Below are 57,671 nucleotides of genomic sequence, written 5' to 3' on the forward strand. Positions count from 1 at the left end.
TACGCAATAGCTGGATCATCGCACCAGTGACACTCAAGTCACAATCGGCGCGGGGTGGAGCAGCCCGGTAGCTCGTCAGGCTCATAACCTGAAGGTCGTAGGTTCAAATCCTACCCCCGCAACCAACGTAACCGACCCTCCTGCGATAATGGAGCGGTGTTTACACTCATCCCCATGACTTAATTGAAGAATTCCGGCTAAATCGCCGACCAATTCCATCTGATGCCCACCCCGAGCATCGGCGTCTGGAACCATCCGTACTTCTGAAACGAAGCCACGGAGGATCTCAACGGCCTCTGTCCGTAAATGGTCTTCGCGGAGTGCGACGCTCAGGGCGTGAATGTGCTCTTTGAAGCGGGTGCTCATGCTGGGATGCAGACGCAATGTTGGGGCAGGGGGCTCTGAGGCGAGTTCCAGCTCGAGTGCCTCTTTTGTTGCTTCGTGTTCTGTGAGCTTTGCGATCATGGAGGGGTGATACATCCCGTCTTCTACGGCTTTTGTGATTTGGTCGATCGCCGATTGTGTTTTTGCGAGCTGGCGTTCGGCTTTCTCCCGTTCGGCTGAAACATTGGCCGCAAAGTTATTATAGGATTTGCGGTATTGGTCTGCGAAGGCGCTGACCATTTTGGGGGACCACAGCCGATCGCGCAGGCCTGTGATGACACGATCTTCGAGGTCTTCACGCAGGATGGTCGCACGATTGGTGCAGATCGCCTCACCTTTGTTGCGGGCGGCGGCGCAGCCGTAGCGGGTCTTATTGATGAGCGTATAGCTCGATCCACAGCAGCCACACTTCACCAACCCAGAAAACAGATAGACGGGTCGGCGGGCGCGTTCTGGCCGCAGGCCTGCGGTAAGACAGCCTGCCGGGTTTATCTTGACGCGGATGGCCTTTTGACGGGCTTTGACCGCGTCCCAGAGATCGTCATTTATGATCCGGAGCTCTGGGACGTCGGTGTATTGCCATTGATCGGGCGGGTTCAGGCGCGCCTGTCGTTTGCCTGTTTCTGGGTTCTTCACATATCGTTGGCGGTTCCAGACCAGTTTGCCGATATAGGCTTCGTTGTTGAGGATGCCGGTCCCCCGTTTTGCATTGCCTGCGATGGTGGAGGGGTTCCATTCGCCGCAGCCCTTTCCGGTCATTGGGCCTGTGATGCCTTCGCTGTTCAGCGCTTTAGCGATGGCCTGAGCGGAGGCGCCTTTGGCATAGTCTGTGAAAATGCGACGGATGACGGCGGCTTCTTCTTTATGGATAGATCGATCGCCAGTGGTGACGCTCCCATCGGGGAGGAGTTCACGGATGACGCGATAGCCATAAGAAATCCCGCCAGCAGATTTGCCTTTTTGGATGCGACCTTCCAATCCGCGATGGGTCTTTTGCGCGAGATCTTTGAGGTAGAGGGCAGACATTGTGCCTTTGAGACCGATGTGCAGTTCGCTGATCTCACCTTCTGCGACTGTGAAAATTGGGATGCCGAGGTAGGTCATCGTTTTGGCGAAGCCTGCGATGTGTTCGAGGTCGCGCGACAGGCGGTCCAAGCTCTCTGAAATGACGATATCGAACTGGCCTGCTTTGGCCTCTGCCTGAAGCTCCTGAAACTGCGGGCGATGTTGGGTTGCGCCAGATATGGCGCGGTCGGCAAAAGTTCGAACAACGGTCCAACCTTTGCTCTCCGCCAATTGGCGGCACACGCGAAACTGGTCCTCGATTGAGGCATCGCGTTGGTGGTCACTGGAAAAGCGGGCGTAGATAGCGGCACGGTATGCGGGCATAGCGTTACATCCTTCGGGAAGGGAATAGCGTCATTGATCGTCACCGCCTTTAAGTGAGGCGGTATAATCTACCCATGCAGCGTGTTTGGCTAAGAGCCGCACTGTCGCTTCAATCAAAGGATGATCATCCGGCCGCGAAATGACAAGAGGGGCGGATGAGGAAATTTTGCCTTTCCCTTCCAATTTTGATCTCTTGTCGTTGTGTTCCAAAGCGTCTCTCCTGTGGTCTGATACCTCCAGGATAGGGAGGCCGCACTGCCTGGGAACCCCTCTCAAACTCTCTCTTTGCGGGAAAATGTGGATTGCTCCCCTTAAAATCCGGAAGACTCTTTGCGAACGGCGGGAATCTAAACAGATCTGTTTACTTCGACAGATGGTCGCCATTGGAGCGACTTTCATTGGCGCGCAAAATGGGCGCTTCGCGAGACACCATAAACCGCGAGTTTTATGGAATTTGGCGAGCTTAGATAAGGTAGGCTCCGCACAAAAAGGGACGACACAACGAAAAAGGCCCCCCGAAGGGAGCCAATCTTCATGCGAGTGCGCCTTACCGTGATATCCTGACCTCAAAGGGTGCGCTCGTAGCAGCGTCCAATAAAGAAGCCTCGCTGTCTGCTACCATAGGGAGACGTAAACGGGGTGAAGCGGAGAGGCAACGGGGCTTACGGCCCAAAGCGGACATGAGGAGTATGCCTTCCGCAAATTCAGCCAAACACCAAAGCGGTCATTAGTTGCATCTCGCAGCATGGTTTTGACAGAAGACGGAGAAAATACGCATTTCGTTATATCTCTCGCAGGGTTCTTTCGTGGGTCAAGCCACCTTCGCCCCCCCCCTCAATAGCAGAGGATCCCTTTGGACATCAGCTCTGCCCTTTAGGGCGCTGAAGGAAAGCCAATCAGGCAAGCCTCATGGGCATCAAAAGCCGACACCCAAATCAGGTTCAGTGCCGTCCTTCCGAAATACAAGCGGCTTCAAACCTCCAGAACCTGGCGAAGCGCTGCCCGCATCGGTCGGGAGAACTCGATACAAGAGAAAGGCCCGAACTCTGTCGGGCCATTTCAAAATCATATAAAAGCGATCGCTTGCCATCGACTTGGCGGTAACTTGGCAAAAACCGCCAGTATCACCACGCAGCCCCAGCCGATCACCAACCCGCCCAGCCAGACAACCGATCCCGAAGGGGCGATCACTGCGCATAGGCCGGCGGCTCCGATCACGATGCGGCTCGCCATCGATAATGGCCGCATGCACCACCCGCCAAAAGCCACTGCCCACAAGGCCGTCGCAACCAGCAACCCAAAGGCCGACAGCGCGATTGCGGCGTATGTTCCCTGCCACAGGATACCTGTGTCGAACACGAACCCGAAGGGCACGAAGAACGCCACGAGGCTCAGACCAAAGGCCGACAGGCTGCTCTTGACCGTCGAGGCCTGCCCGACTGCCGCAGCCGCAAACGAAGCCAGCGCGACCGGCGGCGTCACCATCGACAGCACGCAGTAGTAGAAGACGAAGAAATGCGCTGCCAAGGGTGTCACGCCCAGATCCTGAATGGCGGGAACGAACAGTACCGCGCCGATGATATAGGCCGCGACCGTCGGTAGGCCCATCCCCATCACGATACACCCGACCATAGCCAGAGTGAGCGAGGCATAGATCGACCCTTCAGACAGGCTTACCAAAGATGTCGCGAACTTCAGTGCAAGATTGGACTGCACCGCCACTGCGATGACCAACCCGATGGCAGCAATCGGGATTGCCACGTCGGCCGCCTGACGCGGTGCCTCGCGGAAGGCTTCGGCAAATTGCGCCCGCCCGATCCACGTGTTGCGGCGTAGGAACGGCACGCCGAGCGACACAACCGATGCGATCACGGCGGCGTAGCTGGCGGAATAGCCGCTGACCAGAAGCCCGATCAACAACACCGGCGGGAAGATCAGATGCAGGCGCGGCAGGATTGGAGCAGTGTCGTTGATCTCTTCCTCGGTCAGGGCGCGAATACCTTCGCGCCGCGAAGACAGGTCAACCACCATCAAAAGCGCGATGTAGAACGCCAGCGCGGGGATCAGACCGGCAAGCGCCAACTTGGCGTAGGGCATGCCCAGCATTTCCGCCATGATGAAAGCGGCGACACCCATCACCGGCGGCATCAGCTGTCCGCCGGTCGAGGCAATCGCCTCGATCCCTGCGGCACGGTGGTCGGGAATGCCGGTGCGCTTCATCAGCGGGATCGTAAAGACGCCGGTCGATACTACGTTCGCCACTGCGGACCCCGAAATCGACCCCATCAGCGACGACCCGATAATGGCCGCCTTTGCCGTTCCACCTGTCGCCCGTCCCGCCAGACGGATGGCGAGGTCGATAAACAACTGCCCGCCGCCGACCGCGCCGTAGAACGCGCCGAACAGGATAAAGTAGAAGATGAAACCGACCGAGGTCGAGGTGGTGATCCCCAACACGCCCGCTGTGGACATGGTGCTGATCTCGATCGCGGCAGGCAGGCCGAAACCGCGGAACCCGATCCAGCCAGGTAACAGATTGCCCCAGAACGCATAGGCGATAAATACCAACAACACATAAACAAGGATCATCCCGACCGCGCGACGCGCGCCTTCGAGCAGCAGCGCGACCAGCGCGATGCCAGCAAGGATATCCCGCCCCAGAACAGGATCGACGTTTTCCATGCGAGATGTCAGACGGTCGAAATCCACCAGATAATAGGCCGTCACCGCAACCGAGGCAGCGATCAGCATCAGATCGATCGCTACCCGCGCCGCACGCGGCAGTGGACCACCTAGCGGTTTGTAGAGGAACAGCAGGATCAGTGCCGCGCCCAGGTGGATTGGCCGTTCGAACAGGGGTTGTTGTGGGGCGTACAGGATCCAGGCCTGAAACGCGATAAAGACACAGCCGACGGCAAAGGCCGAATAGCGGGCTGCGTTATGTGGTTGTCCTGCGGACATGGACTCCTCCCCAGAGTTTGCAGATCAATGGGACCGGCGGCGCAAAGACGCCGCCGGAAATCTGTTCACTGGATCAAACCGGCTTCGCGGAAATACCGCTCGGCGCCGGGATGCAGAGGAATACCCGTGTTCGAGATGTCGGCAGCCACCGCCGGATCGAAACGGGCAAAAGCCGCGTGCGATGACTGGAGCGCGGCTGCGTTCTCGATAATCGCCTTGGTGATCTGATAGGCCTTTTCCTCGTCCAGCGATGCACTTGCGATCAACACTGTACCAAGGTTCGCCCCTGTCGCTGCTGCCGTCTGGCCTTCGAACCACGGCCCGTATGTTCCGATCTCGAGCCCCAGTTCATTCGCATGGGCCGCAATCCCGTCCGGCAGATCAAGGAAAGTCACCGGTGTGGTCAGCGCGACCTCGGTGATCGTCGGATGGCCTTTAATCATCGTGTCGATATAGACGTCGGCCGCGCCGTTGCGGATCATATCCGCGATCTGGCCGGTATCGACCTGGATGATGTCACCGCCGTTGGCCTTGATCTCGTCGGCGCTGGTGCCTGCGGCGGCAAAGATCATGTCGGCAACAGGCACTGCTGACGATCCGACCGGCTTCATCAGAACGCGGATCGGCTGGTCCGACGACAGGATGTCGTCCAGATCGGTCGCACCGCGCGCGGTCAGGAAATCGTTGCGTGCGAGCACGCCGACATAGACATCGTTCAGCCCGCCGACCAACGCGCGGATGTCCGGCGCGCTGCGGCCTTCATAGACATCGGCACCCTCATAGGCCCAGATGGCCGTCGCCACGTTCGATAGCGCGATCTCGGCATTGCCGCCCTGAACCACAAGCGGGTTTGCCACACCGCCGCCACGCGCGATCACCTCGACGGAATTATCCCCCAGGATCGGCTCGATAATCTGCTCTAGCGTGGCCGCGAACACATACCACGACGATCCCTCACGCATCGCACCTATCCGCACATCTTGCGCGACCGCGCCCCCAGCAGCCAGTGCGACCAGCGCCGACAAGGTAACCTTGTTGATGAATCCAAACATTCTCTCTCCTCCCTTGCTATGTATATGCCCCCGTAGGTCTGACGGGGGCAATCGATCATTCGGCTGCCAGCAGATCGGCATCGACACGTCCGATACCGGCGGCGTCGAAGGCGGCAAAGATTTCCTGCTCTGCGGCTGCGCCCAGATCCTTGAGCGGCTCGCGGATCGTTGCGTGGTCCAGAACGCCACGCTTGACCAGACCCAGCTTCAGGGCAACCGTGCCCTCCATATGCGAGCCGCGGTGGTAGACCGCGCGGGTCACAGGCAGAAGCTGCTCGAAAATACGGCGGGCTTCGGGGTAGTCCTGCGCCTTGCCCGCCTTAATCAGGTCGATCAGCAGTTCCGGCGCGATGTTGCCGTAACCGACCAGCAGACCGTCCACGTCGAACATGGTCGGCAGCAGCCATTCGTCATGACACGACAACACCTGAAGGTCCGGCTGCGCATTCTTCAGCGCGGGGATCTCGACGTACCAGCGCTTCATGTTGCGCACGCCGTTCTTGGTCGCGACGCAACCTTCCTGCGCGGCGATGTCCAGCTGGGTATCCAGATCGTAAGACGCCTTGGTCGCATCGGGGTACTGGAACAGGATGGTCTGTAGGCCGCCCTCTTCGTAGATCGCCTTATAGCGGTCCTGCGGAGCGCCCTTCTGGAACCCGAACCGCAGCCAGCCGTGGTTCGGATAGACCAGCGCACCGGTCGCACCGGCATCGAACGACCGCTTGGCCTCTTCGGCGGCAACCTTGGTGCCTTCACCGGTGATGCCCGCGATGATCGGCACATCCACGGCATCCTTGTAGGCGCGGATCAACTCCAGACGTTCGTCGGTCGTCAGGAACGTACCCTCGCCGGCGTGACCAAGGATCACCAGCGATTTGACGTCGGCAAACGAGGTCAGCCACTTGGCCAGACGTACGTTCGCGTCGATGTCCAGCGACCCGTCTTTCTTGAAAACGGTTACGGGGGCGGGGTTCAGACCGCGCAGGTCCATCGGGTTCATGTTCAATTCTCCTCCATTTGGGAACGATTGTGGGAACGTTCCCAAAAATGCATTGCGAAAGTGTTCTGTCAAGTGCTAGAAATCTGATAACGATAACGACGAGCATTGACCGAGGGCCGCGATGACTACCGAAGACAAGACAAAAGGCACCGCGGCACGGGTCACGATCCTTGATGTGGCCAAGGCCGCAGGTGTGTCAAAGTCCAGTGTTTCCAGGTTTTTGGACGAACGCCTGCCAAAGTCCGATAGCGATACCGCGCGCAATGTCCGCCGTATCGCGGCCGAACTTGGCTATGTGCGCGATATGTCTGCCGCCAGTCTGCGACGCGGTAAGACCGGCATGATCGGCGTGATCGTCCCGCGTCTGACCGACACGGTGATGGCGATGCTCTATGAAGCCTTGCAAAAAGCCGCCGCCCGCAAGAGTCTGTTCGCTATCGTCGCGACCACCGACGACACGCCCGACGCCATGCGCAATGCGGCCGAGACCCTGCTCAAACGCGGGGTGGACGGTCTGGTGCTTTCGACCGCGCGACTGGATGACCGTTTCACCACCGATCTGACGGAACGTGATGTGCCCTATGTGCTGGCCCTGCGGACCGACGGGCACAGCAAATCGTCGATCGGGGATGACGAACTTGGCGGCTACCTTGCCACGCGCCATCTTCTGGATCTGGGCCACCGACGCATCGGCCTGATCGGCGGCCCGTCCTATGCCTCGAGCGCAGCAGGCCGACTGGCAGGATACCACAAAGCCATGACCGAAGCAGGCATCCCCACCGCCGACCACCTGACCATCGAGGCCGCCTTTAGCATGGAATCCGGAGCCGTCGCGGCTCGCCAGCTGATCGACATGGCACCCGACCTGACCGCCATTTTCGCCGTGAACGACAACACTGCCATTGGTGCCTTGTCCGAACTCCAGACCATCGGCAAACGCGTTCCCGAAGATATCTCCGTCGTGGGCTACAACGATATCCCGCTGACCGCTTTACTGCCCACGCCGCTGACGACTGTCCACGTTCCCTTCGAACAAATAGCGACCGAAGCAATCGAACTTTTGCTTGATGATGAAAGCGCCGGCACGGCAAAATGCGCTATGCCTACTTTGATCCCGAGAGCATCCACGCGTCGCATTTGAATTCGCCGCATGAACTGTTTCCAAGACAATTTCGGCCCTGACCGGACATTCGCAAGCCTAGCCATCGCTGCGGTGCAGCTTCCCCGCCCCGGCCTTTCGTATGATCGCGCAGCATTTCCGGACAGGCCGAGATCAGCGGTGCGCAGGCACCGGTTCTCAGCTAATTGCGGCAGCTTGACGTCAGCGAACATATGGCAAAAGTGCTTTAGTCTACTGTGATCTGTATGGAGGGTGGAGGTGGGCCATATCCTAATGCCGAGCGAAGCTTTTGTTCGCTCACTATCGGAAGATGCTGGCTGTCGCTCTGGCTTCGCTTTGGGTGAAGCTGACATTGTTGAGTGCTTGGGAAGCGGTCATCGCTTCGTCAAAGAAGTCACTGCCCGTGAAGTCGTTCGGCTCGCATCAGACGATTACGCCGATGCTGTAGGTGATTTGTTGTTCGCATTGGGTGCTGCCCGAACGCCGGGAATGCCTCCCCTGAGCCGCCGGTTTCTTTGGAATATCGGGCAAGAGCTGGGGGAAGGCCTCGACTTATTTCAATTGATGAAGATCGAGGCTGTCGGAAGAGAGTTTGCGAGGCGCAAACTTGCTCGTGACGACAGTCAAGCCGAAGTCCTGGAAGAGCTAAGGCTGCTATTGGGCGCCAATGAAGTCGCTTGGTTTCCGGGCCTTCTCACTGCAATTGATGAAGAGATAGGGATTAACCCATTTTATGTCAGGCAGATAGTAAAATCCGATCTGATCTTATTGCGAGATCTGTTCCAGTCGGAATCTCTACCCTCTGACGAAGGCCGTTTCTTTGATCAAAGATTCATCGACTATTTGAACCGAAATCCCGAAAAGTTGTTTGAAATGAACTGGAGGCAATTTGAAGGACTGGCCGCTGAGTGGTTTCAGCGCAATGGTTATACGGTTGAGTTAGGACCAGGCAGAAACGACGGTGGCGTCGACCTTCGGATCTGGAAAGATGATCTTAGCCAATCTGGGCCACCAACGGTAATAGTGCAGTGTAAGCGATATAAAGAGAAAATAGACAGAGTTACGGTGAAGGCCCTTTACTCTGATCTCATTTTCGAAGGGGCCACGGGAGCGATGGTGGTGACTACCAGTGATATTAGCCGTGGGGCTAAGAAGGATATTGAGGCAAGGGAATACCCTATCACGACGGCAAATCTGGAAACAGTGACAACTTGGCTATCGGAGATGCGGAGACCAGGAAACGGTTTCCTGAATTTCGATGATTCCACGCAGTAATTAACGTCGATGTGATGAACTGGCTGAAACCGGGCTGGCCGCGGCTCGGCAGGGGAGGCGTAATCACCTGCGGCGCACGTCGGTCCCGGCCAGGGCTGTGTGAATACTCCGTGCGGCGGGTTGTATCGTCATGCTCAGTTCGGCGAAACGGGACAAACAACGCTGAAGTCCACGATAGAGCGACGGCAGACCCCGCTTTGGGTTGAAATCGGCGATCGCCAAGGGTTTTCACACAACCTCGGCCCTTACCCGCCACTCATTGGGCGCCAAGGTATCGCGACGCGGCGTTTCATCTTTCTGCCTTTCGCGCGACGTGCAGCACTTGAATCGTCGCGGTTATCAAGGTGCAGTGTTTCGCCCTTCACTGTTCGTGGGGCCAGCGCGAATTGAAACTTGACCTTGTCGATTTTTTCGACCAACTTGTAGGTCAAGAAAATCGACATGAGGTGTAGGCGTGACCGAGCATATCGAAACGACAATTCTGCAGGAGCCCGCCGACATCAACCAGCGGCTTGCCCAGCTTGGGTTGACCCGCGAAGGGTTGATCCGCGCTGCCCAAATGGCGCTTGCCGAACGCAACAACGCCACTGGCCTTCATCCGTCGAACGCGGCCGGCACCTTCTCATACCATCACGGTGTGGCGGCCATCCGCCGCGAATACTTGGGGGACGATTGGGAAATCGACCGCCGCGACGGGATTGAGGCGATCCTCAACGAAGTCCTCGGTGTAAAGGTCTCGTTCTGCAATGTCGATGAAGCATGCGGCCGCGAACACCCCAAACCGTGCTCGGAAAAGGGCGCAGGGGCGGAACGCGCCAGCGGGCCGAACCTTTTTGAACACGCTGGCGCGGGCGATCTCGCACCCCATGCGCGGAAGCCGGTTGATGGCCCAGCGCTGTTTTATCTGATGGTGGATCAGCAGGGCCGAGCAGAACTAACGCGCCCTGTGATTGCCCGCCGCACCTTCGTGGCGGCTGTAGAGCGCATCTTTCTAATCGAGGACGTTGAAGAAGACGAGACGATCCTGCCGCTCGACACCGATGATATCGCGGATGATTTCGAGCCGCAGATCGTTCGCAAGTAGTACGCCGATGTTCAACGCTGGAAGACTATCACTTGCTCGCGCAAGGCGTGGCATGACGGCCAAAGCCTTGGCCGAAAAGGCCGGGGTTGGGGTGGACACGATCACGCGGCTTGAAAAAGGCCGCCATGAGCCGGAACCCGAAACTATCGAGAAGTTGGGCGAGGCGTTGGGCTATCCGCCAAGCTTCTTCATGGGCGATGATATTGAGGAGGTTGATGTCGGGGCCGTCAGCTTTCGCTCTTTCTCAAAGATGACAGCCCGCGAGCGAAACGCGGCCATCGCTGCCGGATCGCTCGGATTGCTGCTCAACAGCTGGATTGAGGACCGTTTCGGCTTACCTGATCCGGATTTCCCTGAGGAGCTGTCGGAGGAAACCAACCCCGAAGTCGCCGCGGCCCGCCTGCGCCAACATTGGGGGATCGGGCAACAGCCTATCGGCAATCTGTTGGGTTTATTGGAAACCAAAGGCATACGGATGCTGTCGCTGTCTGAGAATACGGCATCGGTCAACGCTTTTTCTTTCTGGCGTGGTGGAAAGCCTTACGTATTCCTTAACAACTTCAAGAGTGCCGAAAGCAGCCGCTTCGATGCGGCCCACGAGCTTGGCCATCTGGTCTTGCACAGGCATGGTGATCCCAAAGGCGACCGCTCTCTTGAGAAAGAAGCCAACAGCTTTGCCTCTGCTTTTCTGATGCCTGCAGACGATGTGCGGGCGCGAGTTCCGCGTCTGATCTCGACCGAAATCATCCTCAAGGCCAAGCTACGCTGGCGCGTGTCTGCGATGGCTTTGGCCTTTCGGTTGCACAACATAGGGCGGTTGTCGGATTGGCAATATAAGTCAATCTGCATCGACTTGGCACGCCGAGGCTATCGGTCAGGCGAGCCTGTCGGCATCGAGCGGGAAACCTCAGTATTGTGGAAGAAGGTGCTGACAATACTTTGGCAGGAAAGAGTCACTCGAGGCGATATTTCTGAGGAACTGGGTCTGCCGGTCGATGAACTGGACAGCCTTATTGGGAGTCTGACTGGGACTGAACGGGGCGAGCGTCCAATTAGGCGAGGATCTCTCAATGCTGTCTAACGCGCTGCTCCTGCAAGTCCAAGCCGACAAGCAGAAGGTTCTGGAAATTGCTTAACAGCTTAGCCCGCCTTGCCCTGACTGCCACGGCTATCGCGCCCGTTGGGTACACATATGCATTCGTCGCGGCCTTCAACGATGCGTGGTCAACTATGATGTGGCTGTTGCTCGGCTCAACGATATTGGTTGTGGTGTGTCTATGGGTTCTCAAGACGACCCGTTCCAGCCGCGCACCTGCCGCTGAGCAACATAGGGTCACCACCGTGGAGCCTGCCGACCGGGAGAACATGGCAATTATGCTCTTGTATCTCTTGCCGTTGTTTACGGCCGATTTCGACAAATTGAACTGGATCATGTGGGTGCCCACGATTGCGATCTTCGCCTTCATCGCAGTGACCAGCCACAGCTATTTTTTCAACCCCCTGCTTGGTGCGTTCGGCTGGCACTTCTACCGTGTCGGTACACCACAGAACGTTACCAACATCTTGATTACCAAGCGGACGATCCGCAAAGGCGACCAAACGATCAACGGGATCGAACTGGGGGACTATGTGATTTTGGAAACGGAGTGACCAATGCCGAGAACACTTTTCGCGTTTTGTAGACGGGACGGGCAGAATGTCGTGCGACGGGTGCCCTTGGAAGCCGGCGTGCAGGGCGAGGTCGAAGCGATTTTCGATGCACAGGAACGGTCTTTTTTTCACGGCAAAGATGAGCCCATTGAGTTTAACGGCGATTGGAAGCCCGACGGGAACGAGTTGCTTTGCATAACGGACGCTGATCTTCTAGCGCAACTGAACGAGACGTTGGCCAACGGCGCGGGGGCCTACGACCGTTTGGACATCACCAACTACGATGAGGCTGGAGTTAAAGCTCTGTTCATGCACTCTGAGCAGATCGAAGGGAATATTCTAATACAGAAGTTTCGTACGTCCCAGTATCTGCAACGCAGGGGGCTGACGCTGACGTTTAACGACAACCAGTTTGGCAAACTTTCAGAGCAAGGGTTTTCACTGAATGAACGGCTGGGCGCAGTTGTTCGCGGCGACACCGTCATGTTCGTTAGCTTCCACGTGCTTCGGTCGATCTTAACGGTTCAAGAGCATTTTGCCGAAGCGACAGCTCAGGAAGTCGACGACTTCGCAAATCATCGATCTTTTCACATCGAGAACCGAGCCGCTTTCGAAAGCCACATGGATGAACGGTGCCGAAAACTGATACGGGGCATCCATAAATCGAATGTCTTGGTCGATCACAGTGCCGCAGAGATTATCGCCCGGGCAAGAACCGTAGGGCTTGCGCTGAACGAAGACGGTGGTCGCATTGTTCTACCATCCGTCAAGCGCGACCTAAAAACCGTCCTCAGCTTCTTGGAGGAAAGCGTCTATAAGGGAGTCTTTTCTCAAGAAACCTACTTGACCAACTCCAAGCGTGCTGTTGCCTGAACCGTCCGCTGTGGGCACGACGCCGTCTTGCGGCAATGCAGGCCACTGGCTGAGTTTCACGTCTTCTGGATGTCGGCTTTCTGTGCGCCTTCAGTGTTAGTTCGTACTCGCAGCGCATGTCCGCTCTCCGCCCTTTATGTCATCAAAATACGCACTGAACTTTGCGTGTCAAAAACCAGCAAAGCCTGCCATCTGCTGGTTTACCTTTCCCCCTGAGGTTTCTTCCAATCCGACAGAATCGGCTGATCGACTTCTACAGCCAGGATTTACCGAGAATTTTCGACGGACAGCTAAAGTCAAAGGCCTTCTGGGCGCCTGAACTTAGTTGGTGTTCTTTTAACTTGCTCAAGTTTTCTTCAAGTAGGACTGTGGTCGCTGACTGAAAGGAAACATCCATGACCATCGTTGAGACATCAATTCGCGACCTCGCCAAAATGTTGGATGCGGGCGAGGTGACGGCAGTTTTGCTGGTCGAAGAGTGCTTGGACCGTATCCAACGCTATGATCGGTCTGGGCCCTGTTTGAATGCAGTGCCTGTTCTGAATCCTGCGGCGATGGAAGAGGCGAAAGCGTCAGACGCGAGGCGGGCAAAAGGGCAGACCTTGGGGCGTCTCGATGGTATCCCCTATACGGCAAAGAACAGTTATCGGGCCAAGGGCCTTACAGTCGCCAGCGGATCGCCAGCTTTTGCAGATTTGGTCGCGTCAGACGATGCATTCGCGATTGAGCGATTGCGTGCGGCGGGGGCGATCTTGATCGGGTTGACCAATATGCCGCCGATGGCGAACGGGGGTATGCAGCGTGGACTCTATGGCCGGGCGGAAAGCCCGTATAACCGTAATTATCTGACCGCCGCCTTTGCCTCTGGATCGTCGAACGGATCGGGCACCGCAACGGCATTCAGCTTTGCAACCTTTGGTCTGGGTGAAGAAACGTGGAGCAGCGGACGCGCACCTGCAGCGAACAACGGCTTATGCGCCTATACCCCTAGCCGCGGCGTGATCAGTGTTCGGGGAAACTGGCCTCTCGTCCCGACGATGGATGTCGTGGTCCCGCATACGCGGAATATGGCGGATATGCTGGATATTTTGGATGTCATCGTGGCGGATGATCCGAACACACGGGGCGACCTGTGGCGATCCCAGCCGTGGGTTCATATTCCTAAGGCGTCGGACCACCGGCCAGTGTCTTATGCTGACCTGACAAAGGGTGCATCGCTTCAGGGGAAACGCTTTGCCGTGCCTGCGATGTATATCAACGAGGACGCAGAGGCGGGATCAAACCCTGAAGGCGGGATAGGAGGCCCGACAGGGCAAAAGATCGAAACGCGGGCATCGATGATCGACCTGTTCAACGCTGCGCGCAGAGCGATTGAAGCCGAAGGCGGAGCCGTTGTTGTGACGGACTTTCCTGTTGTCACAAACTACGAGAGCGACAGAGTAGGGGCGCCATCGATCAAAACGCGGAACTTGGTCACGCCAGAGTATCTGAGACGAGAGATTATGGACCTCTCGGTTTGGGCATGGGATGATTTCTTGCGATCGAACAATGACCCAAAGTTAAACCGTTTGGCCCAAGTCGACGGCGCCCAGATTTTCCGCCAACCAAAAGGTGCGCTTCCTGATCGATATGTCGGGTTTGACGATGATATCGCCACGTATCCCGAACACGCGCGGGCACATCCCATCGAGAGTTTCTTGGATATTCCAGCGCTTGAGGACGGGTTCAGGGGGCTAGAGGCGACACGGAAGATCGACCTAGAGGACTGGATGGATCGTCAAAACCTAGATGCGGTCATTTTCCCTGCGGTCGCCGATATTGGCCCTGCGGATGCCGACATAAACCCAGCCTCTGCTGATCGGGCATGGCGCAATGGGGTCTGGGTCGCCAATGGGAACCTCGCGATCCGTCACTTGGGTATACCGACGGTGACTGTGCCGATGGGGATGCTTGCAGATATCGGTATGCCCGCTGGCCTGACATTCGCGGGGCGTGGCTGGGATGATGTGAAGCTATTACAGCTGGCTGCCGCGTTTGAGCGGACGGGGCAATATCGCGTGCCTCCTACGCTCGACTGATGTCGCGGTAGTCCTGATGTTGGGTTGAGAGGGGCTGCGCGACCTCCCCGAGATCGGCGATGAGAAGCGCAGGACTACGGCCCGCTTGGGCAATGACAGACCCATTGCCATCGACGATCACGGATTTGCCGCCATACGTGACGGTTCCCTCGGACCCGCAGTAGTTGGCGTAGGCAATCACCATTCCATTTTCAGCAGCCCGTGCAGGCACCAGCAGGTCAGGGACGTTATCAAAGGTGATCGGGTTCGCGGTGGGGATTAGCAGGAGGTCCACACCAAGTTCACGGAGCGCCCAAGTATGCTGCGCAAACTCTATATCATAGCAAATCAGCAGGCCAACTTTCGTGCCTGCAAGGTCAAAGGTGCAGTAGGTGTCGCCGAACTCAAACACCGACTTTTCAACGGGACCGAACAGCTGGATTTTACGGTAATGCCCGATCTTTGCGCCGCTCGCGTCATAGGCTGACGCGGTGTTGAAAATCCGCTCTCCGTCCTTCTCCGCCCAACCGATGACGAGGCCACAAGAGTGCGTCGCGGCAAGAGATGCAAACCGCTGTTCCCATTCACCGCCAGAGGGCTGTGCAAGCGCGCGATGAAGGTCGGGTTGATTGTAGCCGGGGATGAATAGCTCTGGGAAAACGACGATATCTGTGCCAACCGCTGATGCCGCTTTGAGGGTGTCCTCAATCACGGCAAAGGCATGTTCAATGTCTTTGCCAACTGCATGGCCCTGATAAACGCCGATTTTCACCGATCATGTCCTTCTACGATATGACTTCGGCCTCACCATGATAGCCCGAATAGTTGTGCTGGATCTGGATTTGGTCGGCGACAAACTTTGCATCATGCCAAGCGCCCCAGATAAAGGCAGACCCACGCCGAGTGAGCCATGGAAGGCCGAGGAAATAAACCCCTCTTTCTTTGCTCACGCCGCGTTGATGGATCGGGCGGCCGCGTTCATCAAAGGTGTCAGCCTCAAGCCACGAATAATCCAGCGCATACCCCGTGGCCCAAAGAATGGTCGTGATACCGTGTTCAGCGAGGTTCAGGTCAAGGATCGGGTTCACCATGCACTCTGGATCAGGTGGGATGATCTTTGCCTCTGGCTCTTCGGGAAGGTCCAAGCCGTTAGCCACGACAAAGGCGTCTGCTTCTTCCAGAACCGACAGGTAGTTCGCATCGCCACGGTTCACATTGTGGATGAGGTCATTTTCAAACCGCACGGTGCCGTCGGAATACCCTTTGGTCATGCCAACGAGGGTCAGGCCCTCATGGGCGAGCCTACGGAAATCCACGGTCTTGCCGCCCTCGGCCCCGCTGACCGCGATGGTGACGTGTTCGGTGCCAGGGTTGGGGGTGTCAGCGTTCCATTTGTTCAGAACGCCGAGCCACCACACGAAATCGCGGTTCCGATACCGACGCGGAGGGCGGTCGTGCGCACCGACGGACAGATAGACTTTTCGGCCAGCTTTGCGCAGTTCCTCAGCGATCTGAGTGCCCGACGACCCAGCGCCAACAACCAGAACGGCCCCCTCGGGCAATTGTTCGGGATTGTGGTAGCTGTTGGAATGCATCTGAAAGATCGGCGCATCCGTGGGGACTATGGGGGGAATGATCGGTTTCTGGAACGGACCCGTCGCTGCAATGATATGGCGGGCCTCAATCTGGCCCTCAGAGGTTTCCACGATAAAGCTAGAACCGCCTTTGACTTTGCTCACTCGTTTCACATCGACGTCCGTGCGGATCGGGGCGCCTATTTTCTTAGCATAGGCCACCATGTAATCGGCAACGTCCTCTTTACCGGGGAAGGCGTCAGGGTGGCAGTTGAATTCGAGGTTCGGAAAACGGTCATGCCATGCGGGGCCATTCATCACGAGAGAGTCCCAGCGTTCCGACCGCCACCGCTCTGCAATGCGGTGTCTTTCGAGGACGACATGTTCAATACCGTTGTTCGCCAGGTGTTCGCTTGCCGCGATGCCAGCCTGTCCGCCGCCAACCACAACCGTATCGATAACTTCCATCTGTGTTCTCCTAATCGTTGCCCCGACCCTAGGGGTAGGATTTGGCGAACTAAAAACATGTTTTGATGAAGCTTTGCTTTTGATCGGACTAACGCCGCTTAGAGCGAGGCTAAGCGCTGGTAAGGTAGTCCATTTCTTTTACTTGCCGATGCAGAGGCGCATGTTTGTCTGGTAGCGACGAATGAGGTGCCAGCCGTGGCAAAAGACAGTCCAATAGATCCTGTTGAGGAACTTCGGCAGTCTGTATCCGTGCCGTTTGAAAAGGCACGCGCTATGCCAACGTCTGTCTACACCTCTGACGCCTTCCTAGCCGAAGAGCTCACCCACATCTTTCGCAAGGATTGGTATTGCTTGGGCCGTGCATCGGCGCTGGGCAATGTAGGAGACTATGCGACCTGTGAATTGGCGGGTCAGCAGATCGTTGTCATTCGGGACCGTGATGGTGGTGACCTAAAGGCACTGTCGAATGTGTGTCTTCACCGTATGTCGACGCTCCTTGAGGGTCGGGGAAATGCAAAGCTGATCGTCTGCCCCTATCATGCGTGGACCTACAATCTGGACGGCAAACTGCGGGGTGCGCCTGCGATGACCCTGAATGAGGGGTTCTGCAAAGACGCATATGCCTTGCCGAATGTTCGCTGTGAGGAATGGAACGGGTGGGTCTTCGTAAACCTCGATCCTGATGCGGCCCCAGTGGCAGAGGCTCTGTCCGATCTCGATGCGATGCTCGCAGGCTATAACATGGAGGCCTACACAGAGGCCTTCTACGAAGAGCACGTCTGGGATACCAACTGGAAAGTCCTCGCTGAGAACTTCATGGAAAGCTACCACCTGCCTGTCTGTCACGCAGGAACGATTGGTGGACTGTCCAAGCTAGAGGATATGATCTGCCCACCTGGATTGCCCGCGTTCAACTACCATACGATCCTCAAGGATGAATCCCTGACCATCGCAATGGCGCATCCGTCAAATGACCGTCTCAAAGGTGAGGAACGTCGGACGACCTATCTCTTGGCGATTTATCCTAGTCTGCTGATCACGCTAACGCCCGGGTATTTCTGGTATCTCTCCCTGCACCCCAAAGGGCCGGGGCAAGTGCATATCCGCTTTGGCGGGGGCATGTCGGATGACTTTAAGGATGATCCATCTGTTCAAGACCACTTTGCCGCTCTGAAGGCATTGTTGGACGACGTGAATATCGAGGATCGCGGTTGCACAGAAAAGGTCTATCGTGGCCTTTGTTCAGATCTCGCTCGTCCGGGGCACCTGAGCCACCTCGAGCGACCAAACTACGATTTTGCTACTTATCTTATGTCCCGTATCGAAACGGGTCGGGCATCGAGCGGAGACTGAAATGGCCCATACGCGTATTCGCAAATTCAATACCAAAGAAACCTATCCCGAGCAGAACCTCGACAATGACCTGTGCCAAGCCGTCGTAACGCGTGGTGGTCGGACCGTTTGGATGCGCGGCCAATGTCCGCAGAACCTTGATGATGCGAAGAACATCGAAAGCCACGATCCAGCGGAGCAAACCCATAAGGTCATGCAAAACATCAAACAGCTGATCGAAGAAGCGGGTGGCACGATGGAGCATCTGGTAAAGGTGGTCGTCTATATCACCGATGTCCGCCACCGCGAGGCCGTCTATCGCACCATGGGCGAATACATTCGTGGCGTGTTTCCTGTCTCGACGGGGCTTGTTGTGACAGCCTTAGCGCGGCCTGATTGGCTCGTTGAAATTGATGCAACCGCCGTTATTCCGGATGACGAGGCATGACGTTCTCACTTGTTGCTCGCTGCGCTGAGACGGGAATGTTCGGCGTCGCCATTTCATCCTCTTCGCCCGCCGTCGCGGCTCGTTGTTCCTATGCACAGGCGGGCGTCGGGGCTGTCGCGTCGCAGAACGTGACCGACCCGACATTGGGGCCTCTGGGGCTAGAACTGATGGGACAGGGGCTGTCCGCGCCAGACGCGCTCGAACGTATTCGCCAGAACGGTGCCTTCATCGAATACCGACAAGTTCTCATGGTCGATGCGATGGGACGCACCGCAATTCATTCTGGCCCCAATGCGCTGGGCATTTGGTCCGAAGCGCAGGCGGAAAACGTTGCTTCTGGCGGAAATCTCCTCGCCGATAGCGGTGTTCCTCAGGCAATTGTCGATGGGTTCCTTGCGGCAGAGGGGCATCTGGGGGATCGGCTGATCGCTGCGATGCGGGCTGGCCTTGCCGCGGGTGGCGAAGCAGGTCCCGTTCATTCCGCAGGCATGAAGATCGTGGATAAGGTGTCGTGGCCTGTTGCGGACCTCAGGTGCGATTGGACCGAGGATTGCCCGATCGAGGCTATCGCGACGGCGTGGGACATCTACAAGCCGCAACTCGACGCCTATATCCAACGCGCCCTCGACCCACGCGAGGCGCCGTCATACGGCGTGCCGGGCGACGAATAAGCGGCCTAAATAAAGGGCAGTTTGACAGATTGCGAAGGCGCGGCAGCGTTCTTCCTTGAAAACCAAGGGGATCACGGTCAATGCTTGTGTGTCTGGGTCAGGCAAGGAATTAAAATGTTGAGGTATACCCTTCGGCAGATCGAGTATTTCGTCGCTGTCGGAGAAGCAGGAAGCATCGCACGGGCCTCTGAGCGTATCAACGTTTCGTCGCCTTCGATTTCCGCTGCGATCACACAGCTTGAGGCCGAATTTGGCTTACCGTTGTTTGTGCGACAGCACGCACAGGGCCTCTCTTTGACCCAAGCGGGACGCCAGATGATGGATCAAGCCCGTATCGTCCTGCGTGAGGCGGGCGCGCTGATGGACATCGCGGGCGACATTGCAGGGTCCGTCCGTGGTCCGTTGACGGTTGGGTGTCTGGTGACCTTTGCACAGTTGGTTCTCCCATCCCTGCGACGTGGGTTTGAAACGACCTACGACGACGTAAAAATGCGTCAGCACGAGATGAACCAAGTCGAACTGTTCAGTGCGCTACGTCGATCTGAGATTGATGTGGCTTTGACCTATGATCTCGGCCTGCCTGCTGACCTGCAGTTCACGCCGCTTCTCAAACTGCCACCCATCGCTCTGATGGGGGAAAACCATCCCTTGGTCGGGCAAGACAGCGTCACCATTGAAGACTTACTCAAGCACCCCATGGTACTGCTCGATCTGCCGCTGAGTTCGGACTACTTCCTCTCGTTCTTTGATGAAATCGGGGAAAAGCCAGTGATCGCTGAACGCACGCGCGACATGGCAGTGATGCGATCCATGGTTGGGAACGGCTTTGGGTATTCCATCGCAAACGTTCGCCCGCTTAGTCATACGTCACCAGATGGAAACTACGTGAAATGCGTGCCGATCACGGGCCCAGTGCGTCCGATGCGGATGGGGCTTTTGACCGCGCAGGACGTTCACCGTTCAAACGCGGTGCGTGCATTCATTGATTACGCCATTGGGATGGTGCGCGATGGTCGATTGTCGCAAATCGGCGGCTTGCCTCTGGTGTGAAGTCTTAGCGGCTGCCTAACCAATGATTTCGCAGCGCGGACTTGGTCAGCGCGGGCTGTTTGTTACGATCCGTCCATAGTCCGAAATGGAGCTGAAATTGCGCGATCCCCGTTACGATATTCTCTTTGAACCTCTGACAATCGGACCTGTTAAGGCCAAAAACAGGTTCTATCAGGTGCCGCATTGTAACGGCGGGGGATATCGCGACCCTTCTGCGGCGGCGGCAATGCGGGGGATTAAATCCGAGGGCGGCTGGGGTGTGATTTTCACCGAACAGACCGAGATGCACCATACCTCGGAAATCACGCCCTTCATCGAATTACGCCTGTGGGAGGATAAAGACATCCCAATGTTGGCCCGCATGGCCGACAAGATGAAAGAGCACGGTGCGCTCGCTGGTATTCAGCTAGCCTATTCTGGGATCAACGGGCCGAACCTCTATACCAAGGAGGTCCCGCTGGCAGTTTCTGCGGGACCAATCCGCACGTTCACCAATGATCCTGTTCAGGCCCGCGCGCTCTATAAGGACGAGATCAAGGATCTTCGCCGTTGGTTCGTAAATGCAGCCAAACGGGCCAAGATCGCGGGTTTCGATCTGATCTGTCTTTACGGAGCGCATGGGTTCGGGATTTTCCAGCATTTCCTCAGCCGCGCGACCAATATGCGAGACGACGAATACGGCGGTAGCCTCGAAAATCGTTCCCGTTTTGCGCGGGAGGTCATCGCTGACATACGGGATGCGGTGAGTGATACGATGGGGATCACGCTACGCGTCTCGCTGAATGAAACGATTGGTGACCTTGGATTTTCAAACGCTGAGGTGCGTGACTTTGTAGAGATGAACAAAGACCTGCCGGACCTTTGGGATTTGGCGCATGGCACGTGGGAGGATTGCTCGGGTCCATCGCGGTTCAAAGAAGAAGCGGCTCAAGAGGTTTTGGTCAAAGGTATCAAAGAGTTGTCGTCCAAACCTGTTGTCGGGGTAGGGCGGTTTACATCGCCCGATGTGATGGCGCGGATGATCAAATCGGGCACGCTTGATGCGATTGGTTGCGCACGTCCGTCAATCGCTGACCCATTCCTGCCGAACAAGATTATGGAAGGGCGGATCGAAGACATTCGCGAATGTATCGGCTGCAATATCTGCATCACGGGTGACATGACCATGTCGATCAGCCGCTGCACGCAGAACCCCACGTTCATGGAGGAATGGCGCAAAGGCTGGCACCCAGAGCGGATGAACGCGAAAGGTGACAGCAAATCCGTTCTCGTCGTCGGTGCTGGACCTGCGGGTTTAGAGGCGACGCGCGCTTTGGCGGAACGCGGGTATGATGTGGCGCTCGCCGAAGCTGGAACGGTTTTGGGCGGGCGCGTGGCCAAGGAACGTCTGCTGCCGGGGTTGTCCGCATGGGGACGCGTGGCTGACTATCGGGAATATCAAATCAGCCAAAAGCCCAACGTCGAAACCTATTTTGACAGTGCCCTCGATGCCGAGAGCATCCTTGAGTTCGGGTTTGAAAACGTTTGCATCGCCACGGGGAGCACATGGCGCCGTGATGGGGTCAGTCGCCAGCACGTCGTGCCGTTCGCGATGGACGCCGTGATGCCGATTTTTACGCCTGACGACATTATGGCGGGCACTCTCCCTAGCGGTAAGGTCGTGATCTACGATGATGATCACTACTATATGGGCGGCGTCATTGCAGAGCTTTTGCAGTCCAAAGGCTGCGATGTCACCATCGTGACCCCATCGGCCTATTTGTCCGATTGGACGGTGAACACGCTAGAACAACACACCATCCATCGCCGTCTCGCCAATATGGGTGTTCAGATTATTCTGAACCGTGGGGTCGTCGGGATCACCTCGGGCACCGTTCAGACGAACTGCACCTACACCGATCAAATCATGGAAATCGACGCAGAGGCGGTTGTGATCGTCGCATCGCGGATATCGAACGATCAACTGTTCCATGACCTCATGGTGCGTAAATCGGAGTGGGCGGACGCTGGGATCAAGACCGTCAAGATTATCGGGGACGCCGAGGCGCCTGGGCCAATCGCGTGGTCAACCTATGCGGGGCACCGCTATGCACGCGAGCTGGATGGCGAGGATATTGGCGACGCGCTGCCGTTCCGCCGTGAAGTAACTGCATTGGGTGATTTGTGAGCCGCACCATTGAAATCCTGCGCGAGTTGGTTGCGTTCGACACGGTCAGCGCAAAGTCCAATTTAGCGATCATTGATTGGATCGAAGCGCACCTCACCGCGCTCGGGTTTCGTGTGACTCGGATAACGGATCCTTATGAACCCAAGGCGGGGCTCTATGCCGAGATCGGCCCCGAAGGTGACGGTGTGGTTTTGTCCGCCCATACCGATGTGGTGCCTGTTGAAGGGCAAAACTGGACGCGGCCTCCTTTTGAACTGACCGAAGAGGACGGGCGGCTCTACGGGCGCGGGACCACTGATATGAAGGGGTTCCTCGCTTCTGTTTTGGCGTTTGCCGAAGTGGCTGCTGGGGCCGACCTAACGGCCCCGATCAAGCTTGTGATTTCCTATGACGAGGAAATCGGTTGCGTTGGGATGGGGCGAATGATCGAAGCGTTGCGTCCTTTGATCGGGACGCCGCGGGTTTGTATTGTGGGCGAACCAACCTCGCTCGATGTGGCGATTGGGCATAAAGGGAAAAAGAGCTACCGCGCTATTTGTCGTGGTGAGGCGGGCCATTCCGCGCTCGCGCCGAAGTTTGTGAACGCGATTTATGTGGCGACTGATCTGATCTCGGGGCTTCGAACCTTGCAGGCGAAATTCGCTGGTTCTGGCGTCGTGGATGACGACTATACCGTTCCATATTCGACGGTCCATGTAGGCAAGCTGACGGGCGGAACAGCGTTGAATATCGTGCCAGATGTGGCTGAACTCTTATTCGAAATCAGGTATTTGGCGGCAGATCGTATAGAGGATTTCGAGGCCGACTTGGCGGCGCTGGTTGCTCAGGTCGAACAGGATCGTAAGGGCGCGGTCATCGAAATTGATGGTTTGATCTCTTATCCGGGTCTCGATGTGAAGCCCGATGCGGACTGCGTGAAATTCATGCAGCGGATCAGCGGTAAAAACGGCGTCACAAAGGTGGCCTACGGAACGGAGGCTGGGTTTTTCGATGCCATCGGTATTCCGACCGTTGTGTGCGGCCCCGGATCGATGGAAGGGCAAGGGCATAAAGCGGATGAGTATATCCTGACATCCGAGCTAGAGGCCTGTGACGCTATGTTGCTGCGATTGCTCGAGGACCTCGTTTAGGTTTTTGACCTGCGCAAATTATGAGCGACGAGCCCAATTAACTGTCTAAGCCAATTAGCGGTCGCTTTGGTTTTGATCAAATCCACAGAAACTATGTATCTTAGTCTAAACCTAATGACTGCTGTGGCACACCGTTATTAGGGAAACTGGGATTCCCTCCATAGTCTAACTGTATTGAGCAGGACCAAATCGGGGGGCCGTGCAATTGCATTCTGATCGACCAATTGCCGTCGATGTTCGCGACGCCGTTAAAGTGTATGGTGATTTTACTGCGCTGAAGCGTGTTTCGCTTTCTATCCATGATAATGAATTCTTCACGCTGCTGGGTCCGTCGGGCTGCGGTAAAACCACGCTTTTGCGAATGATCGCTGGCTTTGAGGATGTGACCGAAGGGTCCATTGCGCTGTTCGGTGAACCGATTGCCGCGTTGCCGCCGCACAAACGACCCGTGAATACGGTGTTCCAGAACTACGCTCTGTTTCCGCATATGACGGTCTTGGACAATGTGGGCTTTGGGCTTGAGATGCTCGGGCGGTCCAAATCCGAGGCACGAAAACGGGCGGGTGAGGTGCTTGAGATGGTTCAGCTGAGCCAGTTTTCGTCGCGCAAGCCATCGCAATTGTCTGGCGGGCAGCAACAACGTGTGGCCCTTGCGAGGGCCTTGGCACCTCAGCCCAAGGTGTTGCTACTGGACGAGCCATTATCGGCGCTCGATCTCAAGCTGCGCAAAGCGATGCAGTTGGAACTAAAGCACCTACAACGCGAAACGGGGATCACATTCATCTTTGTCACCCACGACCAAGAAGAAGCCCTAACCATGTCGGATCGTATCGCGGTGATGTCCGCAGGTGAACTGCAACAACTTGGCGATGCGAGGGAGATTTATGAGCGGCCCAAAAACCGTTTTGTCGCGGATTTCATCGGGGACACGAACCTGATTGAGGTCACTGTTGATGCGGTCGCGGAGGGTCAGGCCAAATGTCATTTGGGCGGTGGTCATGCATTGATTTGTGACGAGGTCGAAGGCGTCAAAGCGGGCGATAAGGTGCATATGTCGATGCGACCCGAACGCCTGTTCCTCTCTGAGGAACCGATGGCCGCCGAAGGGTTCAAGGGCACCGTGCGCGAGAACATCTTTATCGGGACGGATATCACCACCATCGTCGCGCTGAACGAGGGGCCAGACTTTACCATTCGCGCTTCGAATTCGTCGCGCGGGAATTCGCGTGTGTTCGACATCGGTGCAGAGGTCGTCGTTAATATGGAGCAGGGGGCAGGCCGCCTCCTGACTGACTGATGGCGGGTGGGGCAAGCACGGGCGGTTCGTCGCAGAGCGAAACATTTGCACCCGCGCGGTATTGGCTGCTTTTGCCGTCATGGGTGACGCTGACCATCCTCGTTCTCGCGCCTGTCTCAATGATGATGGTCTATTCCTTCCTGACCAAAGAATTCCGTGGCGGTGTGATCTGAGAATTCACACTCTCGGCCTACGACCAGTTCTTCTTTGATCGCGGGCTGTTTGGGGACGATCCACCTGTCCTCCAGTGGACCTACATTTCGATCTTTTGGCGGTCGATTTGGCAGGCGGGCGTGGCAACGCTGATGAGCCTCGCTATCGGGTTTCCCACGGCCTATTTCATCGCAACACGGCCCGAGAAAGAGCGCGCGATCTGGGTGTTTTTGGTAACCATTCCCTATTGGGTGAACCTCTTAATCCGCACGGTTTCGATGAAGTTTTTGCTGCGGGATCAGGGGCCTCTGAATGATTTGCTGGTGGGGTCAGGTCTGTTGTCGGAACCTTTGGCGATCGTGAACACAAACTTTGCTGTGCAATTGGGGCTGTTCTATTCCTACCTGCCGTTCATGGTGCTGCCGATCTATGCCGCTGTCGAACGCTATAACTTTGCCTTGTCCGAGGCGGCGGCAGACCTCTACGCCACACGGTGGACCGTGTTGCGGCGCATCCTCTTGCCCTCGGTCAAACCCGGCATCGTTGCGGGTTGTATCCTCGTCTTTGTGCCGTCGCTCGGGTCGTTCCTTGCGCCTGATCTATTGGGCGGTGCGAAGAATTTTATGATCGGGTCCCTTATCGAAGAGCAGTTCAAAGGGAACGCGGGCAACTGGCCGTTCGGGGCGGCGGCGTCGATGATCCTTTTGACCTTGGTGATGGTCATTCTTCTGATCTCTGCGCGGCAGCAGGCGAAAGGGGAGAAATGACATGGCAATGAAGAGCTATGATCTACGCCAATATCCCAGCTTCAAGGCGATCACGATTTTCTGCCTGTTTATCCTCTACTCGCCGTTGTTGGTCGTCACGGTCTACAGCTTCAACGACTCGGTCTCGATCACCAACTGGGAGGGCGTTTCGCTACGCTAGTACGCAGAGGTCTTTACCGGTGCGGAGAGCGAGAAATTCAAAATCGCAGCGCGAAACAGTTTCGTCATCGCGCTGATCGCGGCGAGTGCATCGACGGTGATGGCAACCTTTGCGGCGACTGCGATCCTTCGGGGCGGACGGTTCAAGCTACGGACCGCGTCGTTTGGTCTGATCTCATTGCCGCTGATGGTGCCAGAGATCGTGACGGCGGTCGCAACGCTGATCTTTTTCAACGCAATCGGCGTCGACCGTGGTTTGATCACCATCCTCTTGGCCCACATCGCGTTTTGCATTCCGTTCGCCTATTTGCCGATCTCGGCACGAATGCAAGGGATCGAGGCGACCTATGAACAAGCCGCGATGGACCTTTATGCGACCCGCGCCAAGGCGTTCACCCGTGTTCTGCTCCCGCTGATGATGCCGGGGATTATTTCGGGCTGGTTGCTCGCGTTTATCGTATCGCTCGACGATTTCATCATCACCAATTTCGTAAAAGGCGCAGGGGTTGAAACCCTGCCAACAGCGATCTTCGGATCGGTGAAACAGGGCATAAAGCCCAACATCATGGCTATTTCCACGATGCTCCTTGGGGTGTCGGTGGTGATGGTCACGCTCTCTTGGTTCATTAGCCGAAGGGACAACAATAAATGAACAACATGGAGGTTGTTATGAAGTCCATTATCAAATCGACAGTGGCGGCTGCAGCGCTGACTGTCACTGCAGGGGCTGCGCTGGCTGAGGGGCAGCTGGTGATTTACCACTGGTTTGAATACATTCCACAAGAGCTGCTCGACAAATTCGCCGCTGAGAATGACGTCGAGATCATCATGGACACTTACGACAGCAACGAGGCGCTTCTTGCGGCGCTCAAGGCGGGTGCGATGGGCACCTACAACGTTGCTGTGCCGGGTGACTACATGGTGCAGATCATGGCGGGCGAGGGGTTGCTCGATACCGTGGCTGACGGGGAACTGGCGAATAAGGGGAATATCCTTCCCCAATGGGCGGACCCAAGCTTTGACCCTGGTCGTATGCATTCGATCCCGTATCAGTGGGGGTCGACCTCTTTTGCGGTGAACCGAGATGTATATGCGGGCGACATCAATACCACATCGATCCTCTTTGATCCGCCCGCTGAGTTGTCGGGCAAAATCAACATGCTCGACAGTCAGGGCGAAGTGATGGCGATGGCGGCCCTTCACCTCGGTATCCCGCAATGTTCGAGCGACCGTGACCAGCTCAAGGCGCTGAATGACATGCTGCAATCGGCCAAAGTGCATTGGGCTTCGTTCAACTCTGACACGGCGAAAGAAGTGCTCGTGTCTGGTGATGCGGCTGTTGGACAGATCTACGACGGTTTCGGCGCTAAAGCCCGCGAAGAGGGCGCACCGATTGAATACGCGTTCCCGCGTGAAGGTTATGTCGTCTGGATGGACAACGTGGTTCTGCTGAAAGACGCGCCGAACCGCGCAAACGCGATCAAGTTCATGGACTTCCTGTTGGAGCCTGAAAACATCGCGGCCGTGTCGAACTACGCACGCTACGTCGCGGGTGTGGATGGCGTCGCACCATACCTCGATCCGACGCTCGCCAGCCAACCTGAATCCAACCCGCCCGCAGACGCTGGCCCAGGTGTGTTCATTGAGGTTTGCGATCAGCAGGTTCAGGAAATCTACGACCGTATCTGGACTGACCTGAAGAACTAAATCGTTCGGCCCTCTGATTTAGCGATCAGGGGGCCTTTTACTTTGAGACCGCGGAAATCCCTTGATATGTGCCGTTCGTAGGTTGGACCTCTGGTTCCTTTCGTGCATCATTACCGAAAAAGATGTGAGGATATGATGCGCAGCACTATTGCAAAAGTCGTCGTCGGGCTTGGTGTACTCGCGGGCTGTTCTTCGGTCGTGGGGAGCCGCGCTGTGGTGAACGGCGTTGGTGCCAACGATATGCTCAAACTGCGGGCAGGGCCGGGGTTGGGCTATGAGATCATTATGGGTCTGCCAGACGGGACAGTTCTCAATCAGCATGAGTGCGTGACCGAGGTGGGGCAACGTTGGTGCCACGTGTCCCTTGCGTCGGGGATCGGTGTTTCGGGGTATGTCTCTGCTGACTATCTGAACACATACTGATCGTTATCTGCTTTCACATTGGCGCCAGAGGCTTTACGCAGCCCTAGGATTCAATTTCGGGGGCGGCCATGGCGCAGAAAGCTACCATCTATAAAGTCGAACTCTCTGTCTCTGACATGGATCGTCACTATTACGAGACGCATAAGCTCACCATTGCCAAACACCCTTCGGAAACGGATGAGCGGATGATGGTGCGTCTCTTAGCTTTTGCTCTGAACGCGCATGAGCAGCTCGAGATGACCAAAGGGATTTCGACTGACGATGAGCCCGATATCTGGCAAAAGAGCCTCAGTGACGAACTTGAGCTGTGGATCGCCCTCGGTTTGCCGAGCGATAAGGTCGTGCGTCAATCCTGCGCTAAGGCACAAAAGGTCGTGATCTACACCTACGGCGGTAGAACTGCGGATGTCTGGTGGGATAAGATCCAAAACAGCACCAGTCGGTTTGATAACCTTCAGGTCATGGCGTTGTCTGAACAGTCGACGATCGAACTTGCGGGCCTCGCGGATCGTTCGATGAAGCTGCAGGTGAATATCCAAGACGGTGATGTGATGGTCAGCGTTGGCGATCAGATCGTTTACGTCACACCGACGACACTAAAATCAGCGTTGAACTGACGCGCGGTACGAGATGCCACAGTTGCCCTTAGGGCACCCTCTATGGCAGGTTGCCGACAAATTGGTGCATTCGTCGCAGTCGCCTATCTTGCATCTGCGATTTGATTTGTATACAATTGTGCACAATACGGCGCGGGGTCGGTTTTTTGCCGTCGCGCCGACATGAAATAGATAGTCTTCCACCGGAGATACCAATGAGCCTCTATGCCAGCTACCTCGAAGAGATCGAAGCCCGCAAAGCGCAGGGGCTTAGCCCCAAGCCGATCGATGATGGCGCTCTGACTGCCGAAATCATTGAGCAGATCAAGGACGTCAACAACGCGCACCGCGCCGATTCCTTGAAATACTTCATCTACAACACGCTCCCCGGCACCACGAGCGCCGCTGGCGTTAAGGCTGAGTTCCTCAAAGAGATCATCCTTGGTCAAGCAACTGTTGCTGAGATCGACACCGCATTCGCGTTTGAACTGCTGTCGCACATGAAGGGCGGACCTTCGGTCAAGGTTTTGCTCGACCTCGCGCTCGGCGATGATCAGGCAATTGCTGAATCCGCAGCGGAAGTTCTGAAAACCCAAGTGTTCCTCTACGAGGCTGACACTGATCGTCTGAAAGCGGCTCATGCGGCTGGCAACGCTGTTGCGACCGACATTCTGAAAAGCTACGCAAACGCTGAATTCTTCACCCGTCTGCCTGAGATCGAAGAAGAAATCGAAGTCGTGACCTTTGTTGCTGCTGAGGGCGACATTTCGACCGACCTTCTGTCGCCGGGTAACCAAGCACACTCGCGCGCTGACCGCGAACTGCACGGCAAATGCATGTGCGATGAAGCGGCACAGAAACACATCGAAGAGCTGAAACTCCAGCACCCTGGCAAGCGCGTCATGATGATCGCTGAAAAGGGCACGATGGGCGTAGGTTCGTCGCGTATGTCTGGCGTGAACAACGTCGCGCTGTGGACTGGTAAGCAAGCATCGCCTTACGTGCCGTTCGTGAACATCGCACCTGTTGTCGCTGGCACCAACGGCATCTCGCCGATCTTCTTGACCACTGTCGGCGTGACCGGCGGTATCGGTCTCGACCTTAAAAACTGGGTTAAAAAGCTGGACGAAGACGGTAAACCGATCCTCGGTAACGACGGCAATCCGCTGCTCGAGCAGAAGTATTCGGTCGAAACTGGTAAGGTCCTTAAGATCAACACCAAGAAAAAGAAACTCTACGACGAAAACGGCGAAGAGTTGGTTGATCTGTCCTCCTCCTTCACCCCGCAAAAAGTCGAGTTCATGAAAGCTGGCGGTTCCTACGCCATCGTTTTCGGTAAAAAGCTCCAGACTGTTGCTGCTGATATCCTCGGCGTTGAGGCACCTGTTGTCTTTGCTCCGTCCAAAGAAATCAGCCACGAAGGTCAAGGCCTCACCGCAGTTGAGAAAATCTTTAACGCGAACGCTGTTGGCGTCACTCCGGGCAAGGTTCTGCACGCTGGTTCCGACGTTCGCGTGAAGGTCAATATTGTTGGTTCCCAAGACACCACTGGCCCGATGACGGCTCAGGAACTCGAAGCGATGGCTGCAACCGTGATCTCGCCTAACGTTGACGGCGCGTATCAGTCGGGCTGCCACACTGCATCGGTTTGGGACAAGAAGGCACAGGACAATATTCCGCGCCTGATGAGCTTCATGAACAAATTTGGTCTCGTAACCGGTCGTGACCCGAAGGGTGTCTACCACCCGATGACTGACGTTATTCACAAGGTTCTCAACGACATCACCGTTGATGATCGTGCGATCATCATCGGCGGCGACAGCCACACGCGTATGTCGAAAGGCGTCGCATTCGGTGCGGACTCGGGCACTGTGGCTCTGGCTCTTGCAACAGGTGAGGCGTCGATGCCGATCCCAGAGTCGGTCAAAGTCACCTTCAAAGGTTCGATGGTCGAATACATGGATTTCCGTGATGTTGTTCACGCAACGCAACAGCAGATGCTGAAGCAGTGCGGCGACAACGTATTCCAAGGTCGTGTCATCGAAGTGCACATCGGTACCTTGCTCGCAGACCAAGCGTTCACCTTCACCGACTGGACTGCAGAGATGAAGGCGAAAGCGTCGATCTGTATCTCTGATGATGAGACCCTGATTGAATCGCTGGAAATCGCGAAACACCGCATCCAGATCATGATCGACAAGGGTATGGATCAGGAGAGCGGCATGCTCGCGAACCTGATCGCAATCGCTGACAAGCGTATCGCTGAGATCCGTTCGGGCGAGAAACCGGCGCTGAAACCTGATGCGAACGCAAAATACTTCGCTGAGGTTGTTGTCGATCTCGACATCATCGACGAGCCGATGATCGCTGACCCTGATGTGAACAACGCTGATGTGTCCAAGCGCTACACCCACGACACCATTCGTCCGATCTCGTACTACGGTGCAGAGAAAAAGGTCGATCTGGGCTTTGTCGGTTCGTGCATGGTTCACAAGGGCGACATCAAGATCGTCGCTCAGATGCTGCGCAACATCGAAGAAGTTAACGGCAAGGTAGAGTTCAAAGCTCCGCTTGTTGTTGCTGCTCCGACCTACAACATCATCGACGAACTGAAGGAAGAGGGCGATTGGGAAATTCTCCAGAAGTATTCTGGTTTTGAATTCAATGACCTCGCGCCCAAAGCTAACGCGCGCACCGAGTATGAGAACATCCTCTACCTCGAGCGTCCGGGTTGTAACCTCTGCATGGGTAACCAGGAAAAAGCAGCGAAAGGTGACACCGTTCTCGCCACCTCGACCCGCCTGTTCCAAGGGCGCGTTGTAGCCGACAGCGACACCAAGAAAGGTGAATCGCTGCTGGCGTCGACACCGGTTGTTGTGCTCTCGGCGATCCTTGGCCGCACCCCGACATTGGCTGAATACAAAGCAGCCGTTAAGGGTATCAACCTGACCAAATTCGTTCCGACGAAAACACCGTTGGATGCTCTCTCCGTTCACTTCTGATCTGAGTAGAGTTTGAAATAGAAACGGCCCGCTTTTGGCGGGCCGTTTTCGTTTGTCTAGGGCGCCTAGAGGCGAGACTTTGGGCGTTCAGCCAAAAAAGGCGGGTTCATCCCCAACAGCCCACGGTTTCCGTTTGTCCATAACCCGCAAAAAGAGATCGCTCGCCAAAAAACGATCAAGGTAAGCGCGCAGGTTGGTCCAGCCTTGTGCGTCAAACCAAGTGCGGTCGATATGTGCGAACTGTCGAATGAACGGCAGAATGGCGAGGTCGGCAATGGTCATCGTATCCCCGTAGAGGAAATGTTGACCTGCAAGCTGACGATCCAAAGTCCGTAAGTGCGCTGACCCCTTCTCGCGTTCTGTATCCAAGTCCAGATCGGGATAGCGCGTGATGTATTTGGTGTGATCAAGTGCCGCCTTAAACGGTCCGTCGTTCGCCTTGATCAATACCCAACCATCTTCTGGCATATCCATTAGCCCGTTCGGGTCACGCTGTTGCAATGCCCAGACCATAATGTCGAGGCTTTCATCGTAGACTGCGTCAGCTGTGCGCAGGCAGGGTACAGTGCCCGTTGGCGAGGTGGTCAAAAACTCCTCAGGTTTATCGCGCAGTAGGATTTCGCGGATTTCAACGGTGACGCCAGCGTTTAAAATCGCAAGCCGCGCCCGCATCGCATAGGGGCAACGGCGAAAATTCCAGAAGATGGGTTGATTAGTCATGCGGTGTGTATTCCCAGAAATCAGTTGAGCGGTCTAGGTGGTGCATCATTAGTTTGATGTTAGTGTGGCACAAGGACGGCCCAAGGAGAGATATGGACATGCTTAATGACGACGTTTTCGCTGGATTGATAGCATGGCGGCGCGATCTGCATCGGAACCCCGAACTGTCGGGGCAGGAGGCGGAAACGGCGGCTCGAGTGGTTGAGATGCTGCGAGCGACGACGCCAGATGAGATTATCGTCGGCCTTGGCGGGCACGGTGTTGCGGGCTGCTACAATGGCCGTGAGGCTGGTCCGACGGTCCTATTGCGCTGCGAATTGGATGCACTGCCGATCCAAGAGCTATCGACCGCGCCGCACAGGTCGTCTCGTGATGGCGTTGCGCATTTGTGCGGGCACGATGGGCATATGGCCATTTTGGCTGGGGTTGCCCGTTGGGTCGATGAAAATCGACCGCTAAAAGGGCGAGTGGTTCTGTTGTTCCAACCCGCCGAAGAGGATGGCTCGGGCGCGGCCAAGGTTATCGCCGACCCGAAATTCGCCGCGATCACTCCCGATGTTGCGCTATCGCTTCACAATATGCCTGGCATTCCAACGGGTCATGCGGCGATTGAGGTGGGGCCAATGGCCTGTGCGTCGCGCGGTATGAAGGTTGTTTTAACGGGGCGCACCGCCCATGCGTCCCAACCTGAAACAGGGGTGTCGCCCGCGCTCGCTATTGCTGAATTGATCCCAGCGTTGACAGGGTTGGCGACACATGGACGCCCGCAGGACCCAAGCTTTACGCTAGCAACGGTGACACATGTCCGCATCGGCGAAGCGGCCTTTGGCGTCGCGCCTGCGCACGCCGAACTTTGGGTCACACTTCGTACGCAACAAGACGCGACCATGGATGCTTTGGTAGCGCGGGCAGAGGGATTGGTGACCGCAGCTGCGTCTAAATTTGGGCTGGGTGTTGAGATCACTTATCACGATGTTTTCCATCACTGTATGAATGCGCCTGAGGCGTCAGTGATATTAGAAACTGCGATCGTGAGCGAAGGGCTTACGCCTGTCAGAGGGTATTTACCGATGCGTGCGTCTGAGGATTTTGGGCGGTTTGGACAGGTGTCGAACGCGGCGATGTTCTTGCTCGGCGCAGGGACCGACATACCCGCACTTCACAACCCCGATTACGATTTCCCTGACGAGCTGATCAAAACAGGTGCCAATGTCTTTATTCGCGCTCTGCAGCAGTTGGTCTATTAGCGTCTTGTCTACTGGAGCCCTTGTTCTACCTTCTTACCTCGTAAACGAGGTGAGTAAACCAGTGAACCAGCCAGCAAAGTATGTAACTGTTTGGTATGACAGCCAGTGCCCACTTTGTGCACGTGAGATCGCTTTGATGCGGCGGCTAGACCGTAGAGGGGCGATCGATTTTGTCGACGCCTGCGATCCGAACACGTCATGCCCATTGGATCGGACCGCAATTCTCGAACGGTTTCATGCGCAGGTCGGCGATCAGTTGTTTTCGGGCGCTGCTGCTTTTGCCGCCATGTGGCGTGCGATCCCCGTTTTGCGACCTTTGGGCGTCCTCGCGGGCTGGTCGCCGATGACGCCACTTTTTGAAGCGCTCTACAAAGGCTTTCTTAGGATTAGACCGCGATTACAACGAGCCTTGGGCGGTTAACTGTTCGGTCGCACCCGCGCGGCTGATTTATCCGCAAACGCCGCGAGCCGCGCACGAGCATCGGGTTGAGTGTTCACAACGCCTGCTACGACGGACTCCGCATAGGCGGCATCCATCGCGGACATATTCCTCATGTGGCTCACCGCCGAGCAAATCGCAAAGTTCGACAGTGGAAGGTTTTCAGCGGCCTTTTGCGCGAGCTCCAGTGCCATATCCAAACTCGACCCGTCAGTGTGGTATTGCGCGAGGCCAATATCGACGGCCTCGGTCCCTTGATACACACGGCCCGTGAGCATCATGTCGATCATCCGCGCTTTGCCGACGAGGTCGGTCACGCGAATGGTCGCGCCGCCACCTGTGAACAATCCGCGCTGGCCTTCGGGAAGGGCGAAATAGGTCGTGTTGTCCATAACGCGGATATGTGCGGCGCTCGCCAATTCGAGGCCACCCCCTACAACGGCACCTTTCAGGGCTGCGATGATCGGAACGCCACCATATTCCATTTTATTAAAGGCCTCGTGCCAGCGCAGACAGAGATGCATGAAATCGGCGGGGCTACGGTCTTCGCGGTGATGTTCCACGAGGTCGAGGCCCGCGCAGAAGTGATCGCCAGATCCCGCTAAAACCACAGCACGCACGCCGGCGCGAGGGGCGGCCGTAAAGAAATCGACCAGCTCTTCAATCGTCGCGCTGTCGAGAGCATTCCGCTTTGCTGCGCGGTTGAGCGTTACGAGCAGAACACCGTTGTCCTGTTCCGCGATGTCGAGGTTTGCATAGCGGCTGCTGTCGATTGATGTGGTCATGGGGTGGTCCTGTTTCATCATTTAGTGACAATTAACAACGTCGATATGGTCAATCTATCGCAAGAACTGACGAATAATTTGCTGAAAGTGACAGTTTGGGGCAGGGTGGTGGATAAATGAAAAAGAGTGACTCAATATACCCCACCGTGTCCCGTGCGTTCATCCAAGACTGGGTTGACGCATTGGAGCGATCATGGCCGCGGGACAGGTTCGACAGTGTCCTCACTGATATTGGCCTGACCGACGGTGTGGTCAGGGTGACGCACGACCAAATCGTGATGCTCTATCAGAGGATCGCGATTGAGACGGGCGATGAAATGGTTGGCCTTTGGGGGCGCCCCGTGCGGGCGGGTGCGTTGAAATTGCTCTGCGGTTCTGTGCGGGATGCGTCCTCCATGTCAGCCGCGCTTTATCGGTTCGTTCAATACTGGAACATCGTTCTGGACGATGTGAGGTTGGAGCTGTCAAATGCGAACGGGCACATTGCTCTTTCGATCACGGAGACTGCAGAACAGCCTGCCAATCGGTTCGGCGTGCTGCTCGTTCTAAAGCTCGCGCATGGCATCGCATCTTGGCTCGCTGGATTTGAAGTGCGTCTGAACGAGGTGCAGTTCGGATTTGAACCCCCTGATTTTGCATCCGATTATCCGATTCTATTCCCATGCCCCGTTGCGTTTTCTCATCAGAAATCGACGATCGTATTCAGTAAAGATCTGCCCGATACGATCCTTGCGAAAAGCGACGCAGAGTTGAGGGAATTCCTTGTGAGAGCGCCACGAGATTGGATTTTTACGGCGTTTCGCGAACATGCATTGTCACTTCGCTTGCGGGAAATGGTTTTGGCGTCTGAAGGGTTTAATCTGTCGTTGGTTGAGGCGGCGCAAATGATGAACGTCACCTCGCGCACCTTGATGCGTCGCTTGGATGCCGATGGAACGACATTCCAGCTGATCAAGGACGGCGTTCGGCGTGACGTGGCGATGCGTGAGCTTTCGTCTGGAGCAAAGTCGATTGAGGCTATCGGGCAGGACGTCGGGTTTGCCTCGGCTGCGAATTTTCACCGTGCGTTTCGACGGTGGACCGGCCAAACGCCACGGGCTTATCAGCCGCGTAAGAAAAGGGAATAAATTTGATCATAAATTTATAACGAAGGACTTTATTGCTTCTTTTTAAACGTATATCCAGTGTCAAACTGTTTGCTCAAATCAGGCGGAGCGGAGCCCATGTCACAGGTCATCGAAGAATTGGCCGGCGTCCCTTTGGAACGATTGCATGAAATCGCGAAACGCGAGGCGCAGCGCTATGTGAATAGCCGTCCAAAGACCCAAAAGGCTCTTAAATCAGGGTCCGCGTCGTATTTGGATGACGTTCCGATGCATTGGATGAAGGACTGGCCGATGCCGTTCCCAATGCTTGTGCAAAAGGCCAAAGGAGCGCAGATCACCGACCTTGATGGGCATAGGATCGATGACTTTTGCCTTGGCGATACGGGTTCAATGTTCGGCCATTCCCCGAAACCCGTTGCGAAAGCGATCCGCAAACAGGCGAAACGCGGGCTGACCTATATGCTCCCGACTGAGGCCGCGTTAACGGCTGGAGCGTTGTTGACGGAACGGTTTGGCGACTTTGCGTGGCAGATTGCGACCACGGCGACGGATGCGAACCGCTTTGCCTTGCGCGTGGCCCGCGCGGTGACGGGGCGGCCCAAGGTTTTGGTGTTCAATGGTTGTTATCACGGAACCGTTGACGACGCGATGGTTGAACTGCGTGGTGGTAAGACATCGACGCGCGAGGGTCTTGTAGGGCAGGTGGCTGATCTCACCCAGACGGCCGTTTGCGCAGAATTCAACGATCTGGCGAGCGTCGAGGCCGCGCTGAAAACGGGTGAGGTTGCGGCCATTTTGACTGAGCCTGTCATGACCAACTCTTGCATGGTGCTTCCACACGAGGGGTTTCATGCAGGGCTGCGGAAACTGGCGAACAGATATGGCGCGCTTCTGATCATCGATGAAACGCATACGATTTCATCGGGCTTGGGCGGCTATACCCGCGTGCATGCACTCGAACCTGACATTTTTGTCGTTGGGAAATGTGTGGCGGGCGGAATGCCAACCGCCGTTTGGGGGCTCGCACCCAAGGTTGCGAAATCCTACCTGCGGTATTGTGCTGAAAAACCCAGCGGCCATTCGGGGATGGGCACCACGCTCTCTGCCAACCCGATGCAATTTGCTTGTCTCACGGCCACGCTGTCCGACGTGATGACTGCCGAGAACTACGACCACATGGAGCGCGGCGCTGCGCGACTGGCTGACGGTTTGGCGGACGTGATCCAGCGCCATCGTGCACCATGGCACGTTGTCCGTGTTGGCGCGCGTGTCGAATTTATCTGCGCCAAGTGTCCGCTCAATAACGGAACCGAGGCCGCCGCCGCTCATATCCATGAGGTCGAGGCCGTTGTGCATACGGCGCTCTTAAATCGTGGCTGCCTGATCGCGCCGTTCCATAATATGATGTTGGTCAGCCCTGTGACCACACATGACCAGATTGACCGCCTTATCGCTGCGTTCGATGATGTGATGTCCGACCTCTTCGCCAAAGGAAAATCCTGATGACCCAAACCTGTCCCTCTGGCGCGAGTGTTGCCGAAGCTGAAGCGTTCCTCGAAGCGCATCCCGAAATCGAGGCGATTGATATTGTCCTGCACGACTCTAACGGGATCGGGCGGGGCAAGATCATTCGCCGCCACGAACTGGTGTCGATCTATAAATCGGGTCGTCATATTCCGATTTCGATCCTCGGTCTCGATATATGCGGTGAAGATGTCCATGAGACAGGTCTGATCTGGGATCAGGGCGATGGCGATCTGCGGGCGTGGCCTATTCCAGGCACATTGAAGCCGCTCCACAACACCACGCCGCCTCGGGCCGAGGTGTTCCTGTCGCTTTATGAACTCGACGGTCGTCCGATGACCTCTGACCCGCGCCATGCCTTGCAGCGGCAGGTCGATGCCTTTGCGGCCAAAGGTTTGAAACCTGCGGGCGCGTTTGAGTTGGAGTTCTTCCTCCTCGACAACGAACGCGACGCCGATGGCAAAGTACGCCCTGCACGTGACGTTTTGGATGGTCGGAAATCTAGCGGCAAGACTGAGGTCTATTCCGTCGATCATCTACATGGCATGCTGCCGCTTTTTTCGGACATCTACGCGGGCGCTGAGAAGGCTGGGATCAAGGCAGAGACCATGATTTCCGAATATGCACCGGGTCAGTATGAACTCACATTGCATTACCGCGAGGATGTGATGCAGGCGGCGGATGACCTTGTGCGGCTCAAACGGATTGTGCGGCAACAGGCGCGCGCGCATGGGGTCACGGCTTGTTTTATGGCGAAACCGATTGAGGATTACGCAGGCTCCGGCATGCATTTCCACGTGTCTTTGCAGGATGATGCGGGCAACAACGTCTTTGCCGAGGAAGAGGGCGAAGGCTGGACCGATACGATCCTCCATGCGATTGGCGGACTGCGGGCGACGATGGGTGAATCCATGCTAGTCTTTGCGCCGCACCTCAATTCGTGGCGTCGTTTTGCAAACCAAAGCTATGCGCCAGTGTCGACGGCGTGGGGTGTGAACAACCGCTCTGTCGCGCTTCGCATTCCCGAAGGCGACGTTAAAGCGCGCCGCATTGAACATCGTCCCTCTGGCGTGGATGCGAACCCATATCTGATTGGGGCGACGGTGCTGGCGGGTATTTTGCACGGGATTGAGAACCGCATTGATCCGGGTCCAGAAACCACGGGCAACGCTTATGACGAGGACCCCGCAGGTCCGCCGATCCCACGTGATTGGCGCAGTGCGATTGACATGGCGGTGAAATCGGACTTCCTGAAGTGGGCCTTGGGCGAAGACATGCATCGTACCTTTACGGCGGTGCGTCAGGCTGAATACGACCGTGTGGCGCGCACCATCAGCAATGTGGATTACGACCTCTATCTTTACACGATCTGATCGTTTTTAGGTTTCTTTGTCCTCGATCAAGGTTTATCGGACCCACGCCGCTATGTGGACCGATAGCCAGAGAGGACATGCCATGCCCAAAGATCAGACCCAGACCCGTCGTTCAGAGCTTTTGATGCCTGCGGGCTCGCTTGAGCGGCTGAAGGTTGCTGTTCTCTATGGGGCCGACGCGGTTTACCTCGGCACGCCCGATATGTCGTTGCGGACGAAATCAAAGTTCTCGCTTGAGGATGTGAAAGAGGGCGTCGCCTTTGCCCATGCGCATGGTGTGCGGGTCTATCTGACGCTCAACCTCTTCACGCATAACAAAGACGTCGAAAAGCTAGAGAGCTTTATTGAGACGCTGAAAGACATCCGTCCAGATGGTGTGATCATCGCGGACCCCGGTGTCTTTAACTACGTGCGCAAACATGCGCCTGAGCTGAACCTCCATATCTCGACCCAAGCGAACGTGTGTTCATGGCTTACGGTCGATTATTGGAAAGACATGGGCGCCGAACTGGTCGTTTTGGCCCGTGAAGTCACCTTTGCCGAGATGGAAGAAATCCGCGAAAAATGCCCTGACATCCGCCTAGAGAGCTTTGTTCACGGTGCGATGTGCATGACCTATTCGGGCCGCTGCCTGTTGTCGAACTTCATGGCCGAACGCGGCGCGAACCAAGGCAATTGCGCGAACTCCTGTCGTTGGCACTACAAGGTTCACATGAAGCTCAAGGACGGCACGATCAAAGAATTGCCGCTGACCGAAGAGAACCTCGAACTGTTCGAGTTCGTGTTGGAAGAGGGTGCTCGCCCCGGTGAATTCATGCCCATCGAAGAGGATTGGCGCGGCTCGTATATCCTGAACTCCAAGGATATGTGCCTCATGCCGAAACTCAACGACTTGCTGCGCATCGGCGTTGATAGCCTCAAGGTCGAAGGGCGGAACAAAAGCCCGTATTACGTCGCCACCGTTGCCCGTGCGTATCGCCGTGCCATTGATGACTATTACGCCGATCCCGAAAACTGGTCGCCCGATCAGTATATGGACGAACTCGTCGGTGCGACGAACCGTGGGTTTACCATCGCGTTCCACGAGGGCCGCCTCCAGAACTACGCTCACAACTATGACCACACCAAAGCGATGGCACCGTGGGAATTTGCGGGCATGATTACTGAGGTTCGCGAGGACGGTCTGGTGATGAACGTCAAAAACCGTCTCGACGGCGGCGATGTTCTTGAATTCCTGCCATCCGATCCCAAAGCGGAGCCCGTGCTGTTACGTCTCTACGAATACGAGCTCGCCAATAAACCGGGTGAAATCGCGGATTACGTCGTAGGTAGCCGTGGCGATCAGGTCTTTATCCCGTTCACAGCCTTTGACCGCGAAGACCCCGAAGCGATCCGCCGTAATTTCCCTCCGTTCACCATTGTGCGCTCCGAGGCCATGCTGACCGACGACGACTGGCGTCGGTTCAAGCTCGATAAAACGGCGCAGAAAATTGAACTGGGGCAGGACGCCTACAAGGGTGCCTATCGCAATCAGGTCAAAAAACTGCAGGACGCCATCGGCTCTGAGCAGATGGAAAAACGGTCCAAAACCTCGCGCTCTGGTGCGGCGGGCTGCTGTGGTCGTGGCTGTAACGGGTGTCTGATGTTCTGGAACGACCCCGAATACGCAAAGGCCCGCGAATTGCTCAAGCAAAAGAAAATGGGCGAAATGTTGGACCGCGATATGCGGGAAAAAATCTAAGCTGGATTTTCACTTTAGCATTCAAACTTCATTAAGCACTTCCCCCTAAGGTCAGGGCCTGCAGATGCGGAAACTTGGCTTGGGGAAGTGTTATGAAATATGCGCCAATCGACAGTGTTTCGGTTCCGTCCTTTCCTGTGAGGCAGGTGTCCCGATATGGCGCGCGTCTCTATCAACGCGTCTTTAAGCGGTTGATTGATACGCTGCTCGTCGTGGTGTCCTTGCCGATTGTGGTGCCTGTCATTGCGGTTCTTGCGCTGATCATTCGTCGCGACGGTGGTCCTGCGTTCTTCGTGCAACCGCGCGTTGGTCTGAATGGAGAGGTATTTCCCTGTTTCAAACTGCGGACAATGCATATCGATGCTGAAGCGCGGTTGACTGAGATGTGCGCCACCGATCCGATCATTGCCGCGGAATGGCATCGCGATCAAAAGCTCCGCATTGATCCGCGTATCACGAAGGTTGGGTGCTTCTTGCGGCGGTCCAGCCTCGATGAGTTGCCACAGCTCTTAAACGTCTTGCGCGGTGAGATGAGCATCGTTGGCCCGCGTCCCTTCCTCCCATCCCAAGAGGAACTTTATCGTCGCGCAGGCGGTCGCGCCTATTATGCGATGCGTCCTGGCATTACAGGGTCTTGGCAGGTGGCGGGGCGTGGTGACACTCGGTTTGTCGATCGTGTGGGATTTGATGACTACTACCATTCCCGTCTTAGCTTTAAGGAGGACATGATGATCCTCCTTAAAACGGTCAGCGTCGTCATCAAAAGCACGGGGCGCTAAGATTAAGTTTGGTAATTGAGGATCGGTGACAGCCAGCGTTCAGCCTCAGCCAGGCTCATGCCTTTGCGGTTCGCGTAGTCCTCAACTTGATCACGCTCAACTTTACCAACCCCGAAATAATAGCTCTCTGGATGGCCGATATAGAGGCCAGACACAGAGGCAGCAGGCCACATCGCGTAGCTTTCCGTGAGTGAAACACCTGTCGACGTCTCCGCATCCAACAGCGTCCAGAGCGTCGCTTTTTCTGTGTGATCAGGTTGTGCTGGATAACCGGGAGCAGGGCGGATACCTGCGTAGGGCTCAGTGATCAGATCGGTCGGGGCATAGTCCTCGGACGCATATCCCCAAAGCTCGGTGCGGACATATTCATGCATCCGCTCGGCAAAGGCTTCGGCAAAGCGGTCGGCCAGTGCCTTCACCATGATCGACGAATAATTGTCGTGCTTGGCGTCAAACTGAGCCGCGATATCGTCCTCCTCGGGGCCAGCCGTGACAACAAATGCACCGACATAGTCGCCAGATGGCGCAACAAAATCAGAGAGCGCGACATTGGGACGACCATCGCGTTTCGCCGTCTGCTGACGCAGCGTGTGAAGCGTTTGGAGCGGTTCCGCGCGGGTATCATCGGTGAATAGCTGAATGTCGTCACCGATAGACTGCGCGGGCCAGAACCCGACGACAGCCTTTGGCGCAAACCAGTTTTCATCGATGATTTTTCCCAACATAGCTTGAGCGTCCGCAAAGAGGGATCGTGCCGCGTCACCTTGCTTTGCATCGTCCAGAATAGCCGGATATTGGCCCTTCAGCTCCCACGTTTGGAAGAACGGCGTCCAGTCGATGTAGTCGGCCAACTCAGCCAGCGACCAGTGATCAAAGACGCGCGTGCCGAGGAAACTTGGTGTTTTAGCCTCATACCCGCTGAAGTCGATCTTTAACGCGTTGTCGCGGGCCTCCTGCAATGTGATCCGCTTTTTACCGCGTTCACCACGCGCATGTCGCTCTGCAATGTCAGCGTAATCGGTGCGAGTCGCCTGTTTCACCTCGGCGGCTTTGTCCGACAATAGCGACGACACAACGCCGACTGCGCGGCTGGCGTCTGTCACATACATCGCCTGACCGCTGGTATATTTCGGCGCGATTTTCACGGCAGTATGAACCTTGGATGTGGTCGCGCCGCCGATCAGCAGGGGGATGGTAAAGCCCTCCCGCTCCATCTCGGCGGCAACATGTACCATCTCGTCCAGCGACGGTGTGATCAGACCAGACAGCCCGATCACATCGACATTTTCACGCTTTGCCGTTTCAAGGATTTTCGACGTTGGTACCATCACGCCGAGGTCGATGATTTCGTAGTTGTTGCAGGCCAATACGACGCCAACGATGTTTTTGCCGATGTCATGCACATCGCCTTTCACCGTTGCCATGAGGATCTTACCTGCGGCCTCTTGTTTGCCGTCTTTTTCGGCCTCGATGTAGGGCGTCAGAACAGCGACGGCTTGTTTCATCACGCGGGCCGATTTCACGACTTGGGGGAGGAACATTTTACCCGCCCCAAAGAGATCACCGACTACGTTCATGCCGTCCATCAACGGCCCCTCAATCACGTCGAGCGGGCGGGTCGCCCGTTGGCGGGCTTCTTCGGTATCGGCCTCAATGAATTCGGTGATGCCATTGACCAAGGCGTGTTCCAGTCGTTTTTCGACCGAGGCCTCGCGCCAAGACATGTCCTTTTCCTTGGCCTGCGCGCCGCCTTGACCGCGATAGGTCTCGGCAAGTTCCAGCATCCGCTCTGTGGCGTCAGAACGGCGGTTGAGAACCACATCCTCGCAATGTTCGCGCAATTCGGGGTCGATCTCGGAATAAACAGCGAGCTGCCCCGCGTTCACGATGCCCATGTCCATGCCGTTTTGAATGGCGTGGTAGAGGAACACGGCATGCATCGCTTCTCGGACGGCCTCGTTTCCGCGGAAGGAAAACGACAGGTTTGATACCCCGCCCGAGACATGAACATGCGGGCAGGCCTTAGTGATCCGCTTGGTCGCGTTGATGAAATCGACGCCATAATTGTCGTGTTCTTCAATGCCCGTCGCGACCGCAAAAACGTTCGGGTCAAAGATGATGTCTTCGGGTGGGAAACCGATGTCTTGGGTCAGGATATGATAGGCACGGGTGCAGATTTCGACCTTGCGGTCTTCGGTATCTGCTTGGCCGCGTTCGTCAAAGGCCATGACGACGACGGCGGCACCATATCGACGACAAAGGGTTGCCTGCTGGCGAAACTGCTCTTCGCCTTCTTTCATGGAAATCGAATTGACGATGGCCTTGCCTTGAATGCACTTCAGGCCCGCCTCGATCACCTCCCATTTTGAGCTGTCGACCATGATCGGCACGCGGGCGATGTCAGGCTCTGCCGCAATCAAGTTCAGGTAATCGACCATCGCTTGTTTACTGTCGATGAGGCCCTCATCCATGTTGATGTCGATGATCTGCGCACCGTTTTCGACCTGCTGGCGGGCGACGTCCAAGGCTGCGGTGTAATCCGCTGCCGTGATCAATTTGCGAAACTTCGCCGACCCCGTGACGTTTGTCCTCTCGCCCACATTCACGAACGGAATGTCGTTGGTTAGGGTAAACGGCTCTAGCCCAGAGAGACGCATGAGCGGTTCAACGGTCGGGATCGTGCGGGGCGCGTAGCCTTTGACTGCCTCAGCAATGGCGCGGATGTGGTCAAAGGTCGACCCACAGCACCCGCCGACGATGTTCAACAGCCCTTCTTTTGCAAAGCCTTCGATTTGGGCCGCCATCTGTTCGGGCGTTTCATCATATTCACCAAACTCATTGGGGAGGCCCGCGTTCGGGTAGGCGCAAATGCGGGTGTCGGCAACGTTCGACAATTCTGCCAAATGTTCACGCATCGCATTGGCGCCGAGCGCACAGTTCAGCCCGATGGTAAAGGGCCGGGCATGACGCAGCGAATGCCAGAACGCCGTCGGCGTCTGTCCCGAAAGCGTACGCCCTGACAAGTCAGTGATCGTGCCTGAAATCATGACGGGCAGGATGATGCCTTTCGCCTCAAACACTACCTCAGCGGCAAAAACCGCAGCTTTGGCGTTTAGGGTATCAAAGATCGTTTCGATCAGAATGATGTCCGCGCCGCCGTCGATCAGCCCATGGATTTGCTGAGCATAGGCAACACGCAAATCATCAAACGAAACAGCGCGATAGCCGGGGTTGTTCACATCAGGGCTAATGCTCGCTGTTCTATTCGTCGGACCAACAGCGCCCGCAACAAACCGAGGCTTCCCATCAATCGCCGTCGCGCGGTCCACCGCCTTGCGCGCCAAACGTGCGCCGGCCACGTTCAGATCATAGACCTTATCCTCGAGCCCGTAATCCGCCTGCGCGATGGTGGTAGATGAGAACGTATTGGTCTCTGCAATATCGGCCCCAGCCATCGCATATTGAAAGTGAATTTCCTCAACCGCGTTCGGTTGCGTGAGGTTCAACAGGTCATTGTTGCCCTGTTGCGGCTTGTCCGAATGGATGTGGCACCCGCAACCGCCATGCCCCGTGAAATCCCCTTCAACAAGGCCGAGCTTTTGGATCTGTGTCCCCATAGCGCCGTCCAGAATAAGGATGCGGTCACGGGCTGCGGTGGTAAGGCTGTCAAAAATAGGCGAACGAACTGGTTTGGTCATTAAGGTATCCTTTGCTTGCGCGGGTGATACCTGCCACCGTTCGATTAGTGAAATTCAAGATCATCAAGAAGATTATGAATTTCGCGTGGTTAATGCCGTGCGGCGTCCCATAGGGCAAAGTCCGCTGCATTTGTATGCCGCAAGAGTGCTTCGACCTCTGGCAGCAGCGATACTTCCATTCGCGGCGACACGTTCAACTCTTTCAATTCGAGCTTCACATTCAACCGTGTTTCAAGGAATTCGATGAGCTTTGGTTGGGCTTCATATCGGAACACGTAATCGCATTTGGTCGGGCCGTTGTTCGCCGCGAGGAATTTGGCCTGTGAGCCGACATTGGCAAACGGCGCGGGCTTTTCTTCACAATATTCGACGACGAACTCATCAAACGTCATGCCGCGTGTGCTGTTCTTGCTCCCAACCAGATCGTCGCGATTGCGGTATCGATACCAGCTCGAAAGCCAATCAATCGGATGACGGACGACAGCGACGGTTTGCAGGCCCTCGGCGCCAGCCTTTTCCAGCATCGGCAGAACAAACCGTTTGTAGCGGTAGTAGGGCGTATGTTTGAGAATCGGTGGATCGCGGAAAACGGCTTGGGCACGCGGCGCGAGTGCCCCCTCAATCGCCGTTGTGCCCGTCTTTGGCACGGCCAGAAAAACAAGCTTTTCGTTCCAGAAAACAAGCATATCGACGCAAAATCCCACTCTCGGTTTGGATGTAAACTACTCTTTAATCTCTCGCGAATGAAAGTAGCCCAAGAAAATAATTCTTGAAATGTTCTCTTTTTGATCTCATAACGAATGAGAACAAGAGGCGAACAAAGGCAATGATTGCCGCACCCCTCACGGTGTGAAATAAGGATCGCAAAGATGGCAATGGCAGATATTTTGAGCATGACTGACAAGAAAACCGCCGATAAGCAAAAGGCGTTGGAATCCGCACTGGCCCAGATCGAACGTCAGTTCGGCAAAGGGTCTATCATGAAGCTCGGCAAGGATAGCCCTGTCCAAGAGATTGAGGCGACATCGACTGGCTCGCTTGGCCTCGATATCGCGCTCGGGATTGGCGGTCTGCCCAAGGGGCGGATCATCGAAATCTATGGGCCTGAATCGTCGGGTAAGACCACGCTGACCCTTCATGCGATTGCAGAAGAACAGAAAAAGGGCGGTGTTTGTGCATTCGTCGACGCCGAGCATGCTCTGGACCCGATCTACGCGAAAAAACTCGGCGTTGATCTGGACGAACTTCTGATTTCGCAGCCTGATACGGGTGAACAAGCACTGGAGATCGTCGATACCCTCGTACGTTCTGGCGCTGTGTCGATGGTCGTCGTCGATTCGGTTGCGGCTTTGACGCCGAAGTCCGAACTCGAAGGTGACATGGGCGACAGCAACGTGGGTGTTCATGCGCGTTTGATGTCTCAGGCGATGCGCAAACTCACAGGATCGATCTCAAAATCGAATTGTATGGTGATCTTCATCAACCAAATCCGGATGAAGATCGGCGTCATGTTCGGTTCGCCCGAAACCACAACGGGCGGTAACGCTCTTAAATTCTACGCCTCCGTTCGCCTCGACATCCGTCGTATTGGCGCGATCAAAGACCGTGATGAAGTGGTCGGTAACTCGACCCGCGTTAAAGTCGTAAAAAACAAGGTAGCTCCGCCGTTCAAGCAGGTTGAATTCGACATTATGTATGGCGAGGGGATTTCTAAAACGGGCGAACTTCTGGACCTTGGTGTGAAAGCTGGCGTTGTTGAAAAGTCTGGCGCTTGGTTCTCTTACGGGGATGAACGGATCGGCCAGGGCCGTGAAAACTCTAAAACCTTCCTTAAAGAAAATCCGCAGATCGCTCTCGAAATCGAAGACAAAATTCGCGCCGCGCATGGTCTCGATTTCCACATGGATGACAATGACAGCGACGATGATCTCGTCGAGATGTAATGGATCAAATTCTGACGAAAGGCCGCTCTTTTGGGCGGCCTTTTTCATTGGGCTTTACGCGGAGTAGATGGAGGGGTATTCCACCACGGACACTTTGAATTCAAGGACCGCCATGACGAGCCTTTCTGATATCCGCTCTACCTTCCTCAGCTATTTCGAACGGAATGGTCACACCATCGTTCCGTCGTCTCCGCTGGTTCCGCGCAACGACCCGACCCTGATGTTCACGAACTCGGGCATGGTGCAGTTCAAGAACTGTTTTACCGGCGTTGAAAAGCGCGATTACGTGCGCGCGACGACATCTCAAAAATGCGTGCGGGCAGGGGGCAAACACAACGACCTTGATAACGTTGGCTACACGGCGCGCCACCACACGTTCTTTGAAATGCTCGGGAACTTCTCCTTTGGTAACTATTTCAAGAACGAAGCTATTCCGTTCGCTTGGGAACTGATCACCAAAGATTTTGACATCGATCCCAAACGTCTTTTGACGACCGTCTACCATACCGACGACGAAGCGTTTGAAATCTGGAAGAAAGTCGGCGTTCCTGAGGATCGCATTATCCGCATTCCGACGTCGGATAACTTCTGGCAGATGGGGCCGACTGGTCCGTGCGGTCCGTGCACCGAGATTTTCTACGATCACGGCGATCACATCTGGGGTGGCCCTCCGGGTTCGCCAGAGGAAGACGGCGACCGTTTCATCGAAATTTGGAACGTCGTTTTCATGCAGAACGAACAGTTCGAAGATGGCTCGATGAAAGCGCTGGACATGCAGTCCATCGACACAGGCATGGGGCTGGAACGGATTGGCGCGTTGCTTCAGGGCAAGCATGACAACTACGATACCGACCTGATGCGCGCTCTGATTGAAGCATCGGCCAACGCCACCAGCGTTGACCCAGACGGCCCAGGTAAAACGCATCACCGTGTGATCGCGGACCACCTGCGTTCGACCTCGTTCCTTATCGCGGATGGTGTGATGCCGTCCAACGACGGTCGTGGCTACGTTCTGCGCCGCATTATGCGCCGCGCGATGCGCCATGCGCACCTCCTCGGTGCGACTGACCCACTGATGCACCGTTTGGTTCCTGCGCTCGTTCGCGAAATGGGCGCTGCTTATCCAGAACTCGGTCAGGCTCAGGCCTTGATCGAAGAAACGCTCCGCGCGGAAGAAACCCGTTTCAAGCAAACCTTGGATCGCGGCCTGAAACTGCTGGATGACGAATTGTCTGATCTGCCAGAAGGTGCAAACCTACCGGGTGAGACCGCGTTCAAACTCTATGACACCTACGGCTTCCCGCTCGACCTCACTCAGGATGCGCTGCGTGAAAAAGGCCGCGCCGTGGACACCGACGGATTCGACGCTGCTATGGAAGAGCAAAAGGCCAAAGCACGTGCCGCGTGGTCCGGCTCTGGCGAAGCAGCCGATGCGACTGTTTGGTTCGAAATGGCTGATAAATTCGGCGTAACCGAATTCCTTGGCTATGACACCGAAACCGCCGAAGGCCAGATCCTCTCGGTCGTCAAAGTGTCTGATGTTGTCGAAACCGCCGCGACGGGCGAAACCGTTCAGATCGTGGTTAACCAAACGCCGTTCTATGGTGAATCGGGTGGTCAGGTTGGCGATACGGGCTTTATCCGCACGGAAACAGGCACGGCTAAGGTCACTGACACGAAAAAGTCTGCTGGCATCTTCATCCACTTCGCAGAAGTCACCGAAGGGTCGATCAGCCGCGGTCAGGCTGCAAAGCTTGAGGTGGAGCACGAGCGGCGCGGCGACATTCGCGCGAACCACTCTGCAACCCACCTTCTGCACGAAGCCCTTCGTGACGCGCTGGGTGATCATGTGGCGCAGCGCGGATCGTTGAACGCGCCAGACCGTCTGCGTTTCGACTTCAGCCACGGCAACGCGCTATCCGCCGAAGAACTGGCGCAAGTCGAAGCCGATGTAAACGCGATGATCCGTCAGAACACTGCTGTTGAGACCCGTATCATGACGCCAGACGATGCGCGTGCCCTCGGTGCGCAGGCTCTGTTCGGTGAAAAATACGGCGACGAAGTGCGCGTTGTGTCGATGGGCCGCTTGCTCGGTTCGGGCAAGGGCACTGACGGAAACGTCTATTCGCTCGAACTCTGCGGCGGTACGCACGTTCGTCAAACGGGTGATATCGGTGCGTTCGTTGTGCTCTCTGACAGCGCATCCTCTGCAGGTGTTCGCCGCGTTGAAGCCCTGACTGGTCAGGCGGCAATCGCTTACCTCAAAGACCAAGAGGCGCGTCTGAACGCTGTTGCCGCGGTGCTCAAAGCACCTGCAAGCGAAGCCGCTGATCGCGTCAAAGCGCTCATGGATGAACGCAAGGCACTCGCAAACGAAGTCGCGCAACTGCGTCGTGAACTCGCGATGTCTGGTGGTGCAAAAGCCGAAGAACCTGCCAAAGAAATCAACGGCATGGCGTTTAAGGCTCAAGTGCTATCTGGCGTAACAGGCAAAGACCTTCCTGGCATCATCGATGAGATGAAAGGCCAGATGGGGTCGGGCATCATCCTCCTCATTGCAGATGCGGACGGTAAAGCTGCCGTTGCCTGTGGCGTCACCGCTGATCTGACGGGCAAGGTTTCGGCAGCCGATATCATTCGCGCGGTCACACCAGAGCTTGGCGGCAAAGGTGGCGGCGGTCGTCCCGACATGGCGCAGGGTGGCGGTGCATCGGTTGAAAATGCGGAGGCTGCAATAAAAGCAGCCGAAGCCGTAGTTGCAGGAGCATAATCATGGCTGGAGCCTATTGGATCGCACACGTCAACGTAACGGACGAGGCGGCGTATAGCGAGTATGCCAAACGCGCGACCGTCGCGATTGCGGACCACGGTGGGAAATTCCTCGCACGTGGCGGCAATTATGAAATCCTCGAAGGCAAAGAGCGCGCACGCCACGTCGTCGCGTTCTTCTCAAGCCTCCAGATTGCTCATGATTGCTACTATTCGGACGCGTACCAAGAGGCGCTCAGCTATGCCAAAGGTGCCAGCGAACGCGATCTTCTGATCGTTGAAGCAGCCGAATAAGCACCTAAAATACTCCTAAACAAAGGGCGCGGCGTTTCTAAACGTCGCGCCCTTTGCCTTTGTGCCTCAAATATCCTGGGGGAGCGCGGAACGCGCGGGGGCAAAGCCCCAAAACGAAAAACGGACCCCGAAGGGTCCGCTTTTTATCCGTATTATGCGGAGCGCGATTGGCGCTTCCGCTCATGCGGATCGAGGTAACGTTTGCGAAGGCGAACCGCGTTGGGGGTTACTTCCACCAGTTCGTCATCGTCGATGTAAGCAATTGCTTGCTCGAGCGACATAACGGTCGGCGGGGTCAGCTTAACCGCTTCGTCGGTGCCCGAGGCACGAACGTTGGTCAGCTTTTTACCTTTGAGCGGGTTCACTTCGAGATCGTTGTCACGGCTGTGTTCGCCGATGATCATGCCTGTGTAGACAGGATCTTGCGGGTTGATGAACATCTTACCGCGATCTTCGAGGTTCCAGAGCGCATAGGCCACAGCGGTGCCGTTCTCCATAGAGATCAGAACGCCCTGACGACGGCCAGCGATTGGGCCTTTGTGTGCAACCCAACCGTGGAAGAGGCGGTTCATGACGCCCGAACCACGGGTGTCCGTCAGGAATTCGCCGTGGTAGCCGATCAGGCCGCGCGAGGGGACGTGAGCCACGATGCGGGTCTTGCCGTTGCCGCCTGGGTTCATCTCGACCAGATCGCCTTTGCGCGGGCCGGTCAGTTTTTCAACGACAACGCCAGTGTATTCGTCGTCAACGTCGATGGTGACTTCTTCAACGGGTTCCATACGAACGCCGTCTTCCTCTTTAAAGATAACCTGCGGACGCGAGATCGACAGCTCAAAGCCTTCGCGACGCATGTTCTCGATCAGAACGCCCATCTGAAGTTCGCCACGGCCCGAAACGATGAACGCTTCACCGCCTGGGGTGTCTTCGATTTTGATTGCGACGTTGGTTTCAGCTTCTTTCGACAGGCGGTCACGGATGACGCGCGACTGAACTTTCTTACCGTCACGACCTGCGAGCGGGGAGTCGTTGATGCCGAACATGACCGAGATGGTCGGCGGATCGATCGGCTGCGCAGGGATCGCTTCGTTCACCGAGGTGTCAGCTAGCGTGTCCGCAACGGTCGCTTTGGTCATACCTGCGATAGTCACGATGTCGCCTGCAACGGCTTCATCGATCGGCTGCTGGGACAGGCCACGGAACGCGAGGATTTTGGTGCAGCGGAAGTTTTCGATCTTCTTACCGTCGCGCGACAGTGCATGCAGAGAGTCACCTGTTTTCAGGGTACCAGCTTCAACGCGGCCCGTCAGAATACGACCGATGAACGGGTCAGCGGACAGAGTGGTCGCAAGCATGCGGAACGGTTCGTCTTTTGCGGCCAGTTGCTTTGGCGGCTCAACGTGTTTCACAACTAGTTCGAACAATGCGGTCAGGTCTTTGCGCGGACCGTCGAGTTCGGTGTCACACCAGCCCGAACGGCCAGATGCGTAGAGGTGCGGGAAGTCCAGCTGTTCTTCGTTCGCGCCGAGGTTCGCGAAGAGGTCGAAACATTCGTCGAGCGCGCGATCCGGCTCTGCGTCTGCTTTGTCGACTTTGTTCAGAACAACAATCGGTTTCAGGCCGAGAGCCAGCGCCTTGGAAGTTACGAATTTGGTCTGCGGCATCGGGCCTTCAGCCGCGTCGACCAGCAGAACAACGCCGTCTACCATGGACAGGATGCGTTCAACTTCACCGCCAAAGTCTGCGTGGCCGGGGGTGTCAACGATGTTGATCCGTGTGCCGTTCCATTCGACGCTGGTTGCTTTTGCAAGGATGGTGATCCCGCGCTCACGTTCAATGTCGTTCGAGTCCATTGCCCGTTCAGCAACAGCCTGATTTTCACGGAACGCGCCGGATTGCTTTAGAAGTTCGTCTACCAGCGTCGTTTTGCCGTGGTCAACGTGCGCGATAATCGCGATATTACGGATATCCATAGTGCAGCCTTAAAAGGAGAGTTGGCTGCGCCTTACCGTGCAATCGCAGCAAAAGCCACCCCTAAAGGGCTTAATGCGTGCCAGTTGTGTTGGAAAAGACGTTAATCACCACAATTCCGCCTAAGATCATCGCCAGCCCAAGGATTGCGGGCAGGTCGAGGTACTGTTTGAACCAAACCCAGCCGATGATCGACACAAAGATAATACCCATGCCCGACCACAGCGCATAGACGATGCCCACGGGCATAAAGCGCACCGTGTAAGCCAGTAGATAAAATGAAATCGCGTAGCCAATCACGACGACTGCCGTCGGACCGAGCTTTGTGAATTGGTCGGATGCTTTCAATGCAGAGGTAGCAACGGTTTCTGCCATAACAGCAAAAACCAGCGCGATATAATGGGTTGGCATGAACGGGCCTTTAGGTGGCTATATAGCGATCTTTACGGTGGTTAATGGCGATCACGAGGTTCACAACCAGTGCGCCTAAGAAACTGTAGGCGACTGTCGGCAGATCGCGCAAGCCTAGGGCCAAGATAAAGAGTGCGGCATCAAACAGTAGTTGTGTCCATCCCGCACGGAAGCCTGTCTTCTCTTGGATATAGAGCGCGAGAATACCGATACCGCCAAGGCTCGATCCATGACGAAAGAGCGCCATAAGCGCCGCGCCTGTGACAAACCCAAAGAGGATCGCGCCAACCGCCGGCGTAAGAGTGGCGAAAACGATATGCGACGGTAGGATGGTCGTCAGAACAGAGAGCGAGGCCACCGCCACAAAGGTCTTGATCATGAACCGCAGGCCCATCCGTTTATACCCGAGCCAATAAAACGGCAGGTTTACGGCAAAGAACACGGGGCCAAAACCCCAGCCCGTTGCGTAAGAAATTAGAATGGCGAAGCCCGCCGTTTGCCCCGTGACAAAGCCGAGGTGCGTCAGGATCAAAACGCCGAACGACGCCATAGAGACGCCGAACGCGATACCTTGGGCATCTTCGATGAGAGAGTGTTTTTCGGTGGCAGTCATAAATTACGTTCCAATGTAGCGGTCACGGCGGTGGTTGAAGGCGATCACACCGTTCAAAACCAGAGCGCCGAGAAGGGAAAACCCAACGACCCGTAGCGGCAGGAGCGCCGCAGCCGTAGCAAAAATGAGGATGTCAGCGGCGATCTGCACATAGCCTGCGCGAAACCCCGTTCGGTCTTGGACCATCAGCGCAATCACGCCCAAACCGCCCAGCGATGCATTGTGGCGAAACACGCCCAAGAGGCCGAACCCGCAGAGCACACCAAAGGCAATCGTGCCGAACAGCGGGTCTAGGTGATCAAAGGTCATCAGGTGCGGGATATAGGCCACCATCACCGATAGGGCGGTCACGCAAATCAAGGATTTGATGGTAAACGCAGCGCCCATTCTGAACCACGCGAACACGTAGAATGGGAGGTTGATCAGGAAAAACGCCCAGCTGAAACTGATGCCTGAAATGTAGCTGACGATCAGTGCGACGCCTGCCGTTTGCCCAGTCACGAACCCCAAAGATTTGAGCATCGTCAGTGCAATAGAGGTGGTAAGTAAACCTATCGACAGCCCTTGAAGGTCTTCGAACGGGGTATGTGGGACGCTATTTTGCGGGACAGGAATCGGTGCTGGCATGACCGATATATAGGTCAGTAATGCTTACCTGTCCATCAGGCGCGTGATCTGCACCACGCGCCTGACCTTTGGTTAGCCGACGAGGGCTTTGTTCAGGTATTCGTCGAGCTTTTCGAGGAAGCCAATCGTTGTCAGCCAGCCCTGATCCGGACCAACAAGCAGGGCGAGGTCTTTGGTCATATGACCGTCCTCAACGCATTGAACTGTCACGCGTTCCAGCGTCTCGGCAAAGCGCATCAGTTGCGCGTTCTCGTCCAGCTTTGCACGGTGTTTCAACGCGCCAGTCCACGCATAGATCGTCGCGATAGAGTTGGTCGACGTGGCTTTGCCCGCCTGATGGTTGCGGTAGTGGCGGGTGACGGTACCGTGCGCGGCCTCGGCCTCGACGATCTTGCCATCGGGTGTCATCAGCTGCGACGCCATCATGCCGAGCGATCCGTAGCCCTGCGCCACAGTATCGGACTGCACATCGCCGTCGTAGTTTTTGCACGCCCAAACAAAGCCGCCATTCCATTTCAACGCACAGGCCACCATGTCGTCAATCAGGCGGTGTTCGTACCAGATGCCTGCTTCTTTGAATTTCTCAGCGAATTCAGCGTCATAAATCTCTTGGAAGAGATCCTTGAACCGACCGTCATAGGCCTTGAGAATGGTGTTCTTGGTCGACAAATACACAGGCCATTTCAGAGAAAGACCGTAGTTGAACGACGCGCGCGCGAAGTCGCGGATCGAACTGTCGAGGTTATACATTCCCATGTAAACGCCGGCAGACGGCGCATCATAGACGTCGCGCTCGATCACGGTGCCGTCCTCGCCAACGAATTTCATCGTCAGTTTGCCAGCGGTCGGGAAATGGAAATCTGTCGCTTTATACTGGTCGCCAAAGGCATGGCGGCCAACAACGATCGGGCGCGTCCAACCGGGGACAAGGCGCGGAACGTTTTTGCAGATGATCGGCTGGCGGAACACAACGCCGCCAAGGATGTTGCGGATCGTGCCGTTCGGCGACTTCCACATCTGTTTCAGGCCGAATTCCTCAACACGGGCTTCATCGGGGGTGATGGTCGCACATTTGACGCCGACGCCATGCTCTTTGATTGCGTAGGCCGCGTCGATAGTGATCTGGTCGTCGGTGCGATCACGCTCTTCGATGCCGAGATCGTAGTATTTCAGGTCGATATCGAGATAGGGCAGGATCAATTTCTGTTTAATAAAGTCCCAGATGATCCGTGTCATCTCATCGCCGTCGAGTTCGACAACGGGGTTAGCTACCTTGATCTTGGTCATGGGATGCTCCGCAAACTAAAGTGTTTGCGCGCACATTAGACGAAAGTCGGACGGAACTCCATAACTGTATGCAATTGTATACAGTTATTTTTGAAATTCTTTCGCAAACCATGGATGGGCGCGAATGCGGGTATCGACCTCAGCCCAAACAGCGGGCGCACCCTTTGCGATCTTATCCCCGACACGACCGACTAGCTGCGCATAGCTGACGTTATAATCAGGCCATGATCCGCCGCCGTTCTCAAGGTTCGACGCTAACGGCTGCACGCGGTCGATAGACTTGGCAAAGATAGCGTCATCGCTTTCTGCCGCTTCAAACTCTTCCCAGAGCGCACGGAGTTTCGCACCTTGGGCGGGCGGCAAAAGGCCAAAGAGACGATCCGCAGCCAGTCGTTCGATCTGTTCTTGTTCGGCAGGGTCAAAGTCACCGTGGATCGGCGTATCACCTGCGTCGATCTCTACCAGATCATGGATCAGCAACATGCGGATCACGCGGCCGATGTTCACGGGCTTGATCGCATGAGAGGCCAACGTCATCGCATAAAGCGCGATATGCCAACTGTGTTCGCCAGAGTTCTCGTGCCGCGATCCGTCGCAAAGTTTCGTCGCGCGGTAGACGGACTTGAGCTTGCAGGCCTCTAACAGGAACGCCAATCGCAGCAAGTAGTCTGTGGACGCGGTCGACGCCGTCTCGTCGAGCATCGATTTCGCATGGGAATAAGCCTCAGGCCAACTCTCGGCCAAGGGACGCGCCCGTCCGGTTGTCAGATTGCCGCGCACGACCTCAACATGATCAGGCACAGGGTTGGGCGCGCAGAGCGTTTGATACATCGGCTGCGCTGTATCCAACCGTTTCGCAAATTTAGCCGTCGGGGTTTGGGCGGCTTCGAATTCGTCCCAGATGCCTCGAAACTCTTTGGCTTGGGGTAGGGGTAGCAGGCCAAAGATACGGTCGGCAGCTTTGCGTTCGGCCACGGCCACCGCGTCCCAATCGTGTGCCTCATGGATGGGGTGATCGCCAGCGTCGATCTCAACGATGTCATGAAGCAGCAGCATCGCGATAGCGCGGTCCACGTCCACATCGGGCGCGGCGGTATCGCCAAAGACCAACGCGTAAAGCGCAAGGTGCCAGCTATGTTCGGCGCTGTTTTCCGGACGGCTGCAATCAATTAGAAGATTGGCGCGGTCTACGGATTTGAGCCTGTCCGCCTCGTTCAGGAAAGTAAACTGGGCGGACAGGGTCGATGTCATTGGGATGATGCCTCGAATTGGGCCTTGCGTTGCGCGAGAAGGTCGCGCGCTCGGGCTTCGGCGCGGCGCACACGGATGGCCGTGTTGAACGCCTCTTGAAGCGTCTGTGACGACGCTCCAAGGATTTCTGCCACTTTTCGAACGATCTGATCGTCCCCGCTGCGGGCCTCGTCTTCTAGCGCCATTTGCGCCAGCTCGTCGGCCATATCATCCAGTAGAGCCATGGATCAGCGCGTGTTTTCCGTCAGGCGACGGCGCACGTAGCCCTGAACAGAGTTGATCATCGTGTCCATGTGCGGGTCTTCAAAGAAGTGACCAGCGCCGTCCACCACGTCATGCGTGATGGTGATGCCTTTTTGGTCGTGCAGTTTGTTCACAAAGGTTTCGGTGTCTGCTGGCGGAGCCACGCGGTCAGCCGAACCGTTGATGACCAGACCCGACGACGGGCAGGGCGCAAGGAACGAGAAGTCGTACATGTTAGCAGGCGGGGCCACCGACACAAAGCCAGTGATCTCTGGGCGGCGCATCAAAAGCTGCATACCGATCCACGCACCGAACGAGAAACCAGCGACCCAGCAGTGTTTAGAACCAGTGTTCATCGACTGCAGGTAGTCGAGAGCGGACGCTGCATCAGACAGTTCACCAATGCCCTGATCATATTCACCTTGGCTGCGGCCTACGCCACGGAAGTTGAACCGCAGAACGGTAAAGCCGAGGTTATAAAACGCATAGTGCAGGTTATAAACCACACGGTTGTTCATCGTGCCGCCAAACTGCGGGTGCGGGTGCAAAACGATTGCAATCGGTGCGTCACGATCTTTTTGCGGATGGTAACGGCCTTCGAGCCGGCCTTCGGGACCGGGGAAAATCACTTCGGGCATGGTGCTCCCTGCGCGTTATGTAGGGTGTCGGAATTCTTGACTATAATTCTCGGACACCTTAGAAGGATTCTAAATTATCAGGACGGACGTCCTGTGGGCTGTGTCGGAGTTAATGAGGCAGACCGCTTACGTCAATGATCTTGCGCATGAAATGGGCGTTCTGACAGGGGTATATGTATGAAACTGAGCACCAAAGGCCGTTATGCGGTGGTTGCACTGGCGGATCTGGCCCTTCAGCCCGAAGGATCGCTCGTCACTTTGGCCGAGATTTCCAAGCGTCAGGACGTGTCGCTGCCCTATCTCGAGCAGCTTTTCGTTAAGCTGCGCCGCGATGGTTTGGTCGACTCTGTCCGTGGCCCAGGTGGCGGCTACAAGCTGTCCCGTCCAGCCTCTGAAATCCGCGTGTCGGACATTCTGACTGCCGTC

General features: G+C 56.1%; 49 protein-coding genes, 1 tRNA gene and 2 pseudogenes (1 of these 52 running past the window's edge). 32 read left to right on the forward strand and 20 right to left on the reverse strand.

Features of this window, described 5'->3' with window-relative positions; translation table 11 throughout:
* The first annotated feature begins 48 nt into the window (after window positions 1–48).
* Window positions 49–125: transfer RNA gene (locus tag QWY83_RS13265), tRNA-Met, on the forward strand.
* On the opposite strand, the gene QWY83_RS13270 is transcribed toward QWY83_RS13265, so the two are convergent.
* From QWY83_RS13270 to QWY83_RS13290, 5 genes are all read right to left on the reverse strand, one after another.
* The gene (locus tag QWY83_RS13270) at window positions 82–1,773 is read right to left on the reverse strand and encodes a recombinase family protein (RefSeq protein WP_249947204.1); all 1,692 of its coding nucleotides are present in this window, start codon (window positions 1,771–1,773) and stop codon (window positions 82–84) included. The genes QWY83_RS13265 and QWY83_RS13270 overlap by 44 nt on opposite strands.
* A 30-nt stretch (window positions 1,774–1,803) precedes the next feature.
* Entirely contained in the window at window positions 1,804–1,983 is a 180-nt protein-coding gene (locus tag QWY83_RS13275; RefSeq protein ID WP_249947196.1) for a hypothetical protein, read from the reverse strand.
* 855 nt (window positions 1,984–2,838) lie between these two features.
* A complete protein-coding gene (locus tag QWY83_RS13280; RefSeq protein ID WP_249947195.1) occupies window positions 2,839–4,734 on the reverse strand; it encodes a TRAP transporter permease in 1,896 nt (631 codons plus the stop codon).
* A gap of 65 nt (window positions 4,735–4,799) precedes the next feature.
* The gene (locus QWY83_RS13285; RefSeq protein ID WP_249947194.1) at window positions 4,800–5,786 is read right to left on the reverse strand and encodes a TAXI family TRAP transporter solute-binding subunit; all 987 of its coding nucleotides are present in this window, start codon (window positions 5,784–5,786) and stop codon (window positions 4,800–4,802) included.
* Window positions 5,787–5,841: 55 nt separating this feature from the next.
* On the reverse strand, window positions 5,842–6,858 hold the full coding sequence (locus QWY83_RS13290) for a dihydrodipicolinate synthase family protein (protein ID WP_249947193.1): 1,017 nt from the start codon (window positions 6,856–6,858) through the stop codon (window positions 5,842–5,844).
* A 49-nt stretch (window positions 6,859–6,907) separates the two neighbouring features.
* Between QWY83_RS13290 and QWY83_RS13295 the strand changes: the two genes are divergently transcribed.
* Both QWY83_RS13295 and QWY83_RS13300 read left to right on the forward strand, forming a co-directional pair.
* Window positions 6,908–7,927 (forward strand): LacI family DNA-binding transcriptional regulator, encoded by a 1,020-nt coding sequence (locus QWY83_RS13295; RefSeq protein WP_249947192.1) that lies wholly within the window; start codon window positions 6,908–6,910, stop codon window positions 7,925–7,927.
* 252 nt (window positions 7,928–8,179) lie between these two features.
* On the forward strand, window positions 8,180–9,181 hold the full coding sequence (locus QWY83_RS13300; protein WP_249947191.1) for a restriction endonuclease: 1,002 nt from the start codon (window positions 8,180–8,182) through the stop codon (window positions 9,179–9,181).
* 245 nt (window positions 9,182–9,426) lie between these two features.
* Here QWY83_RS13300 and QWY83_RS13305 read toward each other — a convergent pair whose 3' ends face one another.
* Complete coding sequence (locus QWY83_RS13305) at window positions 9,427–9,624, reverse strand: hypothetical protein (protein ID WP_249947190.1); 198 nt, start codon at window positions 9,622–9,624, stop codon at window positions 9,427–9,429.
* 11 nt (window positions 9,625–9,635) lie between these two features.
* On the opposite strand from QWY83_RS13305, the gene QWY83_RS13310 reads away from it, so the two are divergent.
* The 5 genes from QWY83_RS13310 (at window position 9,636) to QWY83_RS13330 (ending at window position 14,866) form a co-directional block, all read left to right on the forward strand.
* Window positions 9,636–10,265 carry a hypothetical protein gene (locus tag QWY83_RS13310; RefSeq protein ID WP_249947189.1) on the forward strand — a complete coding sequence of 210 codons (630 nt, stop codon included), beginning with the start codon at window positions 9,636–9,638 and terminating at the stop codon, window positions 10,263–10,265.
* A 7-nt stretch (window positions 10,266–10,272) separates the two neighbouring features.
* Window positions 10,273–11,346: a helix-turn-helix domain-containing protein gene (locus QWY83_RS13315; RefSeq protein WP_290246008.1), complete on the forward strand. Its 1,074-nt coding sequence runs from the start codon at window positions 10,273–10,275 to the stop codon at window positions 11,344–11,346.
* A 47-nt stretch (window positions 11,347–11,393) separates the two neighbouring features.
* The gene (locus QWY83_RS13320; RefSeq protein WP_290246009.1) at window positions 11,394–11,915 is read left to right on the forward strand and encodes a KwaA family protein; all 522 of its coding nucleotides are present in this window, start codon (window positions 11,394–11,396) and stop codon (window positions 11,913–11,915) included.
* A gap of 3 nt (window positions 11,916–11,918) precedes the next feature.
* Window positions 11,919–12,788: a Kiwa anti-phage protein KwaB-like domain-containing protein gene (locus tag QWY83_RS13325; RefSeq protein ID WP_249947186.1), complete on the forward strand. Its 870-nt coding sequence runs from the start codon at window positions 11,919–11,921 to the stop codon at window positions 12,786–12,788.
* Window positions 12,789–13,183: 395 nt separating this feature from the next.
* Window positions 13,184–14,866, forward strand: coding sequence for an amidase (locus QWY83_RS13330; RefSeq protein WP_249947185.1), 1,683 nt, complete (start codon window positions 13,184–13,186; stop codon window positions 14,864–14,866).
* Here QWY83_RS13330 and QWY83_RS13335 read toward each other — a convergent pair.
* Both QWY83_RS13335 and QWY83_RS13340 read right to left on the reverse strand, forming a co-directional pair.
* Window positions 14,853–15,617: a carbon-nitrogen hydrolase family protein gene (locus QWY83_RS13335; protein WP_249947184.1), complete on the reverse strand. Its 765-nt coding sequence runs from the start codon at window positions 15,615–15,617 to the stop codon at window positions 14,853–14,855. The genes QWY83_RS13330 and QWY83_RS13335 overlap by 14 nt on opposite strands.
* A gap of 13 nt (window positions 15,618–15,630) precedes the next feature.
* Window positions 15,631–16,887 carry a flavin-containing monooxygenase gene (locus QWY83_RS13340; RefSeq protein WP_249947183.1) on the reverse strand — a complete coding sequence of 419 codons (1,257 nt, stop codon included), beginning with the start codon at window positions 16,885–16,887 and terminating at the stop codon, window positions 15,631–15,633.
* Window positions 16,888–17,160: 273 nt separating this feature from the next.
* Here QWY83_RS13340 and QWY83_RS13345 point away from each other — a divergent pair, with 273 nt between their 5' ends.
* From QWY83_RS13345 to QWY83_RS13405, 13 genes and pseudogenes are all read left to right on the forward strand, one after another.
* Window positions 17,161–18,240: an aromatic ring-hydroxylating oxygenase subunit alpha gene (locus QWY83_RS13345; RefSeq protein ID WP_435404539.1), complete on the forward strand. Its 1,080-nt coding sequence runs from the start codon at window positions 17,161–17,163 to the stop codon at window positions 18,238–18,240.
* A gap of 1 nt (window position 18,241) precedes the next feature.
* Window positions 18,242–18,667: a RidA family protein gene (locus QWY83_RS13350; protein ID WP_105235183.1), complete on the forward strand. Its 426-nt coding sequence runs from the start codon at window positions 18,242–18,244 to the stop codon at window positions 18,665–18,667.
* Window positions 18,664–19,338 (forward strand): DUF1028 domain-containing protein, encoded by a 675-nt coding sequence (locus QWY83_RS13355; protein WP_249947181.1) that lies wholly within the window; start codon window positions 18,664–18,666, stop codon window positions 19,336–19,338. Before QWY83_RS13350 ends, QWY83_RS13355 begins: the two co-directional genes overlap by 4 nt.
* A 114-nt stretch (window positions 19,339–19,452) precedes the next feature.
* A complete protein-coding gene (locus QWY83_RS13360; protein WP_249947180.1) occupies window positions 19,453–20,388 on the forward strand; it encodes a LysR family transcriptional regulator in 936 nt (311 codons plus the stop codon).
* A gap of 97 nt (window positions 20,389–20,485) precedes the next feature.
* The gene (locus tag QWY83_RS13365; RefSeq protein ID WP_249947179.1) at window positions 20,486–22,555 is read left to right on the forward strand and encodes an oxidoreductase; all 2,070 of its coding nucleotides are present in this window, start codon (window positions 20,486–20,488) and stop codon (window positions 22,553–22,555) included.
* Complete coding sequence (gene argE / locus QWY83_RS13370) at window positions 22,552–23,685, forward strand: acetylornithine deacetylase (protein WP_249947178.1); 1,134 nt, start codon at window positions 22,552–22,554, stop codon at window positions 23,683–23,685. The genes QWY83_RS13365 and argE overlap by 4 nt, the downstream gene beginning before the upstream one ends.
* A gap of 205 nt (window positions 23,686–23,890) precedes the next feature.
* Window positions 23,891–24,982, forward strand: a complete 1,092-nt coding sequence (locus tag QWY83_RS13375) for an ABC transporter ATP-binding protein (protein WP_290246010.1) — start codon at window positions 23,891–23,893, stop codon at window positions 24,980–24,982.
* Window positions 24,982–25,902 (forward strand): annotated as a pseudogene (locus QWY83_RS13380) (ABC transporter permease). Before QWY83_RS13375 ends, QWY83_RS13380 begins: the two are co-directional and overlap by 1 nt.
* A 7-nt stretch (window positions 25,903–25,909) precedes the next feature.
* Window positions 25,910–26,713 (forward strand): annotated as a pseudogene (locus QWY83_RS13385) (ABC transporter permease).
* Between the two features lie 17 nt (window positions 26,714–26,730).
* On the forward strand, window positions 26,731–27,768 hold the full coding sequence (locus QWY83_RS13390) for an extracellular solute-binding protein (protein WP_249947177.1): 1,038 nt from the start codon (window positions 26,731–26,733) through the stop codon (window positions 27,766–27,768).
* A 135-nt stretch (window positions 27,769–27,903) separates the two neighbouring features.
* On the forward strand, window positions 27,904–28,191 hold the full coding sequence (locus QWY83_RS13395) for an SH3 domain-containing protein (protein WP_249947202.1): 288 nt from the start codon (window positions 27,904–27,906) through the stop codon (window positions 28,189–28,191).
* A 68-nt stretch (window positions 28,192–28,259) separates the two neighbouring features.
* Window positions 28,260–28,808 (forward strand): YaeQ family protein, encoded by a 549-nt coding sequence (locus QWY83_RS13400; protein ID WP_249947176.1) that lies wholly within the window; start codon window positions 28,260–28,262, stop codon window positions 28,806–28,808.
* Between the two features lie 194 nt (window positions 28,809–29,002).
* Complete coding sequence (locus QWY83_RS13405; RefSeq protein ID WP_249947175.1) at window positions 29,003–31,789, forward strand: bifunctional aconitate hydratase 2/2-methylisocitrate dehydratase; 2,787 nt, start codon at window positions 29,003–29,005, stop codon at window positions 31,787–31,789.
* Window positions 31,790–31,876: 87 nt separating this feature from the next.
* On the opposite strand, the gene QWY83_RS13410 is transcribed toward QWY83_RS13405, so the two are convergent.
* Window positions 31,877–32,509, reverse strand: a complete 633-nt coding sequence (locus tag QWY83_RS13410; RefSeq protein ID WP_249947174.1) for a glutathione S-transferase — start codon at window positions 32,507–32,509, stop codon at window positions 31,877–31,879.
* Between the two features lie 98 nt (window positions 32,510–32,607).
* On the opposite strand from QWY83_RS13410, the gene QWY83_RS13415 reads away from it, so the two are divergent.
* Together QWY83_RS13415 and QWY83_RS13420 are read left to right on the forward strand one after the other, a co-directional pair.
* Entirely contained in the window at window positions 32,608–33,756 is a 1,149-nt protein-coding gene (locus tag QWY83_RS13415; protein ID WP_353958954.1) for an amidohydrolase, read from the forward strand.
* A 61-nt stretch (window positions 33,757–33,817) separates the two neighbouring features.
* On the forward strand, window positions 33,818–34,177 hold the full coding sequence (locus QWY83_RS13420; protein WP_249947172.1) for a thiol-disulfide oxidoreductase DCC family protein: 360 nt from the start codon (window positions 33,818–33,820) through the stop codon (window positions 34,175–34,177).
* Here the strand turns inward: QWY83_RS13420 and QWY83_RS13425 are convergent.
* Entirely contained in the window at window positions 34,174–34,980 is an 807-nt protein-coding gene (locus QWY83_RS13425; protein WP_249947171.1) for a crotonase/enoyl-CoA hydratase family protein, read from the reverse strand. The two genes, QWY83_RS13420 and QWY83_RS13425, sit on opposite strands and share 4 nt — an antisense overlap.
* 116 nt (window positions 34,981–35,096) lie before the next feature.
* Here QWY83_RS13425 and QWY83_RS13430 point away from each other — a divergent pair, with 116 nt between their 5' ends.
* The 5 genes from QWY83_RS13430 to QWY83_RS13450 all read left to right on the forward strand — a co-directional run bounded on the left by QWY83_RS13430 (window position 35,097) and on the right by QWY83_RS13450 (window position 41,503).
* Window positions 35,097–36,107, forward strand: coding sequence for an AraC family transcriptional regulator (locus tag QWY83_RS13430; protein ID WP_249947170.1), 1,011 nt, complete (start codon window positions 35,097–35,099; stop codon window positions 36,105–36,107).
* A gap of 96 nt (window positions 36,108–36,203) precedes the next feature.
* Window positions 36,204–37,589 carry an aspartate aminotransferase family protein gene (locus tag QWY83_RS13435; RefSeq protein ID WP_249947169.1) on the forward strand — a complete coding sequence of 462 codons (1,386 nt, stop codon included), beginning with the start codon at window positions 36,204–36,206 and terminating at the stop codon, window positions 37,587–37,589.
* Complete coding sequence (locus QWY83_RS13440) at window positions 37,589–38,983, forward strand: glutamine synthetase family protein (protein WP_249947168.1); 1,395 nt, start codon at window positions 37,589–37,591, stop codon at window positions 38,981–38,983. The genes QWY83_RS13435 and QWY83_RS13440 overlap by 1 nt, the downstream gene beginning before the upstream one ends.
* Before the next feature lie 82 nt (window positions 38,984–39,065).
* Entirely contained in the window at window positions 39,066–40,724 is a 1,659-nt protein-coding gene (locus QWY83_RS13445; protein WP_249947167.1) for a peptidase U32 family protein, read from the forward strand.
* Between the two features lie 92 nt (window positions 40,725–40,816).
* Complete coding sequence (locus QWY83_RS13450; RefSeq protein WP_249947166.1) at window positions 40,817–41,503, forward strand: sugar transferase; 687 nt, start codon at window positions 40,817–40,819, stop codon at window positions 41,501–41,503.
* 2 nt (window positions 41,504–41,505) lie between these two features.
* Here QWY83_RS13450 and metH read toward each other — a convergent pair whose 3' ends face one another.
* Window positions 41,506–45,201 (reverse strand): methionine synthase, encoded by a 3,696-nt coding sequence (gene metH / locus QWY83_RS13455; RefSeq protein ID WP_249947165.1) that lies wholly within the window; start codon window positions 45,199–45,201, stop codon window positions 41,506–41,508.
* Window positions 45,202–45,290: 89 nt separating this feature from the next.
* Window positions 45,291–45,887: a sulfotransferase family 2 domain-containing protein gene (locus QWY83_RS13460; RefSeq protein ID WP_249947164.1), complete on the reverse strand. Its 597-nt coding sequence runs from the start codon at window positions 45,885–45,887 to the stop codon at window positions 45,291–45,293.
* Between the two features lie 183 nt (window positions 45,888–46,070).
* Here QWY83_RS13460 and recA point away from each other — a divergent pair, with 183 nt between their 5' ends.
* The 3 genes from recA (at window position 46,071) to QWY83_RS13475 (ending at window position 50,207) form a co-directional block, all read left to right on the forward strand.
* Window positions 46,071–47,144 (forward strand): recombinase RecA, encoded by a 1,074-nt coding sequence (gene recA / locus QWY83_RS13465; RefSeq protein WP_105235164.1) that lies wholly within the window; start codon window positions 46,071–46,073, stop codon window positions 47,142–47,144.
* Between the two features lie 112 nt (window positions 47,145–47,256).
* On the forward strand, window positions 47,257–49,914 hold the full coding sequence (alaS, locus tag QWY83_RS13470; protein ID WP_249947163.1) for an alanine--tRNA ligase: 2,658 nt from the start codon (window positions 47,257–47,259) through the stop codon (window positions 49,912–49,914).
* 2 nt (window positions 49,915–49,916) lie between these two features.
* A complete protein-coding gene (locus tag QWY83_RS13475) occupies window positions 49,917–50,207 on the forward strand; it encodes a DUF1330 domain-containing protein (protein WP_249947162.1) in 291 nt (96 codons plus the stop codon).
* 152 nt (window positions 50,208–50,359) lie between these two features.
* Here QWY83_RS13475 and typA read toward each other — a convergent pair whose 3' ends face one another.
* From typA to QWY83_RS13515, 8 genes are all read right to left on the reverse strand, one after another.
* On the reverse strand, window positions 50,360–52,177 hold the full coding sequence (gene typA, locus QWY83_RS13480) for a translational GTPase TypA (protein WP_249947161.1): 1,818 nt from the start codon (window positions 52,175–52,177) through the stop codon (window positions 50,360–50,362).
* A gap of 70 nt (window positions 52,178–52,247) precedes the next feature.
* Window positions 52,248–52,586: a DMT family transporter gene (locus QWY83_RS13485; RefSeq protein ID WP_249947160.1), complete on the reverse strand. Its 339-nt coding sequence runs from the start codon at window positions 52,584–52,586 to the stop codon at window positions 52,248–52,250.
* Window positions 52,587–52,596: 10 nt separating this feature from the next.
* On the reverse strand, window positions 52,597–53,199 hold the full coding sequence (locus QWY83_RS13490; protein WP_249947159.1) for a YitT family protein: 603 nt from the start codon (window positions 53,197–53,199) through the stop codon (window positions 52,597–52,599).
* A gap of 3 nt (window positions 53,200–53,202) precedes the next feature.
* The gene (locus QWY83_RS13495; RefSeq protein WP_249947158.1) at window positions 53,203–53,826 is read right to left on the reverse strand and encodes a YitT family protein; all 624 of its coding nucleotides are present in this window, start codon (window positions 53,824–53,826) and stop codon (window positions 53,203–53,205) included.
* Window positions 53,827–53,898: 72 nt separating this feature from the next.
* Entirely contained in the window at window positions 53,899–55,113 is a 1,215-nt protein-coding gene (locus QWY83_RS13500; RefSeq protein ID WP_249947157.1) for an NADP-dependent isocitrate dehydrogenase, read from the reverse strand.
* Window positions 55,114–55,197: 84 nt separating this feature from the next.
* Window positions 55,198–56,364: an HD domain-containing protein gene (locus QWY83_RS13505; protein WP_249947156.1), complete on the reverse strand. Its 1,167-nt coding sequence runs from the start codon at window positions 56,362–56,364 to the stop codon at window positions 55,198–55,200.
* A complete protein-coding gene (locus tag QWY83_RS13510; RefSeq protein ID WP_249947155.1) occupies window positions 56,361–56,588 on the reverse strand; it encodes a hypothetical protein in 228 nt (75 codons plus the stop codon). The genes QWY83_RS13505 and QWY83_RS13510 overlap by 4 nt, the downstream gene beginning before the upstream one ends.
* 3 nt (window positions 56,589–56,591) lie before the next feature.
* On the reverse strand, window positions 56,592–57,245 hold the full coding sequence (locus QWY83_RS13515) for an alpha/beta hydrolase (RefSeq protein ID WP_067547760.1): 654 nt from the start codon (window positions 57,243–57,245) through the stop codon (window positions 56,592–56,594).
* A gap of 177 nt (window positions 57,246–57,422) precedes the next feature.
* On the opposite strand from QWY83_RS13515, the gene iscR reads away from it, so the two are divergent.
* A protein-coding gene (iscR, locus tag QWY83_RS13520) for a Fe-S cluster assembly transcriptional regulator IscR (protein WP_067547762.1) crosses the window boundary here: on the forward strand, window positions 57,423–57,671 show its 5' portion. 210 nt of this gene lie beyond the right edge of the window; only the first 249 of its 459 coding nucleotides appear in the window; the start codon lies at window positions 57,423–57,425; the stop codon falls past the right edge of the window.

Source organism: Marivivens donghaensis (assembly GCF_030410045.1).
In the GTDB taxonomy this organism is placed as follows: domain Bacteria; phylum Pseudomonadota; class Alphaproteobacteria; order Rhodobacterales; family Rhodobacteraceae; genus Marivivens; species Marivivens donghaensis.

Coding starts and splice junctions, on each gene's coding strand:
- QWY83_RS13270 (WP_249947204.1), bottom strand. CDS start 1,773: ATGCCCGCATACCGTGCCGCTATCTACGCCCGCTTTTCCAGTGACCAC.
- QWY83_RS13280 (WP_249947195.1), bottom strand. CDS start 4,734: ATGTCCGCAGGACAACCACATAACGCAGCCCGCTATTCGGCCTTTGCC.
- QWY83_RS13285 (WP_249947194.1), bottom strand. CDS start 5,786: ATGTTTGGATTCATCAACAAGGTTACCTTGTCGGCGCTGGTCGCACTG.
- QWY83_RS13295 (WP_249947192.1), top strand. CDS start 6,908: ATGACTACCGAAGACAAGACAAAAGGCACCGCGGCACGGGTCACGATC.
- QWY83_RS13300 (WP_249947191.1), top strand. CDS start 8,180: ATGCCGAGCGAAGCTTTTGTTCGCTCACTATCGGAAGATGCTGGCTGT.
- QWY83_RS13305 (WP_249947190.1), bottom strand. CDS start 9,624: ATGTCGATTTTCTTGACCTACAAGTTGGTCGAAAAAATCGACAAGGTC.
- QWY83_RS13315 (WP_290246008.1), top strand. CDS start 10,273: ATGTTCAACGCTGGAAGACTATCACTTGCTCGCGCAAGGCGTGGCATG.
- QWY83_RS13325 (WP_249947186.1), top strand. CDS start 11,919: ATGCCGAGAACACTTTTCGCGTTTTGTAGACGGGACGGGCAGAATGTC.
- QWY83_RS13330 (WP_249947185.1), top strand. CDS start 13,184: ATGACCATCGTTGAGACATCAATTCGCGACCTCGCCAAAATGTTGGAT.
- QWY83_RS13340 (WP_249947183.1), bottom strand. CDS start 16,887: ATGGAAGTTATCGATACGGTTGTGGTTGGCGGCGGACAGGCTGGCATC.
- QWY83_RS13345 (WP_435404539.1), top strand. CDS start 17,161: ATGCCAACGTCTGTCTACACCTCTGACGCCTTCCTAGCCGAAGAGCTC.
- QWY83_RS13350 (WP_105235183.1), top strand. CDS start 18,242: ATGGCCCATACGCGTATTCGCAAATTCAATACCAAAGAAACCTATCCC.
- QWY83_RS13355 (WP_249947181.1), top strand. CDS start 18,664: ATGACGTTCTCACTTGTTGCTCGCTGCGCTGAGACGGGAATGTTCGGC.
- QWY83_RS13360 (WP_249947180.1), top strand. CDS start 19,453: ATGTTGAGGTATACCCTTCGGCAGATCGAGTATTTCGTCGCTGTCGGA.
- QWY83_RS13390 (WP_249947177.1), top strand. CDS start 26,731: ATGAAGTCCATTATCAAATCGACAGTGGCGGCTGCAGCGCTGACTGTC.
- QWY83_RS13395 (WP_249947202.1), top strand. CDS start 27,904: ATGCGCAGCACTATTGCAAAAGTCGTCGTCGGGCTTGGTGTACTCGCG.
- QWY83_RS13400 (WP_249947176.1), top strand. CDS start 28,260: ATGGCGCAGAAAGCTACCATCTATAAAGTCGAACTCTCTGTCTCTGAC.
- QWY83_RS13405 (WP_249947175.1), top strand. CDS start 29,003: ATGAGCCTCTATGCCAGCTACCTCGAAGAGATCGAAGCCCGCAAAGCG.
- QWY83_RS13410 (WP_249947174.1), bottom strand. CDS start 32,509: ATGACTAATCAACCCATCTTCTGGAATTTTCGCCGTTGCCCCTATGCG.
- QWY83_RS13415 (WP_353958954.1), top strand. CDS start 32,608: ATGCTTAATGACGACGTTTTCGCTGGATTGATAGCATGGCGGCGCGAT.
- QWY83_RS13425 (WP_249947171.1), bottom strand. CDS start 34,980: ATGACCACATCAATCGACAGCAGCCGCTATGCAAACCTCGACATCGCG.
- QWY83_RS13430 (WP_249947170.1), top strand. CDS start 35,097: ATGAAAAAGAGTGACTCAATATACCCCACCGTGTCCCGTGCGTTCATC.
- QWY83_RS13435 (WP_249947169.1), top strand. CDS start 36,204: ATGTCACAGGTCATCGAAGAATTGGCCGGCGTCCCTTTGGAACGATTG.
- QWY83_RS13440 (WP_249947168.1), top strand. CDS start 37,589: ATGACCCAAACCTGTCCCTCTGGCGCGAGTGTTGCCGAAGCTGAAGCG.
- QWY83_RS13445 (WP_249947167.1), top strand. CDS start 39,066: ATGCCCAAAGATCAGACCCAGACCCGTCGTTCAGAGCTTTTGATGCCT.
- QWY83_RS13450 (WP_249947166.1), top strand. CDS start 40,817: ATGAAATATGCGCCAATCGACAGTGTTTCGGTTCCGTCCTTTCCTGTG.
- metH (WP_249947165.1), bottom strand. CDS start 45,201: ATGACCAAACCAGTTCGTTCGCCTATTTTTGACAGCCTTACCACCGCA.
- QWY83_RS13460 (WP_249947164.1), bottom strand. CDS start 45,887: ATGCTTGTTTTCTGGAACGAAAAGCTTGTTTTTCTGGCCGTGCCAAAG.
- recA (WP_105235164.1), top strand. CDS start 46,071: ATGGCAATGGCAGATATTTTGAGCATGACTGACAAGAAAACCGCCGAT.
- alaS (WP_249947163.1), top strand. CDS start 47,257: ATGACGAGCCTTTCTGATATCCGCTCTACCTTCCTCAGCTATTTCGAA.
- QWY83_RS13475 (WP_249947162.1), top strand. CDS start 49,917: ATGGCTGGAGCCTATTGGATCGCACACGTCAACGTAACGGACGAGGCG.
- typA (WP_249947161.1), bottom strand. CDS start 52,177: ATGGATATCCGTAATATCGCGATTATCGCGCACGTTGACCACGGCAAA.
- QWY83_RS13485 (WP_249947160.1), bottom strand. CDS start 52,586: ATGCCAACCCATTATATCGCGCTGGTTTTTGCTGTTATGGCAGAAACC.
- QWY83_RS13490 (WP_249947159.1), bottom strand. CDS start 53,199: ATGACTGCCACCGAAAAACACTCTCTCATCGAAGATGCCCAAGGTATC.
- QWY83_RS13495 (WP_249947158.1), bottom strand. CDS start 53,826: ATGCCAGCACCGATTCCTGTCCCGCAAAATAGCGTCCCACATACCCCG.
- QWY83_RS13500 (WP_249947157.1), bottom strand. CDS start 55,113: ATGACCAAGATCAAGGTAGCTAACCCCGTTGTCGAACTCGACGGCGAT.
- QWY83_RS13505 (WP_249947156.1), bottom strand. CDS start 56,364: ATGACATCGACCCTGTCCGCCCAGTTTACTTTCCTGAACGAGGCGGAC.
- QWY83_RS13510 (WP_249947155.1), bottom strand. CDS start 56,588: ATGGCTCTACTGGATGATATGGCCGACGAGCTGGCGCAAATGGCGCTA.
- QWY83_RS13515 (WP_067547760.1), bottom strand. CDS start 57,245: ATGCCCGAAGTGATTTTCCCCGGTCCCGAAGGCCGGCTCGAAGGCCGT.